A 57,441-nucleotide genomic window follows, 5' to 3' on the forward strand; every position below is an offset into this window, starting at 1 on the left:
CATCGACAGCTTGAAGTTTGGCAAGAAAGTCGGGAGTACATGGAAAGTTTTTTCCTTTTTTAGCGCTTATTTTTAATTCTGCATCAAAAGTTCGAAAAAGACCTTTTTGGAAAGCCTCAAGTCCATTAAACACCGATAAAACAATCACTAAAGCCATTGTACCGACGCAAACGCCGAGCATTGAAATCCAAGAAATAAGGGAAATAAAGGAAGTCTTTTTTCGAGCAATGAAATATCGTTTCGCAACAAAGAAAGGCAAATTCATGATAGGGAGCTCTTGGAGATAAGATAAACAAATAAAGAAGCAAGTCTGAGTAAAAAAGTGAAGGAAATGAAACGTAAATGAGATTACGTTTCAAACCCAAATTCTTCACTTCATATTGGTGCAATCCCAATATTAATCCTCAATTTCTTCTCCTTCTTTCAAAGGTGGAATGTCTAAGCTTGAAATTAAACGATCCATTTTAGCAGCATATTCGGCTGTATCGTCCAAATAAAACTCCAAATCAGGAATAATACGAGCTTGGTGACGGATACGCTGTCCCAAAACGCCTCTGATTTGTTTAGTTTTTTCGCGAATCTCCTGCATTAAACCTTGTTTATCGTTGGCAAGCATGAAGCTCAAGTAGATACGAGCAATAGACAAATCTGGTGTTACTTTTACATCGGTGATCGTGATGAAAGCATTACCAAAAGCACTACGCATATCTTTTTGAAAAATCTCACTCAAATCTTTTTGAATTTGACGAGAAAATTTTTGTTGTCTTTTCGAATCCATTTCCGCTAGTCTTTACAAATTGGCATATATTGCCATCTATGAATAAATAAACCAATAGCACTGGTTATCATAGCGATTTTCTAAGTGTGCTATTGTAATATTAATGCAAATTTCGGGAATTTAATTTGATTAACCGTAATTTCGTGAAAAATACCTTTTAATTAAAGTAACAGTTATGTTAAGTTTTTTCAGGGTAAATGCCCTCTACCAAATATTTAGTTTATTGATTTTACTAATCGTATCACGTATTCATATATTCTTGAACGGTTCGCCTGAACTGATCCCTGAATTGCAATGGATGTTAGTCGGTGAGCAAATCAATAAAGGTTTTGTGATGTACTCAGATATTTGGGATAACACTGCTCCGTTTTCTGCTATGGTTTATGCTGGAATTGATAGTATTGTTGGTCGTTCTCAATTTGCCTATCAATTTTTGGCCCTTTTCGTGGCTGCTTTTCAGGTAATATATTTCAATGTTGTAATCAACAATAGGGATATTTTTCCTAAAAGAACTTATTTGCCTGGTTTAATGTATGTCATCTTTTTGAATATCTCGATTGACTGCACCACGCTGTCTCCTGTGTTGATGGGAACAAGCTTTTTGCTACTGGCTTTCGGAACAATCGTTAAGCAGGTAAATCGACTGGAGGCTACCGACGAAGTGTTTGAAATAGGCTTTTTGATTGGGGTTGCCACGCTGTTTTATCCTCCAGCTTGTGTATTTATTTTATGGGCAATTGCTTCTTTATTGTTTTTTAGTGGAGCTACGCTTCGTCAGCATTCATTGGCGATGTTTGGTTTCTTGTTTCCGCTATTTTTGACAGGACTTTTCTTTTATTTGGATGGGACTTATGATGACTTTTTCCAAATATTTATCTCATCGGTATTCCAAATTCGCCAGTATAACCTCAACGACTTTCGCACTCTTTTAGCCACATTGCTATTGCCGTTTATCTTTGCGGTTCTGGGCTTTTTGAGATTAGTAAATGCCACGGGTTTTGTCAATTTTCAGTTACGTTGTCAACAAGTGATGATGCTTTGGGGGCTAACAGGTTTTCTGTCGATTGGTCTAATGCCGTTTTTGGCGCCTATGCAATTCATTATTTTTGTACCAGCATTGGCATTTTTTGCTACCAACTTTTTTAGTAGTTTCAAAAAACATGGATGGCCGAAATGCTTTTTTTAGGAAGTCTTTCTGTTATGATTTTCTTCTATTTCCAAGGTGCAAATGATAGTGATGAATCTTTTGCAAAGCTGAATAATTTGAAAATCAAACGTAATAGCGCTTTTCCTTTTAAGAGTAAAAAAGTGTTGGTTTTGGGAAATGGTATGGAGGAGTATTTGGACAACTACGCTGCTACGCCTTACCTCAACTGGAACTTGGCAAAATATGAATTAGAAAACTTAGATAATTACGAAAACGTGATAAGTATCTTGAGAAACTTTGAAAAAGATACGCCAGAAGTCATTATTGACAAAGCGAATTTAGTTCCTAAACTTTTTAAACGAATCCCTGCATTAGCCCGTCGCTATCATGCAGATGGCAAAGGTGTTTATCTTTTGAATTCGTAAAAGCGCAATTTAGTGAGTTGTGATTGAGTGAATGAGTGATTATTTCTAATGGTAGAGACGCAATGCTTTGAACCTGATTAGGTATTATTCGAAATATATTATCAAAAAAAGCGTTCGGAAAATAATTTCTGAACGCTTTTTTTGATAATATCATGCTAGATATGACTCGGCTTAAGACGCAATCATTGCGTCTCTACTGCTAGAATACAGATTTTTTTAAAAACACTCATTCAATTTAAGAGAATTTACTTTTTTCTACCGTTCAAATACTCTTCTATTTCAGATAGGCTCATAGCATTAAAAGTCATTTCGGCTGTTAGGCCACCTTTACGGGCGTTGGCAACACCAAAGTGCATATCAAAATAACCTTCTTTTTCGTGGGCATCTGGGTTGATAGACAACTTGACGTTTTTCTCCAAAGCATATTGAATATATCGCCAATCCAAATCCAAACGATACGGGCTTGCATTGATTTCAATTACCACACCATTGGCCGCACAAGCATCAATTAGTTTGTAATGGTCTACAGGATAACCTGCTCTTGATAATAGTAATCGTCCTGTTGGGTGTCCCAAAATCGTTGTATAGGGATTTTCGATGGCTTTAATCAAACGATACATGGCTTTTTCTTCAGTCATTTTCAGGTTTTGATGTACCGAAGCCACGATATAATCAAAGCTCTTTAAAACCTCCTCATCATAATCCAAAGAGCCATCTCCCAGAATATCGGATTCTATCCCTTTCAGAATTTTAAAAGGTTTGTCGCCTAGCGCATATTGTGCATTAAGCTGGTCGATTTCGGCATGCTGTTCTGCTACACGGACTTCGTTGAGTCCTCGTGCGTACGATGCTGTTTTGGAGTGGTCGGCAATCCCAAGATATTCAAAGCCCAATTCACGACAATAATTGGCCATTTCAGCCAGAGTATTTTTACCATCTGAATAGGTAGAGTGATTGTGTAAAATACCTTTGAGCGAGTCCCAAGTTACGAGTTGGTCGTTGCTGTGTTTTTGAATCCAATCAAACTCAAATGTTCCTTCTCGCATTTCAGGAATGATATATGGAAAGCCTACTTTGGCATAAATAGCCTCCTCAGAATCAAAAGTTTGATTTTGAACGGTCTGATAAATATGATGCTTGGCCAAGTGTTTTGCTGAAGCACTAAATATAAAGCCTTGATTGATAAATTGTTTCTCGGGACAAATAATCACTTCGATAGGAATCAATTTGCCTTCGATATTGCCACGCCAAGTAAATGGTGACGAATCTTTTTCGTTTTGTTGTAGGGTAGGAGTAGCGTTGAGCAATTGTTGTACCTCCCAAGGTTGATCGTGCCCCACTACCAATTGAATAGACTCAACCACTTCGTTTTTACGGCGAATATCCCCTACAATCTGAACATGTTCAAAGACTGGCTCAAGGATATCAAGGATAAAATCGGCGATTTCTTGCCCTTTTTCCATTCTTAATTTACCAGAATTGGATTGGTTGTAAAGAATAGATTGCTTGATGCTCTCTTGAATTTTGTCCCCAAAACCTTTGAGTTTGGCCACTTCGCCATTCTCACAAGCAAGCAATAATTCGCGAGTGTCAGTAATACCTAATTCTTGCCAAATCATGCGCACTTTTTTAGGGCCAATTCCTTTGATTTTGAACATCTCCAAAATTCCTTCTGGCGTTTTATTTAATAGTTCGTTCAACTCCGCAAGTTGTCCTGTAGTACGAATTTCTTCGATTTTGGAAGCCGTACTTTTCCCAACCCCTTGAATAGCCGCCAATTGTGCTACAGGAGTAGTGATAAAGTCTTCGGTAGCTTTGTCTAATGCCCTAACAGCAAAGCTGAGATTTTTTATTTTAAATTCATTCTCGTCATGTAGTTCCAATAATTTGACCGTTAATTCGAGAATATCCAGAATATCTTGATTGTTCATATCGTAAAATTTAAAAGCGCAAGGAATACTCAATCACACATGGGTGCTTGTAAGCGTTTTACTTCTTTTCAAAAATAACAAAAAGGGTACAAAACAGCGATTGTGTATGTACCCTTTTCTAAAAATCTCCTACCTTATTATGCTTGAGAATTAGCTTCTTGTTCTGCCAATACCTCTGCTACGGGACGAAAATTGCCTTTTTTGAGCATTTCGTTTTCTGGCTCGTAAGGGCATACTTCCAAGATGGTTGTAATGTTAATATCGGTAATCTGGTAATCGTTGAGGTTGCCCAAATTCTTTTTTAGTAAAGTGTATACTTCGCCTGGGTCATTGGCATTGATTAGCATCATATGAGCCGTTTTCTTTTCCTTTTGAGATTTTTCATCAAAAGAAATATACTGCACTTTTGCTTTAAACCACGTTTCGGCATTGTTGTCTTCAAAAAACACCTCACTCAATTTCATTTTGGTAAGATTTGTAATTTGAAATTCGGGGGTATTGCTGGCCACAATCTCAAAAACTCTAGCCTCTGCGTCGGTGTAAGATACTGCATCAATCAAATACGCTTCGTTGATGGTTTTTAATGAGCCTGCCTCGTCCTCTCTCTGGTAACGAATTTTGGCCAAATACCAAGTTGCCATAATTAATCTGTTTTATTTTTATGCCTGCAAAACTATCAAGACTTTCTTAATATTCCGCAAAGCACGACCCAAACATTTTCGGTTCCATTATCCTTCTTGACTGAAGTAGTGAATTTTTTCTGTTGCATCGAACAATTGTCGATTGATGTAACGTAAATTTGACTATTGAGTTGCTACTTATTTGAAATAACTCCTTTTCATCCCAACTAAAAACCTTATGAAAAAAATAGTACTTGTACTTACCTGCCTTTGTGAGACTTTTTTAGGCTTTTCTCAGAAGAAATCCTCCACTGTAACGCCGACAGTTTATTATCCCGAGGCGAAAGAGTGGCAAATAAAATCTCCTGAAAGTGTTGGGTTAAAATCTGACAAAATCCAAGCTGCTATTGAGTTTGCTAAGGCGCATGAAATCAAGAATCCTCGCAACATGGAGGTCAATCATTACCAAACCTTTGGTAAAGAACCCTATGGTATTGGGATAGGACCTTTCGCAGAAAGAGGTGAGCCCACTGGTGTCATTATTCACAAGGGATATGTTGTGGCAACATGGGGTGAACCGTTGCGTTGCGATATGACACATTCGGTAACCAAAAGTTTTTTGTCGACTGTGGTCGGCTTAGCGGTTGACAACGGGCTTATTGGTTCGGTCAATGATACAGTATATAAATATGTGCCAGCGATTGAGGTTTATGGAAGTCCAGTTGCTCGACCAGCGGAGGATTATGGTAAACCTGAATTGCTCAAGCCATTTGATACCCCACACAATCGTAAAATCACTTGGGATCATTTATTGCGTCAAACTAGTGATTGGGAGGGAACACTTTGGGGCAAGCCCGAATGGGCTGACAGACCAAGTACTAATCCTGCCGAATGGACTACCCGACCACGCAATGCACCGGGAGTAGTATATGAATATAACGATGTACGAGTAAATGCCTTGGCTCTTGCGGCTACGAGCGTTTGGCGTAAACCATTACCTCAAGTACTCAAAACTATGATTATGGATCCAATCGGCGCTTCTAACACATGGCGTTGGACGGGTTATCGTAATTCTTGGATCGTATTGGACGGACAACCTGTTCAATCAGTGAGTGGAGGCGGACATTGGGGTGGGGGTATGTTTATCAATGCTTATGATATGGCTAGATTTGGGCTATTATGTTTGAGAAAAGGTCGTTGGAAAGAGCAGCAACTTATTTCGGAAAATTGGATTAAACAAGCCTTAACGCCAACTACAGCCGAGCCTACTTATGGGTATATGAACTGGTTTTTGAATACAAATCAGAAATTGCTACCGAGTGCTTCGCCAAACGTGTATTATCATTTGGGCAATGGCACCAACATGGTTTATGTCGACCCAGACCATGACTTGGTAATGGTAGTACGATGGATTGATAATAAATCATTAGATGGAATGGTAAAGGCTGTATTAGAGGCTTTTTGAGATTGAAAAAAGATTCAGTTCAAAATACTCAAAAAAATATAGTAAGTAAAAATACTTATTTTTAAAAGGGATTCTTTTTTATTTATAATCTCCCATTTAAAAAGTACTATAAATTTGTTGTTTTCAAAATATTGTTTGGTAAATCAATTTTGAAACAAAATATAATTTTAATAAATTAGGTTTTACGTTCTGAACAAAACACTAAAAGATAGCCTATGAACTTTAGCTTCAACAATTACAATACAGAAGGATTTTACGATGAAATGTTCGATGCAGAAGGAAATGTACGAATAGGATATGAAGCCTTCAAAGAGCGTGCCGAGCAATTGGGCGTAGAGGAATTTCTTCGTCGTCATCAAGCGGCTGAGCGTTCGTTGATGGCCTTGGGCATTACTTTTAACGTGTATTCTGAAAACGAAGGTACTGAGCGTATCATGCCCGTGGATATTATTCCAAGGGTAGTAGCTGCTGACGACTGGGCAAAAACCGAAAAAGGTTTAGTACAGCGTATTACAGCATTGAACATGTTTTTGGACGATATTTATAACGACCAAAAAATCTTGAATGATGGCGTGGTTCCACGTGAGTTAATCGAGTCTTCGAAAAACTTTTTGAAACCATGTATTGGCTTAAAACCTCCAAAAGGTATTTGGATTCATATCACGGGTACCGATTTGATTCGTGGCGATGATGGTGAGTTTATGGTTTTGGAAGATAACTTGCGTTGTCCTTCGGGAGTAAGTTATATGCTTGAAAACCGTGAGCTATTGAAGCGTACTTTCCCTGAAGTACTTGGTAAAACGCGAGTGCAACCTATTTCGGATTATCCAACGCGCTTGTTACAAATGTTACAATACATTAGCGACCGCCCAAATCCGACTATTGTGGTGCTTACACCAGGTATTTATAACTCTGCGTATTTTGAGCACTCATATTTGGCACAACAAATGGGTGTGGAGCTAGTCGATACCCGTGACCTAGTGGTGCATGATGGTTATGTAAAAATGCGTACAACCAAAGGTTTCCAAATTGTTGATGTGATTTACCGTCGTATCGATGATACCTTCTTAGATCCACAAACCTTTAACCCTCATTCTTTGATTGGTATCCCAGGTTTGATGGACGTGTACAAAGCTGGTCGTGTTGCGCTTGCCAATGCCCCAGGAACAGGCGTAGCCGACGATAAGGTAATTTATGCTTATGTACCTCGTATTATTAAATACTACTTAGGCGAAGAGCCAATTATTCCAAACGTAGAAACCTACATTTGTGGCGAGGATGATGACTGTAAATATGTATTGGAAAATATTGAAAAATTGGTAGTTAAGGAAGCAAATGAAGCTGGTGGCTATGGTATGTTGATTGGTCCGAAATCTACGAAGGAAGAACAAGAATTGTTTAAAAAACGTATCAAGGAAAACCCAAGAAACTATATCGCTCAACCAACTATTTCGTTGTCGCGCGTACCATGCTTGATCGATGATCATGCAGAAGGTCGTCACGTGGATTTACGCCCTTATATCCTTTACGGAAATGGCGTACAAGTAATCCCAGGAGGATTGACTCGTGTGGCATTGCGCAAAGGCTCCTTGGTGGTTAACTCCTCACAAGGCGGAGGCTCCAAAGATACATGGGTGTTGTATTAAGTATGAATGCTGAGTTTTGCATGTAAAGCATTGCGAAATTCACAGCTCATTATTTAGGTTGAATACTTAAGTGAAGGACTAAGAAATTAGTTTTGAATTTACTTTTTCTCAAAAATGAGTCATTCGGAATTCTAAGGTTGAGCTTGTTCTCTAAGTTTTCAACAAAAAAGCGGTCGGAAAACATTTTCCGACCGCTTTTTTGTTGTTACCCTGTGGATTTTACTCTGCTTGAGAGGCAATGCATTGCGTCTCTGCAACTAGAATATAAATTTTAAATTAATCACTCATTCATTCAATCACTAAATTAGGGATGACTCATGTTGTTCTTACTGAATCTTATAAGCTTTTGGCGCTTGCTGATTGATACCCAAAACTATCGTTTGATTTAGTTGTAGTACCGACCGAACGTCGCCTTTGATTTTCAGACCTGACTTGTTTTGTGAAATGCTTACAAAGTTCCCTTTTCCATCGCCTTGTAAGAGTAAACCATAATTGGCATCAGATTTACCAAATTTTAGTCTAGTGATGTTTTGATTACCTGCAAGCAATAAATCTTTTTTACCGTCTTTGTTGTAGTCTAATACCAACAGGTTGTACACTGGTGCAAATTGTGCTTCTATCGGTAACGCTTTTTCTTCAAATTTACCTTGAGCATTTAAGGTAAAATATCCTGTCTTGAGATAATTAGCTGTTAATTTTTCGGCACCATCTAGTTCTTTTTCATCAAAAATATCTTTCAAGGTTGCATCTCCATAACTATCATAGCTTGTGAATTTTTTACGCTTAATAGTAAGTTGTTCTAGCAATTCGTCGCGGGTAAGGTAAGGATATGACTTCCCTTGAACGTAAGTACACAAAATTGGGTCGACAGTCCCATTTTGGTCAAAATCTTTGAAATACAGTTCGGCAGGTTCTTTAAAACTAACCTTACACTGACTATTCAAACCTTGATTTCCCACTAAGATTTCTGGCTTACCATCACCGTTGAAGTCCTCAACGACGATTTTATTCCACCAACCTTGATAATTTTTATCAAAGTATTTGTCAGTCTCATTTACACTTTTACTACCTTGAATGGTAAATACAGAAATGGGCATCCATTCGCCTACAACAAGCAATTCTTGCTTTTTATCTTGATTCAAATCCACAAACGCGGCGTCTGTCACCATACCAATTTTTTGTAATTCTGCTGGGGTTTGATCTTTGAAAGTGCCATTACCTTGGTTGATAAGGATATAACTTCGTGGTGTTTCTGGATATCTGCCAGGAATTACTCTTCCACCTACAAATAAATCAGGTTTTCCGTCTTGATTGACATCGCCCACTCGTACACAACCCGTACTGATTGGCATATTGGGTAGGGCAGAGGTACTCAAGGTAAATCCGCCTTTTCCATTGTTGACATATAGCTGATCTTGAAGCAATGGATCATTTTCGGTAAAATTGCGATACCCGCCATACGCTACATATAGGTCAACTTTTCCATCGCCATTGGCATCGAAGAAAATGGCATCGCTGATATCTGCATTGGTTTTGGTAGCAATACTTTGCTTGCTGAACCCATTGGCTTTATTTTGGATAAATAGCTCACTGGCTTTGCCAAAACAACCACCTACAAATACGTCTTCCAGTCCATCTTGATTCACATCGGCTTTAATCATGACTGGTCCAACAAATGACATCGCTTGTGTGAGTAGCGACTGACGTTTGAAATCATTTTGAACTATCGTGGCTGCTAGGCTTTGAATAGGGGAGTTAGTTTCGACAAAATAGGTCTTAACCTCCAATTGTTTTGGGGTAATATCTGTCGCATTTTTTTCTTCCAAAACTAAGGCTTGGTCTGCTTTCACATTTTTTAATACTTGAACTTTACCACTTGCCCAAGTAACTTTCAGTGAGTCAATTGTTTGTGATTTTCCTAATCCAAAGTGCAACTCAAAACTCACATTGGATTGAAAGCCACGGGTAGGCATTTGCTCTTGGTGTTGCGAATTGCCTGAAGCGTATATCCTGACCGTTGTGCCGATTCCCATCGTGTTCGGTGCATTTCCTTTAAACTGGATGTTGAGGTAGTGATTCTCAGACTTTTGCTTGCTTTCATTCTGGTATATGAAGGCAGGAAGATTGATGTTATTGACCACTAAATCCAAATCGCCATCTTTATCGAGGTCGCTGTAGGCTGCGCCACTGCTATTCGAAGGACGACTTAAGCCCCATTTGTCTGATAAATTGGTGAATTGGAGATTACCTTTGTTGCGAAACATATAATTGCTAACATTGGAAGAAGGCATTTTTTTAACCAATTCTAATACATCCTCACGCTGAAAACCGCCTTGTTTTTGTTTAATGAAATCATCCATATATTTCAAAAAGTCCAAATTGGTATAGTCGTGCAAATACCCATTGGTTACATACAAGTCTTTCCAGCCATCGTTGTCATAATCTGCAAAAAGCGCCGACCAACTCCAGTCGGTATTCGAAACTCCTGATACTTGTCCTATTTCACTAAAAGAGCCATTTCCGTTGTTGAGGTGCAACATATTGCGCATATACTGATGATGAAAACCCGATTGTACACTCAAATCAAACTTGTAATAATTGTCGGGCGCCATCAGTAATTTTTGACGACGATTGTCTTCTGGCAACATATCTAATGTAAAAATATCTGGCAATAAGTCATTGTTGATATCAGCTACATCGTTGCCCATCGAAAAATTAGAAGTATGTCCCAATTGCTCAAGACTTACCTCTGCAAATCCACCTTTTTGATTATTGAGATACAGTCTATCAGGCACTGCATAGTCATTACTTACATAAATATCTGGCCAGCCATCTTGGTTAAAGTCGGCAATACCTGCTCCTAGACCGTATGAAAGAGCCGAACTTTGAATGCCCGCCTGACCCGTAATATCTCTGAAAAATCCCTTGTCATTGGTATAGAATCTTGACCCACTCACTGAGTCATCAACCTTGAGTAACTCGGCAGTATCGGACAAGTTGAGTACTGGAAGCGATTTGATATTATGATTTAACAGAAAAAGGTCGAGATCACCATCTTTGTCGGCATCAAAGAAATAGGCATTTGTGCTCGATGCAGGACTATCTAAGCCATATCTTGACGCCTCCTCCGAAAATGTTGGAATACCGTTAGCATCATTTCCTTGATTGATAAAAAGCTCGTTGGCTTTCTTTTCTGGACGAAGATTGCCCGAATGACATACATAAATGTCAAGCTTGCCATCGCCATTAATATCCACCATCGTAACGCCAGTCTTCCAAGGACCTTGGCGACCAGCTACACCAGCTTGGGCGGTAATATCTTGAAACTCCATTTGAGTTTTATTCAAATAGAGCTTGTTTTCATTCATATTACTTGTAAAATATAAATCATCATAGCCATCTCCATTGACATCACCCACAGCTACACCTCCACCGTTATAGAAGTACTCGTACATGAGCACGTTAGTGTTGAGACCTTCGTCTATTACATTTTGGAAATCGACATGAGTTTTTTCAGCTGGCAGTAAGGTAAAAAGTCCTTCGGGAGACGAATCTTCTGAAGTGGGTTGAGAGGTATCTGCACAACTCATGAGAATACTTGTACAGAAGAAAAGGAAGGTTGTATAGGAAAAAATTTTCATGCTTGTTAAATAGACGATTGTAAAGGGTCTGCTTGATTTAGATTTTGTTAATTAATAAGTTATTGAGCCACTTTGGATTGGCGCGCTACTTGTTTCTTAAGGGTTACAACTACTGAAAACTACCTAATTTTCTCGACTTTTTTAAAGAAGATATTCAGAAAAATAAGGAAAATGTCGGATTCACAAATACTTCAAAGATTGCATAATAATGAGAACAAAAAAGAGCTTGTGCTACGCATATTTTCCATTTTCCCTAAAAATGAATGCTTCCTCAAAATGTAGTGGAGTAATGGTTTATAAAAATATTTAAAATTTCACTATTTTATTGTTTTTGTAAATAAAATGGGGTTTTCTTGTGATTGATTATATACTTTTTTTAACTGCATTTTTCAGATATATTCCTCTTTTATCGTACTATATTAACACTAATCAATAAGTATGCAGACTGATTGGTTGTTTTGTGATAAATTTTATTCTTTTTGTGCAAATGTTTGCACAGCCTTATTTCCTCATTTAATCAAAAAAAATAAAATAATTCTCAATTTTGTGAGTAATTGTATGGGTATAAAAAGTACAACTATTTCTTACTTTGTTAAAAGTATGAGAGTGCATAGACCCCACTTTCGTACTACAGGCGAGCTTGTGCATGATGGCTTGACCATATCTATCTAAAGTAATTATAACTATGAAAATTTCGGACGACTGCGTGTTCAAGATTGAGCATTGCCTCAATACCTACGTGTATTTATTCCAATCCCATTACAATTCCATAACATAAAAAATTATGATTAATTCTACTCAGTGGAAGCATCAGAGTCGGAGAATTTGTTTTCTGACTTTGGGGTTCATTTTTATGGTTTTTGCTAATACACTTGCCCAAAGTGTAAAAGGAAAAATCACTGATGACAAAGGTCAAGGTTTGCCCGGGGTCAACATTTTAGTGAAGGGCACTAGCGTCGGTACTACTTCCGATGTCAATGGTGTGTACTCCGTTAATGCTGGCAAATCTGCGATCTTAGTTATTACCTCAGTTGGGTTTATTTCCCAAGAAGTATCTGTGAACAGTCGTTCTGTTGTAGACGTTGCCCTTGCTACCGATGTTAAATCTCTTGAGGAGGTTGTGGTAGTAGGTTACGGTACGCAGAAAAAAGTAACTGTTACAGGTGCTGTTGTTGCTGTACAAGGTGAGAAAATATTGAAGTCACCAGCAGTGGATCTTTCGAACTCATTGGCAGGTCGTTTGCCAGGTTTGGTGGTTATCCAACAAAGTGGTGAGCCAGGAAACGATGGTGCTAATATCTCGATTCGTGGTACAAATACCCTTGGTAACAGTAGTCCACTTGTGGTAATTGATGGTATTCCTGATCGTGACGGTGGCTTGGGTCGTTTGAACCCACGTGACATCGAATCGATTTCGGTTTTGAAAGATGCTTCGGCGGCGATTTATGGTGCTCGTGCAGCAAACGGTGCTATCTTGGTAACAACCAAAAGAGGTAAAACTGGTAAGCCAACGATTACTTATGATATGAACCTTGGATGGGCTCAGCCAACAAGAGTTCCTCAAATGTCAAGCGCTGCAGAGTATGCTAAAATCATGAATGAGCTTCCGATTTATAAAAATATTCCAGCAGGAGAGTGGGGAGCTGCATGGCAAAGTATTCAAAACACTGGTACGTACAAGTCTCCAACTGCAGGAGTAGGTACAATCAATGCCAACTATAGCCCAGACGCTGTGAAGAAATTTGCTGATGGTTCAGACCCTTGGCGTTATCCAAATACTGACTGGTTTGGCGATGCCTTCAAAACTTGGACTCCACAAAGCCGTCATAACTTACAATTGTCGGGTGGTTCTGAAAATATGCGTTATATGGCTTCTTTGGGCTATGTTTCACAAGATGCCTATTACAAAAACTCAGCTACTAACTACCACCAATACAATTTCAGAACAAACCTTGATGCCAAAATCAACAAGTACATTAGTGCAAACTTGGGTATCATGGTGCGTCGTGAACAACGTAGATATCCAACCGAAAGTGCGGGTTCTATCTTCCGTATGTTGATGCGTGGTCGTCCGACTGAGCCAGAAGTTTGGCCAAATGGTTTACCAGGTCCAGATATTGAAAATGGTCAAAACCCTTATGTGATTACAACTAATGCTACAGGTTATGTGGACAATCCAACTGACTACGTGCAATCTAACGGTTCGGTAGTTTTGACTAACCCTTGGGTAGATGGTTTGAAGGTTACATTGTCGGGTGCGATTGACAAAAACAGCCAAACTAGTAAGACATGGCAAACACCATGGATGTTGTACTATTGGGACAAACAAACCTATCAATCAGATGGCGTAACGCCATTGTTGGTAGGTGCGATTCGTTCAAACTTTACAGATCCTCGTTTGAACCAATCATATAGCAACGTTTTGAATACCAACTTGACTGCCATGATTAACTATGACAAGAAATTTGGTGCAGATCATAACTTGAGCTTCTTGGCTGGTGTAACTCGTGAGACTTTCGATGGAGATAATTTCTTTGCTTACAGACGTAACTATATTTCTTCGGCTGTTGACCAGTTGTTTGCAGGTGGTTCTTTGCAACAGAATACAGGAGGTAGTGCTTATAACCGTGCTCGTTTGGGTTATTATGGTCGTGTGCAATACAACTACAAGGAGAGATATTTGTTAGAGTACATCTGGCGTTATGATGGTTCTTATATATTCCCAGGTGCTCATCGTTTTGGTTTCTTCCCAGGGGTATTGGTAGGTTGGAATATTTCTAACGAAGATTTCTTCAAAGTTAAAGGTGTTGACAATTTGAAACTTCGTGCTTCTTATGGTCAAATGGGTAACGACCAAGTATTCTTCAATAACCAATTGCAAGAATATGCTTACTTGTCGACATTTGGTTTTGGACAATATCCTATCAACAACCAAGTGGTAACTACTTTGACAGAGACAGTTTTAGCAAACCCTAACTTTACTTGGGAACGTGCTAATAACTACAACATTGGTCTTGATGGGTCATTCTTAAATAACAAGATTAACCTAACATTTGAATACTTCTACAACAGAAGAGATCAAATCTTGATTCAGAAAACAGGTTCAACGCCAGCATCTTCAGGTATCAACTCTTTGTTACCTCCAGTAAACGCAGGTATTGTTGAAAACCGTGGTTTTGAATTCAACGTAGGCTATAATGGCAAAGCGTCAAAAGATTTAACTTTTAGAGCGGCTGTTAATGGTGGTTATGCTAAAAACAAAGTAGTATTTATGGACGAAGTACCTGGAGCTCCAAGCTACCAATTGCAAGAAGGTAAGCCAATAAACGGCTACTTGGTATATGAATCTGATGGTGTGTTCAAAAATACAGCTGAAATCGATGCTAATAAATTGGACTACTCAGCAGTAACATCAAGATTGATTCCTGGTGACATGAAATTCAAAGATGTAAATGGCGATGGTAAAATCAACGGTGATGACCAAGTAAGATTAGACCAAAATTCTACACCTACATTCAACTTTGGTGCTACTATTGATATTCGTTACAAAGGATTTGATGTGAGTGCGCTCTTCCAAGGTGCTATGGGGGCTTCTATCCGTATCCAAACGGAGTCAGGTGATATCGGTAACTACTTGAAATATTCGTACAACAATAGATGGACAATCGATAACCCAAGTAGCGTACACCCACGTTTGGCAAGTAGAGGAGATACCTACTTTACTGGCGGTAACTACGGTAACAATACCTATTATCTGTTTAGTAAAGACTATGTTCGTTTAAAGAACATCGAATTAGGCTATAATTTTCCAAGTAATATTACTGAGAAGCTGAAACTAGGAAATTTGAGAGTTTATGTCAATGCCTTGAATTTGTTTACAATTGACAAAAACAAAATCTTTGACCCAGAGGCGACTGCTCAAGGTGGTGTGTACTACCCACAATCACGTGTGATAAATGCAGGTTTGAGTCTAACCTTCTAAAAACGTAATTTAACATGAAGAAATTTAGTATAAAAGTAGGCTTATTCGCTGCTCTGATGGGGCTTACTTTATCTTGTGATCAAGAATTTTTGAATACCAAACCCTTAGATAAAATATCGAGTGCTGCAACATGGGCTGATGGACCACTTTCGGAGGCTTTTGTTTTTAATGTGTACTCTTTCTTAGGATATGGAGGTTTCGAAGAGCAAGCTTTGGCGGCTTACACCGATGAAGCGATGTTTACGCACGCTGGGCGTAACATCAACACTTTTACTGAAGGTACTGAAAGTCCAAACAACATTGCTTGGGTGAGTGATACCTACGGTTGGGATAAAATGTATCTTGCGATTCGTGAGGCAAACGTAGCATTAGAAAATCTACCAACAGCTACTTTTACCAATGCTACACTAAAAGATCGCTTAATTGGTGAGTCATATTTCTTGCGTGCTTATTACTATCAACAATTACTCCGTTTTTATGGCGGTGTACCTTTGATTAGTAAATCTTACGGTTTGAACGAAGATTATACTGTAGCAAGAAGCTCGTATGATGAGTGTGTGAAGTTTATCGTGAGTGATTTGGACAACGCTATCAAACTTTTGGATGGCAAACCGTCTACCCCAGGTCGTGCTACTAAGTTGTCAGCGATGGCATTGAAAGCTCGTGTATTGTTGTATGCAGCGAGTGATTTGCATGATGGTCCTACGGCAAAGGCAAAATCTCCAGTGTTAGCTTCATATCAAAATATTGATTTGTTAGCATATCCTTCTGGCGACCGTGCTGCACGTTGGCAAGCGGCAAAAGCTGCTGCAAAGGCAGTATTAGATGCTACTACGGGTTATAAATTGAATTTGACAGCACCAGTATCTGTTGAAGAAGGTAAAAACAACTATAATGCCATCGCAATGGGTGGTCAGAGTGCTGTGGCTGATCCAGCTGCTGCATCTGAGTTATTATTCCAACGTACGCATACAGCCTTGTATACACAAGAGGATAACTGGCCTTTGGGAGGTATTCACTATGGTATCAACAACGGACCAAACGGTTATCACAACTGGGCAGGTAATACGCCAATCCAGCAATTAGTTGATGACTATGAAATGATGGACGGTACCAAATTTGACTGGAATAATGCTACACATAAGGCGGCACCTTACGAAAATCGTGACCCACGTTTCTATGCTTCGGTACTGTATGATGGAGCACCTTGGAAGCCTCGTCCTGCTGACGTTGCAGCGTTAGACCCTGCTAACCAAATTCAAACAGGTTATTATGATGACGGAAAAGGAGGAGTTTTGAATGGTATCGATACACGTGAGTCTGCTGTAGAAAACTGGAATGGTAGCCGTACACACTATTACACTCGTAAGTTTATCGATCCAAACCCAGCATTGGCTGATAACCAATCTTCTGCACAGGTGATTCCTTGGCCTTTTATTCGTTATACAGAAATGGCATTGAGTTATGCTGAAGCAAGTATCGAAACTGGCGATGAAGCAGAAGCTTTAAAGTGGATCAATAAAATTCGTTTCCGCTCAGGTATGCCTGCTGTAAATGACAAAGGTACTGCTTTGCGTGACCGTTTGAGAAATGAAAGACGTATCGAGTTGTCTTATGAAGAGCATCGTTATCATGATGCACGTCGTTGGATGATTGCTGCTTCTACGGTAGGACGTGGCGTAAAATCTATCCATGTAGATGCTAAACTTAAACCGGGTATGACGGCACCTGCTATCTATAAATACGATAAAAATCGTTACAATTATAGCTATTCAGTGGAGGATAATACGTCTAACGAAACGCGTACTTGGAACGACAAAATGTACTATCGTGCGTTGAGTCGTAACGAGGTATTACGTAATACTAAGTTGGTACAAACCCAGGATATTCGAATTAATCCTATCCCTAATCCAAATATCCTTTAGGCAGTCAGTGATGACTGCCTAATTTGGTTAAATCGTCTTATATCTTTAGAAATGCCAGATTACTAATTCAATGATTTATTTCACTTTATGATTTTAACAATATAAAATATACATATATTGTGCACTAATCAGTCAATATTGGAGTTTTACTATTAAGTAGAAAGCGTTTGACTTTTCCTCTTTCAACATAAATTTATAAAATATGAAATCTTCAATGAAAAGCTTGGGTATTCTCAACGGGATAGTAGCGGTTGCTTTAGTTGGCTTTTGTATGAGTTGTCAGTTTTTTCAAAAGAAAATTACAGAGCAAGACTATGCCACTCGCTGGTCGGATATGGCATTATATATTACCAAAAATACCCCTGGCAACTCGCCAACATATGCTTCCAGATGTCTCGGTTATATCGGTCTTACCATGTACGAATCTGTGGTGCATAGCGACCAAACGTATGCCTCAATGGCAGGGCAGTTGGACAGTCTACAAAGCTTGCCTATGCCTCAGCCCAATCAAAAATACGATTGGATTGTTGCGCTCAATGCCTCACAGGCATCTATCATCAAGGCGCTTTACAAACAAACTTCTGATATCAATAAAACAAAAATAGATTCACTCGAAAATGCTTTCCTAGAAGCACGCTCCGCTAATATCACTGACCCCGAAATCACAAAACGCTCTATTGCTTACGGTCGTGAAGTCGCAGAAAAGATATTCGAGTGGTCAAAAACTGATGGAGGAAATGAAGGTTATTTTAAAAATTTTGATAAAAAAAGAGTTTATCCTCAAAAACTAGGAGGATGGCAACCTCCACTCTATAGCCAATCTTTTAGTCGTTCGCCATTACATCCAGATTGGGGTAAAAACCGCACTTTTTTAGTAGCAGATCATAAAATTGCGGCACCCAAGCCCATTCCTTTTGACTCAGTGCCTCAATCGGAATACTATCAACAGTTTTTAGCCGTATATCGCCAGCGCAATGCCTTGACCCAACAACAGAAGGAAGCTGCTGTATGGTGGGGAGATGATCCAGACGAAACTTTTACTCCTCCTGGGCACTCGTATTATATCGCAACGCTAGTGATAAAGAAAATCAATCCTCCGCTCATTAAGTGTGCCGAAACGTATGCCCGTGTAGGTATAGGGGTTGCAGATGCTTTTGTGAATTGTTGGAAATGGAAATATGAGTTTTTTACTGAGCGTCCTAATACGTTTATTCCAAAGTATATCGATAAGTTCTGGGAGTCATTTTGGCCAGATCCACCATTTCCTGCTTTTCCGTCAGGTCATGCTATTCAAGCGGCTGCAACAGCTACCGTTTTAGGCAATTTGTATGGCAACTCTATCACCATCACTGACGACTCACACGTAGGTCGAAAACCCGATGGACTACGAAATGTAGAATTTAAAGCTCGTACATTTAATGCACTTTGGGATGTTGCCAACGAAGTTGCCAACTCTCGTTTTTACGGAGGTATTCATACGCCGATGGACAACAATGCAGGCTTGCAAAAGGGAAAAGAAATTGGAGAAAATATCAATAGCCTAATATGGCAAAAAAGCCTCTATAAAAAGGAATAATAAAAGTTGAAAAGGGTTCCCTTGTAATTGCCTTCACAGGTAATAAATCAAGGTGAAATTTACCATTTTTTGATCTTTTTATGTAAAAATGTATTGTTGGATTTCAGCAATCAGCTATGGGCACTCGGCAAAGTTTCTCTATGGTTTTCTAAGAAACATATTTAAACTTTTAGCCTATAACCTTTTGCTTGTGAGTTCCTTCTAATAACGAATATACTATTAACTAATAACGTCTAAAAACCTACAAGTATAAATAATGAAATGCCTTACATAGCTCAAGTTTGACACCTACCACTAGTAATTAACCCAATGAGCTATTGTTAAACTACTTGATATTTGAATGAGAAGTTCAGTCTTATTCATAATGCTCACATTGGCCATCCTTGGCGTTCTACTGATTTCAGGATAGATTATGGTTTGCAATGATACCATTGCAAGGTGATTCTTTTGTAGCCCATTGGATGAATTTTATGTCCTATCAAGGCTACTCTCTTTCATTTCTTTAAGCAAATTTCTATGATTAAACCTTTACTAAAATTAGGAATAGTATTTCTTGCGAGCACTACTATTGTTCAAGCGCAAAAAATGTTTACGGAAGTGTCAAAACAAGCAGGTATCAATCACCAGTTCGAAGTGTTCGAAGGTTTTTTGGGTGGTGGAGCGTGTGTGATTGACATCAATAATGATGGCTTCGAAGATATTTTTATCGCTGGTGGTAAAGCCGATGACGTATTGTATCTCAATAATCGAAACGGAACTTTTACCAATATTTATACAAAATCAGGGCTTACCAAAACTCGAAATTATCTAACACAAGGAGCAGTCGCCGCCGACGTAAACCGTGATGGTTGGGTAGATTTATATATTACGACGATTACTTCAAAAGGTACCAAAAAGATTATTCCCCGAGAAATCAATTTGCTTTTTTTGAATAATAAAAACAATACTTTCAGAGATGCTACCAAAGAATATGGATTAGGTGAACTGTATTCGTTTAGTACTGGGGCTAATTTTGGTGATGTCAATGCTGACGGATATCCCGATTTATACGTTGGAAATTATTTTACCCAATACCCAGGCGATTTGAGTACCATCAATGCCTCGATGATAGTTGGTGCCAATCAAATAGGAGAGGGTAATTTGTTGATTAACCAACAGGGCAAAGGTTTTAAAGATGAGTACAAAGCATATGGACTTTCGCATAAAGGTTTTGGTTTTGGAGGTGTTTTTACCGATTATGACAACGATGGCGATCAAGACTTGATTGTCAACCATGATTTTGGGTACAAAAAGACCCCAAACTTGTTGTTGGACAACCAATATCCTATGAGTTATTTCAATGACGTTGCGCCTAAATTGGGGATGGATTTGAAAATTAATTCGATGGGTACTGCCGTTGGTGATTATAATAATGATGGTTTGATGGACTATTTTTTTACCAATATTCGGTTTAATAAGCTGATGATAAATAATGGTCCTGGAAAAGCTTTTTCTGACAAAACCGCAGAGGCTGGTCTGAATACAATCACGATTAGTTGGGGCGCAAATTTTGCTGATTTTGACCATGATGGCGATTTAGATTTGTTTGTGGTCAATGGCGACTTGAATCCTAATTGTGTACCAATGGGGGATTTTTATTTCGAGAATAACAATGGTAAATATACCGACTTGGCTGGTCTCAAAGGTATAAATGACTACGGCATTGGTCGTGGTTCGGTCATGTTAGATTATGACAACGATGGTGACTTGGATTTACTAGTGGTCAATCAAAAGCCTGTATTACCCAATTTCCCAACAGAGTCGGTTACCCATTTGTATCGCAATGATGGCGCAAAAGGAAATTGGATAAAAATTGCCTTGAAAGGTATTCAAGCCGAAACACATGGTTTGGGTTCTAAAGTGGAAATAGTAGTTGGTGGTAAGCATTATATTCGTGAAATAGACGGCGGAGGCTCTAGTCATTTGTCTCAAAACGCCACATTTGCCCATTTTGGACTTGGGAATGCTACACAGGTCGACGAAATTATTGTGCATTGGACGGGAGGATACAAGCAAGTACTCAAAAATCAGAAGGCCAATCAATTAGTGGTAATTACCGAGGAGGAACATGTTGATCCCTTAGTTTGGACCAAATTAATCATAGGAGTAGTCGTGGTACTGGTGCTTTTGGGAGGGTATTTTATTTGGAAAAACGTACGTAAAAAGAAATAAGCATTTTATGGATAAATGAATGAGCGATCAAGAAAGGGGGCGTATATTATGCTCCCTCTTCTATAATAGGCTTTCGACAAAAGTGATGATTTTAGGTAAAAAGATAATAATATGGCAAATCATAGAAGCCATAGCCGTTATCCAAACCGAGCCAGCAGCGATATCTTTGGCTTTTTTGGCTAAAGGATGAAAGTCTGGAGATGCCAAATCCACAACCGCTTCAATCGCGGAATTAAACCCTTCTGAGGCAATCGCCAGTCCGTTGCCCAATACCACAAACAGCCACTCGGTAATGCTAATATCGAAAAACCAGCCAAACAAAAGCCCAAAGCCGAAAATAAGCAGATGTATCCGAAAGTTATTTTCTTTCAGCAACATTCCTATGCCCTGAAAAGCATAAGTAAGACTTTTGAAAAATTTGAGAAATTGAATCATGGGATAGTTAATAGTTAAAGACATTTAATAAGGTGTTTCCCTCGCAAAATAACTAAAAAAAGGCCAGTCCCCTGAACTGACCTACTAAATTAATGCTATTAAATCGATATGTCTAAATTGCAAATACGCAATGCACTGTATCTCTACAACCGTATCACCTAGTCCGAGACTAAGTCTCGAACTAGGTGATACGGTTAAATGCTAATAATTAGAAATTAAATTCACAATTCTTAATTCACAACTCAGCATTAATACTTACTTGCCACAATCTTTTCTGCGAGTATCTGCTAAAGCGATGATTCTCCAACCTTCTGGAGTTTTGAAAAGCTGAAAGGCATCAACGCCACAATGACTAAATTTACCATTGGCATAAAATTCATAGGGAGTCCAAGCGGTTGCCATCTGCCCATCAATTCTGATTTCATAGCTCAATAACCTTTCTTCAATTGCCAAACTGGCAGGAAGTGAGCCAATTTGTTTGACAAAATCGGCAATTCCATTTTCGGTGGTAAGTTCCATTTGTTGTGTTTTACGACTCATTCCTATCGATTGCATTCGGATAGATGGGTGAAAAACTGCTTTAATCATAGTTGTATCATGCTTTTGCATGCCAGTAAATAGCTGGTCGATGACCGCCTTTACTGCAGTTTCGTCGGTAGACTGAGCAGATAGTGTTGCTGTAATTCCTATGATGAGGGAAAAGGTTAGTATAATTTTTTTCATATTAAAAAAAGAGTTTAAATACATGTGTCGACTCTGAAGTGTAAGCTGTAATAAAGATATTCATTTTCACATAAATGATTGACATGCTGAATAGCAAAAAAGGTTGTGCCGACATTTTTTCAAATATCAGCACAACCTTTAAAGTTGTTTATTTCTGTAGCATCCAAGATATATCTTTCAGGTTATTTTCTAATAACAGATATACCTATAACTACTAACTAGTTCCTAGAATTCAGCAGTTTTTGGCGTACGAGGGAAAGGAATTACGTCACGGATATTAGTCATACCCGTTACAAACATTACCAAACGTTCGAAACCAATACCGAAACCAGCGTGTGGTGCTGTACCAAACTGGCGAGTTTCTAAGTACCACCAAATTGATTCGATAGGAATACCGACTTCTTGACAACGTTGTGCCAATTTTTCGTAGTTATCTTCACGTTGCGAACCACCGATAATCTCACCAATACCTGGGAATAATACGTCCATTGCGCGTACAGTTTGCCCAGGAACATTATCAGTTACTTCATCCAACTTCATGTAGAAAGCTTTGATGTCTTTCGGATAGTTGGTTAAGATAACTGGTTTTTTGAAGTGTTTTTCTACCAAATAACGCTCATGCTCAGATTGCAAGTCGATACCCCAAGCTACAGGATATTGGAATTTACCTTCTTTATGACGTTTTGAGCTCAATAAGATTTGGATTGCTTCGGTATATGTCAACTTGACATAATCGTTGTCAATCACAAATTTCAATTTCTCAATAAGCGCCAGTTCTGAACGCTCTTCTTGTTTCTTATTTTTCTCTTCTTCTTTCAAGCGACCTTCCAAGAATACCAAGTCATCATAACAGTTGTCAAGGGCATACTTGATCACATACTTAGTAAAATCTTCAGCCAAAGCCATGTTGTCTTCTAATTCATAAAAAGCAACTTCTGGCTCAATCATCCAGAACTCAGCCAAGTGACGAGCCGTGTTTGAGTTTTCAGCACGGAAAGTAGGACCAAAAGTATAAACTTTTGATAACGCCATAGCGCCTAATTCACCTTCCAACTGACCCGAAACCGTTAGATTTGTTTCACGACCAAAGAAGTCTTCTTTGTAGTTAACAGACCCATCTTCGTTCAATGGTGGATTCTTAGGATCGAGCGTAGTTACACGAAACATTTCGCCTGCACCTTCAGCATCCGAACCAGTAATGATTGGAGTATGAAGATAGAAGAAACCATTGTCGTTGAAGTATTTATGAATGGCATATGCCAAAGTGTGACGAACACGAAGGATTGCTGAGAATGTATTTGTACGAGGACGCAAGTGACCAATTTCTCTCAAAAACTCCAATGAGTGTTTTTTAGGTTGTAATGGGTATTTCTCAGGGTCGGCAGTACCATATACAAGTGCAGATTTTACTTGTAATTCTACTTTTTGACCTGAACCTTGTGACTCGATTAAAGTTCCTGTAATGGCTACACATGCACCCGTTGTAATGAGTTTTTGAGTTTCCTCATTCAAAACACCTGCCTCAGCCACAGCTTGGATATTGTGAATAACCGAACCATCATTGATATTAATGAAAGTTACGTTTTTAGATTCACGCTTGGTTCTTACCCAGCCTTTTACTGTAATTTCTGAGCCTACAGCTGCTTCTGCTAAGATTTGTTTGATTTGCATTGTCTAGTTTTACAAAATGTATTTGAATAAATCTTCTTTATACCTCCATACGTAAGTATTTTAGTAAATAGGATTGCCATTTTGGTTACCTACTATTCAAAATTACTTACAATTCTGTCAATTACCGAATGATGAATTGCTTTTCATAAGTTTTTTGTAAGTGGTCGAAAAAAGTTTGAAAATGTAAGTTTCTGTTTTACAGATTTTTATGTAAAATGATTATTTGTATTTGGGATTTGTCAAACATCTTAATTATTTTTATCGAGCAAATTGGCAAGATTGTTGATAGAGGGTGAAAAGAAAGACCGTCCTCAAACCTTATACCAAACTTGATGGATGTTTCTACAGTAATCCTTACATGTCATAAAATATGCAAAAACTATCCTTAAACCAGTCGCTTCAGCAGCGACTATCACCACAACAAATTCAGTTTATAAAGCTCTTACAAATTCCGACGTTTGAGCTGGCGGCTAGAATTGAGGAGGAGCTTGAGATAAATCCAGCTTTGGAAGAAGGCATGGAGATGGATAATGACGTCCAAGAGCAAAAGGAAGAATTTGATGAAGAATTCGACGACTATAAAGAAGATGAATTTGCTGATTATGAGGACAGAGATTTGGATATAGACTCCTACCTCCATGATGATTATAGTGGTTACAAAATGCAAGGTGACGGAAACGGAGGGGAAGAAGAAGAAAAAGAAATGCCAATCATGATGGTGGAAAGTTTAACAGACCATCTCAACACTCAGCTCGGTTTTCTTCGATTAGACGAAACAAAAGAAACTATTGGAAAACAAATCATCGGTTCTATTGAAGCCGATGGCTATATTCGACGTCCAATGCAGGCCATTGTAAACGACCTTGCTTTCACACAAGGTGTTTATACCAGCATTGAAGAAGTCGAGGAGGTTTTGCGTGCCATTCAGACTTTCGACCCAGCGGGTATCGCTGCCAGAGATTTGAAGGAATGCCTATTACTCCAACTTGACCGCAAGTCCCAAAATGAGCCACGTATTCAGGATGCTATCCGAATAGTAGATGAGTACTTTGATGAATTTTCGAAAAAACACTACGAGAAGATTCAAAAGCGTCTTGGTATCACAGATGAAGCAATGAAGGAAGCGATCTCTTTGATTACTAAATTGAATCCCAAACCCGGTGCTTCTGACGATGATTCGAATGTGACGCAGTTCTTAATGCCTGACTTCATTCTGACGAATAATAATGGTAAGTTGGAAATTTTCTTGAATTCCAAAAATGCACCAGAATTGCGTGTGAGTACTTCATTCCACGAAATGCTCGAAACATATGACAAGAGCGACAAGAACAATAAATCAATAAAAGAAACGGTTACGTTTATCAAACAAAAACTGGATTCGGCCAAATGGTTTATCGACGCCATCAAACAACGTCAACAAACGCTCTTGAAAACTATGCAGGCGATTGTGGATTATCAAAAGGAGTTCTTTTTGTCGGGGGATGAGTCAAAACTTAAACCAATGATATTGAAAGATATCGCCAACGAAATCGAAATGGATATTTCTACCGTTTCGAGGGTGGCGAGTAGCAAATCGGTACAAACAGAATTTGGCTTGTATTTGCTTAAATATTTCTTCTCAGAAGGTATTTCGACCGAATCGGGCGAAGATGCTTCAAGCCGAGAAGTAAAAAATATCTTGAAAGAATTGATCGAGAATGAACCTAAGAAAAATCCGCTTTCGGATGATAAACTAGAAAAATACTTAAACGAAAAAGGATATAATATTGCTCGAAGAACGGTGGCAAAATATCGTGAACAACTCAATATCCCTGTAGCCCGCCTTCGTAAACAACTTTAATTGCAAGTCTATCATAAGTGAATGATGAATAGTTTTAAATTTGCTGTTGCAAGAAAATTATTCATCATTCACTTTTATTTTACTCGACTTTGAACGCTCGTCTCGCATATATTCTCTCTGTAGTACTACATCCCTTAGTTATGCCAACCTTGTTGTTTGGGATTATTTTTTACCAAGCGCCAGCTGCTATACCCAACCTAGAACTTTTTAACAGTGCAGCCAAAGTAGGAATGCTAAGTCTAAAGTTAGGACTTTTGATTCTGATTTTCCTTCAAACCTTCCTAGTTCCAGCGCTTTCTATCTATTTTGTATTTCGTTTAGGCTATATCAAAACACTTGATATGCAGACACTTCGCGACCGACGATTGCCCTATCTTCTTACCGTGATTATTTACACCTTTATTACGGCATTTTATACAAAATCCATTCAACAATTCCCTGAAGTAGCCGTGCTGATGAGCAGTATTACCTTTTCTATTGCGGTGGTATCTTTTGTTAGTTTGTACTGGAAAATATCCGCTCATGCTGTTGGCATATCAGGAACTATAGGCGCAATCTTGGGTATTGCGATTCACTTACCAGAGGCGCACTTGCTTGGAACACTTGCTACGTTAGTAATTTTAGGAGGCTTCTTACTTTCCGCTCGATTACAGTTGGCAGCACATACACTTTCCCAGATTATTGCAGGTGTAGCAGTGGGTCTAGCTATTAGTTTATCAGTCACTTTGCTTTTATTGTGAGCATATATTTTGAAGTTTCTTGTATGAGATAATTATCAAAACTAAAATTAAATAGTATGCTTGCATAACAAATTATTTTTTTAGAACTTCAAACATTGATTGTAAAACCTTTTTAACAGAAAATCTATGTTTGAATTACTAAAATATGAAGTGAAAAATGCTATTGCATTTATTACGCTCAATCGACCTGAGGTGTATCATGCTTTAAATCCTGGTCTGATTCAGGAAATAACCAAAGCCGTAAATATGGCATCAGAAGATACTGACGTTCGTGTGATGGTGTTGACCTCAGAAGGGGAGAAGGCATTTTGCTCTGGTGCAGACTTAAAAGAAGGGTTGGGCAATATAAAACTACCAAGCGAATCATTACGTAAAAACTACAATCCGATGGTATTGGCTATGCGAAATTCTCCCAAACCAATTATTGGGGGATTAAATGGCATCGCTGCAGGGGCAGGGTGTTCGTTGGCTTTGGCTTGTGATATATTAATTGCCTCTGAAACTGCGGCAATGTCTGAAATTTTTGTCAGTATTGGCTTAATTATCGACGCTGGCTCTTCGTATTTCTTACCAAGAATTGTTGGTTCACAACTTGCTTTTGAGCTATGCTCTACAGGTAGGCGCTTAAGTGCTCAGGAGTGTTTGGAATTAGGTTTGGTTTCGAAAGTAGTGCCAGCAAATGAATTTAGAGCAACATTGGAGTTTGTAGCGCAGCAATATGCCAAAGCACCAACCAAGGCAATTGGTTTAATCAAGAAAGTATTGAATCAATCTTCACATTCTTCACTAGAACAAATGTTGGAGTTGGAAGCAATTCATCAAGATGAAGCAGCTCAAAGCCATGATTTTGTAGAAGGAGTCACCGCATTTTTACAGAAAAGACCTGCCAATTTTCAGGGTAAATAAAGGTGAATTTGTATGCTAAAGAAAATTCATAGATAATGTCTACGGCTTTAGCAAAACGAGATAGGTATAAAATTAGAAAAGTCAAGAGTATCACTCTTGACTTTTTCTGTAACCCGAACCCATAAAAAAATAATCTAATAAAAGATTACTTAGTTAGTATTTTGAATGCTTTCGCAATAGAATATCGTATATCAATTAAATGATTAATGTCTTGGTAAAGTGATGCCTTAAATGCTTATTGGACGCAATGAAGATGAGCTGAGATTATATCTCAGAAACAAGTATGAAGAAATTAGTTTTAAATTAAGTAAGGTTATAATTTATACTAATTATATCATATCGTCATCACATCTAGCGGAATGTTTTGAGGACATCTATAACAAGAGCAATTTGCATTAGAATTGTTGAAATAGCAATATTTTTTTTAAATTTTTTTCATAAAAAACTACGATTTTTTGAAAGTATATATTTTTATCGTTGAAAAATCATGATTTTCGAAAAAATAAGGTGATTTGTTTTTGCCTAATTCCGAATATTCATTCATTTTAAGAATGGCTTTAAAGTCGATTTTCTCCTAAATTTTAGACCTAATCGTCTACGAAATATTCTAAAAACAATGGCTTTTTTGAGTGTTCAGCTTTGTGTACATACAGAATCAAAAAGCGCTATTTTCTACTATATTCTTCACCAACTCCTTGCCAAATTACCTACAGATGTTTTATGCATTAAATCAAGAAAGTACCCCTTGTGCTAATGAACTTTTTTCAAAATATCTCTTTTATTCAATAAAGCTGTACTCTTTTACAAGGAATTAAACAATATACCCCGATGTTTTAACATTTATTGAGTAATTTGCAGAGTAAATAGCAATAACAACCAAGTTCTTTAATTTACGATTGATTTTGTGTAAAATAAAGGCTTGCATAGTGTTGGAGAACTCTCAAAATGACTAGCTAAATGTGGTATTTCGGACCATAGGTCTGTAATCCTATGCCACATAGCGCATACACTATAATGAATAGAAACCTTACTGACGGTCTGAATTTTATCTCAAAACTTACATGGAAGCGTTTCTGGAATGCTACTCAGGTGTTGGCGAGCTACTATTTCTCTAAATTTACAGGTAAGGTTCATCATTGGGGGCTTCCTATCAGTATTTCGTTTGAGCCAACTACTTCTTGCAACCTACGATGTCCCGAATGCCCAAGTGGACTTCGTTCTTTTACCAGACCAACGGGTATGCTTTCTGATGAGATGTTTCGTCGGTCTATAGATGAACTTGCGGATACACTTACGTATCTAATTTTTTATTTTCAAGGCGAACCTTATCTTCATCCACAATTCTTGGAACTAGTACAGTACGCTGCCAGCAAGAAAATTTACACGGCTACCTCTACCAATGCTCATTATCTTAGCGATGTACAAGCCAAAAAACAGTAGAATCAGGACTTGACAGGCTGATTATTTCGATTGATGGAACTACCCAAGAGGTGTATGAACAATATCGTGTTGGTGGTAAGCTCCATAAGGTAATTGAAGGAACAAAGCATATTGTCAAATGGAAAAAAGCGCTTAAGTCTTCCACGCCACATATCGTATTTCAGTTTTTGGTAGTACGTCCCAACGAACACCAAATTGAGGAGGTAAAGCAATTGGCGAAGGAGTTAGAGGTAGATGAAGTTGCCTTAAAAACAGCCCAAATATATGATTACGAGCAAGGCTCAGCCTTGATTCCGACAATAGAAAAATATGCTCGCTACCAACAACAAGCAGATGGAAGCTATCAAATCAAAAATCATTTGCTCAATCATTGTTGGAAAATGTGGCATTCATGCGTAATTACTTGGGATGGATTGGTAGTTCCATGCTGTTTTGACAAAGATGCAGAACATAGATTAGGTGATTTGAGTCAAACGTCATTTAAAACCCTTTGGAAAGCTGAATCCTATCAGAATTTTAGACAAGTCGTTTTGAAATCAAGGAGTGAAATTGAAATGTGTAAAAACTGTACTGAGGGTACACAGGTATGGGCCTAAAGCCTTTATACAAACAAGATTTTAAGACAAAAATGTTAATAGAAGAAATACTAAAAAAATATGATTTTGCTCCAGTTGTGCCTTTCGAATTGTCGGAAGATACCCTGTTGAAAATCGACCTTACCGCTGAGAATACCGACCTAAAGAAAATAGATTTAACCGATACTGCTATTTTTTCAGAATATGTATTTGCTAAAATTCAAGAAGCGCAGGCAGTTTGTGCCATCGGCGGATATTTTGAAAATCGGTATATATATCGTAGAAGTGAACATTTCCAGCAAACCGTAGAACCTAGGTCTATTCACTTGGGAGTAGATATTTGGGCAGCTGCTGGTACGCCAGTATTTGCACCATTGGCTGGTAAAGTCCATAGTTTTGCCAACAATGATAACTTTGGTGATTATGGTCCAACCATCATTCTGGAACATGAACTAGAAGGTTATATTTTTTACACGCTGTATGGACATTTGAGTGTGAGCTCTTTGGATGGACTAGCAGTCAATCAGGTTATTGATAAGGGGCAGCGTATAGCAGAATTCGGCAATTTTCCTGAAAATGGCAACTGGCCTCCTCATTTGCATTTTCAAGTGATGACTGATATGTTGGGCAAACAAGGAGATTTTCCTGGCGTATGCGAGCCATCCAAAATTGATTTTTACCGAGCTATTTGTCCTAATGCTCATATCTTACTTAAAACCGACACTTTATATTAGTACTTTAATCGCAAAAACCTTAAAACTGTATGCACATTGGCTTTTTAAATATTGATTTTATAGATGTAGTTGACGTAATGCTGGTAGCTTTCTTGCTCTATCAGATATACCGACTCATTCAGGGTAGTATTGCGAATAAGATATTTTTTGGCTTTATCATCGTATATGCTGTTTATTTGTTAGCAACGGCCTTTGGCATGGAATTGCTTTCTGCCATTTTGGGGCAATTTATGAATGTTGGAGTATTGGCACTTTTAATTATTTTTCAACAAGAAATTCGTCGTTTTCTATTAATGTTGGGTCGCTCGACCTCATTCCAAGAAAATGCGATTTTGAAAAGATTTTATACGCCCAAAATTTCCAAAGATAAGGTATCCAATCTTCAAGCTATAGTAGAAGCAACACGTACAATGGCTGCTACGCATACAGGTGCGTTGATTGTTATTGAAAAAGAAGATGATTTGAAAAAATTCATTGAATCTGGTGATGAAATCGACTCTCAGGTATCCAAAAGATTACTCTTGACCATTTTTCATAAAAACTCACCATTGCACGACGGAGCTGTTATTATCAAAAATAGTCGCTTGGCTGCGGCTCGTTGTATGCTTCCTATCTCGGAAAGTGGTACGATTTCGCCAACGCTAGGTTTCAGACACCGTGCTGCATTTGGGATGAGCGAACAAACTGATGCCGCAGTGATTGTAGTATCAGAGGAAAAGGGTGAAATTTCTTTCGTGTCTCATGGAGGAATTTTTAGAAATATGTCTACCAAAGATTTAGAGTCAAAATTAAGCGAGTACCTATTGAATTAAGAAAGAAGACGTTATTCGTTAATAGTATATTCGTTATTTGAAGTAGCTCATAATTAGAAGGTTAAATTAAAATTACATCTCGGATATACTATTAATTCACAATTCACAACTCGCAATTCAGCATTAATAGTGACACATAAAAACAAAAAGGCTGTTTCAAATTTGAAACAGCCTTTTTGTTTTTATGATAAGTAAAAAGCCTTCATTGGTTAATAGTAGGAGAACATCCATTGTTGAAGTAGATAATCTCTGATAACATTCACACTAATAACCAATAACTTTTACCTACAATATAAATCTAGTTGACAAGAAGTTAGATTCTTGATTTTCAACAATTTGATTTACCAATGCTTTGTTTTCAGCAGTTTGTTTTGTTGCTACAACCGTACGAATCGAGAACGAACGAAGTGCTGCTGTTACAGACAAAGTACCTTCAGCAGAGTCTTTACGACCTGTGAATGGGAATGTGTCTGGTCCACGTTGACATTGAGCATTGATATTCACACGAGAAACTTGGTTTACCGCAGCATCGATCAATTCTGAAATTTGATTTACATCAGTTCCGAAAATAGATACTTGCTGACCGTGTGAAGAATTGGTAATATATTCGATTGGCTCTTCAATATTGTTGAAAGGTACCACTGGAACTACAGGGCCAAATTGCTCTTCATGCCAGATTTTCATTTGGCTAGTTACTGGTGAAAGTAAAGCAGGGAATACGAATGATTTGAAGCTTTCGCCACCATTTTCGTTAATCACTTTTGCACCGTGTAACTTAGCATCCTCGATAAGCTCCTTCAAATATGCTGGCTTGTTTGGCTCAGGAAGCGGCGTAATGTTTACACCTTTTTCCCACATCAAACCTAATTTCAATTTGCCAATTTCTTCAGCCATACGTTGGTTGAACTTTTCTATCAATGTTTCGTGAACGAACATGATTTTGAGTGCAGTACAACGCTGACCATTGAATGACAATGAGCCTAGCATACATTCTTTAACTGCCAATTCAAGGTCTGAACTTTCTGTAACGATAGCTGCATTTTTTGCATCCAAACCTAAGATTGCTCTCAAACGGTTTACTTTAGGGTGCATTTTTTTCAACTTATCAGCTACCTTAGATGAACCAATCAAGGTCAATACATCGATTTTACCTGACTCCATTAAGCTAGGGATAACCGAGTTTCCACGACCATAAACTGTGTTGATTACACCAGCAGGGAATGAATCACGGAACGCCTCTAATAATGGGTAGTGCAATAATGTACCGTGTTTCGGAGGTTTAAACAACAACGTATTTCCCATAATCAAAGCAGGAATCAATGTTGTGAAAGTCTCATTCAATGGGTAGTTGAATGGTCCCATACACAATACAACACCTAGTGGTGAGCGACGTACTTGCCCGATAATACCTTCTTCAATCAAGAAAGTAGAAGAGTTACGGTCGATATCTTTAAGCGCGTCGATTGTATCGTAGATGTACTGAACAGTACGGTCAAATTCTTTCTGTGAATCACCTAAAGATTTACCGATTTCCCACATCAACAATTTTACAACCTCGTCACGTTTTTGGATCATTTTTTGAGTAAAACGCTCAACGCATTCGATACGTTGTTTTACACTCATCGATGGCCATTCGCCACGACCATTGTTGTAAGCTTTCACGGCTGCATACAATACTTCGATAGCATCTGGGGCATCTGTGATAGGGTAAGAACCAATGCGTTTTTGTTCTAATCCTTTTTCAGTTTTTACATAAACAGGAGACCAAACATCTTGGGTTTTACCAGCCCATTGACGCATCTCACCATTTACCAAGTATTCACGTTGCTCAATCGGCTCGGTGATATTATATTCTGCTGGAATATCAGCTTCCGCAGGGAATAAATTTTCGAGTTGGGATGTGTTCATATTGCGCTAAAAAAAAATTGGCTTGAGATTATTATTTTATTTCAGTTAACAGTTTTATTATAGTGTTTGAATATGCTACGAATTGTACAATTTTCGCTGATTGATTTCTTGCCAAAGTTCAATAAAAAGCTAATTTCATCCGTCAGGCTTCGATGATTTATTGAAATTTTACAATGTTGGATTAGTTTTGTTCAAAAAAATCTTTTCAGCTTTGATAAAATGGCGTATTAATATTGAAAAATATTAGGAAAAAAATCATGGTTATTGTTTACTTTCTAAATAATCTTGGAAGCATTTTTAAACAAAAAAAGTACCCTCAACTACGCTAATACAAAGCTATAGTGAGGGTACTTTTACTCGATAAAGAGTAGTATTATTTCAAGATTTTATCCAGATTAGTAAGTGACAACTGGAGGTAAAGTTTTTGCATGCTCAATATAGCCTTCTACTTGAGACAAGCTTGGAACACGTCCGCTTAAGCCTTTTGCTTCATTTGTTTCTACCATTTTAGCGTGCAAGTTAGCAGCATTACGAGTTGCTAATTCTTTTACAGTATCCACACCAGCAGCCTCTAAAAGGTCAGATGTTTCTTCTGCAATGCCTTTGATTCTGAACAAATCAGCCATGTTTACCCAACGAAGGATGCGTTTTTCATCGATTCCTGTTTCATCAGCCAATGATGAGCGACCTTTTTTGGTAGCACCAACTTCAAGGAGTTGTTCAACAGTTTTGATATTTACTGCACCTAATTTTTCAGCATAAACTGGACCGATTCCTTCGATGTCTAAGATGTTATAAGCCATTTTTTTCTAAAAGTTAAATAATTGATTATTAGATTGTTGTTTTGTTTTACTCCAATCCTCAATCGATTTCAGAAAGAGAGTTATTGGGTAAAGGTTATATTAAATTTGTGAAAAAACTTCGTACAAGTATAAAATATTGTACCAAGGTTGGTCTTTTACACAAACTTAATAGACAAGAAAAACGAGATAGGATTTTGATGCTAAGCTATAATCCTGCTATTGATTTTGAAAGTAAATTTTCGAGGAGTCAGAAATTCAACTGTCCAAAGTTATAGCAAGATGATATAAATGAAAAAGGGGCAAAAAAACAACTACCAAGGTTATATCTTGTTGTGAGTAAATTTAGAAATATATCTATAAAAAAAACAAGGATTATTAAGCTTTTTTCTATTCTAATGGCTTAAAATCCTTGTTTTTTGAAATATGTTATTTGTATAAAGGTTATAAGTTCATCGGTTTCTTTTTCACATAAATGTTAGAAACAATTTAGTGGACCCTAATTGAGTAACAGGAAAGATTAAATGAATGATAAATCTAAGTGCCTTTCTAATAGTATACCTCGGATTATGAGAGTATTCTGATAACAGATATACTATTAACGAATAACCTTTTACTTTTAAAATGAACTGTCTATTAAATACATGCTACGCAAACTGCTTCAGCATATATTTACGACGAAGCTGGTTTATTAAAAACTTCTTCTGCGCTGTAAAGCCATCAGGGTGCATTTCATTAAAAATCTTTTTCAATTCTGCGAAATGCTTTGGATTGTCCCATAAAAACATTTCTGCATTGATATTTTTTTCTTCGAGATATAGCTCAAATACCATGATTTTGTGATTTAAACTTTAAGCAACAAGGTGCTTTTTCTGATTCTTACGTAATATTACTAAATACACCAAACTTACCAAAGATAATACCGCCGCAATGATGTACGAATAGGGTAGATTTTCTACTTTACCTTGATAAAGCTTTCCTGCTGCTACAGCGCCTATACCAATGCCTGCTTCAAGGGCTATATACATGGTTGCCATAGCACGCCCTCGGTATCGCTCGTCAGACAAATCTACTGTCCAAGCGGTGAGGGTAGGGGTATTGAAGCCCCAAGAGAAACCAAACAAAATAGAGGCTATCATCAAGGCTGTGAAGTTATTGGCATATCCTAAAATCAGCATGGATACGGCCAACAAAACACTTGAAATGATGAGTACAGGAATTCGTCCGTATTTATCTGAACTTTTGGCAAAAAACATTCTCACAACCAATGATGCAATCGTATAAACTGTAAAGAATATTCCTTTGTTGCTCATACCAAGCATCTTGGTTTGATCGGGAATGAGTGTTAAGATAACACCCGATGAAAACGACACTAATAGCATGACCAAAAAAGTAGGCACAACCCTCGGCTCGAAAACATCCACCCAGCCTATTTTGAAAAGTTTTAGAGAAAAAGGCTGTTTTTGTTCTTTGGGAAGTGTTTCTTTCATATTTACCAAAATCAAAATCGATAATAAGGCAAATGAGGAAGAAGTATAAAACATAGTATTTATCGAGAATAATTCGGTCAGATAGCCCCCAATGGTCGGTCCCATCGACATACCTGTGGCGGTAAAAATGCCTAACATCCCTTGTGCCTCGCCACGACGGTCTTCGGGAATAATATCGGCAACGTAGGCGGAAGTTGCCGTAGGTTTGGTGCCTGTAGACATCCCATGAATAAACCTTAAGAAAAGAAATGTGGCCACACCACTTACCCAAGGATAAATACCGCCACAAATAAAACATACCACTGAACCAAAAGCCATAATGGGAACGCGTCCAATGGTATCGGTTAGTTTTCCAGAGAATGGTCTCGAAATACCAGCCGTTAATGTAAATAAAGCAATAATATAACCGATGTATTCTTTTCCACCCATGGATGCCAAATAATCTGGCAACTCTGGAATCATCATTTGGAAACTTGCTGAAAACAGGAAATTACTTAAACATAAAAGCCAAAACTGAAGGGTGTAAATGGAATTTGTTTTTGTCATCTTACTAAATGGATTGTTTCAAAAACTCATAAGTATGAGAAATACAACTTATGAGAATATATTAGGAATATATCGACTTTTCAAAGAGCTTTAATAGCTCAAGAGCAGCCTTGATGGGTAATTTTTGCCCTTCTGTTACCGCTGATTCTACGCTCGAAAGCTCTTGTTGAATCTGTGGATTTTGGTAAAATCTTTCCTCTAGTGTCTGCTTTATAAAGTCATGCATCCAAGCTAGATTTTGTTGTTTGCGGTTAATAAAGAAATAGCCATTTTGTTGTAAAAGTTCACGATGAGCAAGGATCGTTTTCCAAATGTCATCTATCCCCGTTTGGGTCACAGCCGAGCAAGTCAATACTTTTGGATACCAGCCACTACCGCTCGCAGGGAACAAATGAAGGGCATTTTCATAGGAAACTTTCGCCTGACGAGCTTGTAGTTCGTTACCCGAATCGGCTTTGGTAATTGCCACCAAATCAGCCATTTCCATAATGCCTTTTTTGATACCTTGAAGCTCGTCGCCTGCACCAGCCAACATGAGCAATAAGAAAAAATCTACCATCCCATGAACAAATGTTTCTGATTGCCCAACGCCAACAGTTTCGATAACAATCACTTCAAATCCTGCTGCTTCGCAAAGCAACATCGTTTCTCGTGTTTTATGAGTTACCCCTCCCAATGAGATACCCGCAGGTGAAGGTCGGATATACGCCAAGGGGTCTCTCGAAAGTTCTTCCATACGTGTCTTGTCTCCAAGAATACTGCCTTTTGAAATTTGACTACTTGGGTCAATCGCCAGCACAGCAATTTTTTTCCCTTGATTGGTCAAATGTTTTCCAAAAGTCTCGATAAAAGTACTTTTGCCAACGCCAGGTACTCCTGTAATGCCTAGTCGGACTGAGTTACCAGTGTGTGGCAAGAGTGTTTCGAGTACCTCTCTAGCTAGCGCCTTATCTGTATCGAGCTGACTTTCGATTAGAGTAATAGCTCTGCTCAGTATCATTCGGTTGCCTTCTAATACTCCAGCAACGTATTCGTCCTTGCTAAGTCGTTTTCTCATTTGGTTTTTATATGGGGTTTTGTTTTGTTTTTTGTTAGTGAACAGGGGCAAAGGCACAGAGGCACAAAGTGATTTTAGGGTATAGGGTTTAGTTTTTTCTTTTGAAGTAGGCACAAAGTGTTTTTAGGCGATAGGGGTGAGGGATTAGGGTTCAGTTTTTTCGGAAAAGTTGAAAAATGTGCGTTGTAAATGGGTAGATAGTGTGTGAGACTTTTTTAACCAAATCCCAAATCCCCAATCCTCAATCCCTATACTTCTCTAAAAGCATATTGGCAAACAGCAAGTCTTCTGGCGTTGTAATTTTGATGTTTTCATAAGAACCATCAATCAAATGAATAGGAAAGCCTGCTGCTTCTACTACGCTAGCGTCGTCGGTAAATGTGCTTAGTTCTTCTGTTTCAAAAGCTTTTTTCAAAATACTTACCTGAAATGTCTGTGGTGTCTGAATCAAACGTACTGTAGATCGGTCAACGGCGACTCCATTGACTCTTACCGAATCTTTGGATGGAACGCTTACCACGGCACTACCCAAGGTCTGGGCTGTTTGGTAACTATTTTGAATAACTGCTGCCTCTACAAACGGACGCACGCCGTCATGAATACTGACCAATCCATCACCTTCGATACGAGAGAGACCGTTTTGGGAAGACTGAAAACGGGTTTGACCGCCATCCACCAACCAGTGAGGAACTCTCTGAGCTATATCCGAATGTTTTTCGCAAAGAGATTGCCAGTATGCCTGATGGGCGCTGGGTAATACCAAAATCAATTGGATACTTTCGTCGGCTTGTTTGAAGCGTAAAAGGGTATGGAAAAGGATTGGTAAACCACCTAGCTCAATGAATTGCTTGGGAAGTTGGCTTTGCATACGACTACCACTTCCGCCTGCAACAACGATGGCATATTTGTTTGAAGACATAATGATGATATAAATGAGGAAACAGCCTTTAAACAAGAAGTCGTAAGAAATTTGTGTTGAAACAAACTCTTACGACTTCTCAAAGTATTGCTAATTCTTACGCTGGAAAGAAATGGATTAGATAATCAACATTGCATCGCCGTAGCTAAAGAATTTGTATTTTTCTTTAATCGCAATTTCGTATGCTTCTTTGATTAGTTCATAACCACCAAATGCACTTGTCATCATGATAAGGATAGACTCAGGCAAGTGGAAATTTGTTAGAAGAGCATTTGGAATACGGAAATCGTAAGGAGGGAAGATAAATTTATCTGTCCAGCCTTCAATTGGCTTCAAGTGACCGTCTGCCGATACAGAAGATTCCAACGCTTTCAAGGCAGTTGTACCAATCGCACAAATACGCTTGTTGGTATCAATACCGTCGTTTACTAGCTTACAAGTATCTTCAGGAATAAAGAAGTTTTCTGAATCTGTTTTGTGCTTGGTAAGGTCTTCTACATCTACCTGACGGAAAGTTCCTAAACCTACGTGCAAAGTCAATGGTGTAAATGCCACACCTTTCAACTCCATACGCTTCATGATGATTTTGTTGAAGTGCAAACCTGCTGTTGGGGCAGCCACAGCACCTACATGCTCAGCATAAATCGTTTGATAACGTTCTTCGTCGCTTGTTTCTACTTTACGCTTAAAACGAATTTCGTCTGGAAGTGGCGTTTCTCCCAATTCATGAATAGCTTTCATTAAGGCATCATGATCGCCATCGTACAAGAAACGAATAGTACGACCACGAGAAGTAGTGTTGTCAATTACCTCAGCTACTAAATCACTGTCACCAAAATATAATTTGTTACCAACACGAATTTTACGAGCTGGATCTACCAACACGTCCCACAAGCGGTGCTCACGGTTTAATTCACGAAGTAAGAAAACTTCAATTTTAGCACCTGTTTTTTCTTTTTGTCCAAACAAACGTGCAGGAAATACTTTTGTATTGTTAGTTACCATTACATCACCATCTTCAAAGTAGTTGATGATGTCGGAAAACATCTTGTGTTCAATTTGTTTTGTCTTGCGATTTACAACCATCAAGCGAGACTCTCCACGGTTTTCTGATGGATAAAGTGCGATCAAGCTCTGTGGCAGGTCAAATCTAAATTCCGAAAGTTTCATTATGCTATTTATTGCTGTTTATGTTCTGTCAAAAGACAATAAATGACCTATGCTACTACCATGTTGGTATGGACTAGGTTGTCTATTTGAAAGCGATTCTTGCAAATATACAATTTTACTATAGGCCTTGTCAATACATTTTCTATTGTAATATGGTAATTTTTGTTAGTTTATTTGATTTTTCTAACAATTGTACCCAAGTTATTTACTCCAAAAAGTACAAAAAAGTGCATTTAAAGCTTTGAGATGATATCTTCTGAAATTTCTTTCGAATTTGTGAGTAGATAAAGAAAAAATGTTTCGTGAGAATAAAATCTTCTTTATTTCGAAAATAAATGACGAATTCCTTTCTACAGATATCATTATGGGTACAAGGGGATTATCTAAAATATGTTGAAATCCTATAGGGGAGGTATTTTTGAATGGTAGAAATAGGCAGGTGGTGCATGGATAAGGCTTTGATTCATAGTTGAAGGTTTTTAAATTATATCTTGAGAAAATTACATTTTTTTTAGCCTATTCCCCAAATTTTATGGAGGTAATCTTCAAACAATTTTAGCAAGTGGTGAGTTTACTTAGGATAATCAAATTTTACTATGTCAAAATACACCCTTTTTTGGTTTAGAAGAGACCTTCGTCTCCATGACAATGCAGGCTTTTACAGAGCTTTACGCAACCACTCAAATGTATTGCCGATTTTTATTTTTGATAGAAATATTTTAGATAAACTCGATGATAAGAAAGACCGAAGAGTAGAATTTATTCATCAGGTAATCACCGATTTGAACACTCAACTCAAAGCATTTGGAAGTGGTTTGTTGGTAAAGTATGGTACGCCCGAAACGGTATTTCCTGAGCTTTTGTCAACCTATGATATCGAGGCTGTTTATACCAATCATGACTTTGAAAGTTATGCTATCGAGCGTGACAATATGGTACATGAGTACCTGCAATCGGAGGGAGTTGAGTTCCGTACTTTTAAAGATCATGTGATTTTTGAAAAGAATGAAGTACTCTCAGGTAGCAAAACGCCCTACACAGTATTTACACCTTACAGTCGTAAATGGAAAGAAACCCTCAACGACTTCTATGTAAAGTCCTATCCTACAGAAAAATATTTTTCTCATTTATCCAAAATAAATTTACCCGAGCCTCCAAGTCTTGAGTCGATGGGATTTGCACCTGTTGGAATGAGTTTTCCTGTTAAAGAAGTGAAGGATTTACTCGTCAAAAATTATGCTGAAAAGAGAGATTTTCCAGCTATTTTAGGTACCTCTCGGTTATCCGTTCACTTGCGATTTGGGACTGTAAGTATTAGAGAATTAGTAAAAAAAGCACAAAATTTATCAGAAACTTGGCTTAATGAGTTAATTTGGCGCGATTTTTATTTTAATATTGTATATCATTTTCCTCACATTTGTCAGGGAGAAGCTTTTCGCCGTGAGTATGATCAAATCGAATGGCGAAACAATGAGCAAGAGTTTGAAGCTTGGTGTAAAGGGCAAACTGGTTATCCAATTGTTGATGCAGGAATGCGTGAGTTGAATGCTACAGGCTTTATGCACAATCGTGTACGCATGATTGTGGCAAGCTTTTTGACGAAACATTTGTTGATTGATTGGCGATGGGGTGAAGCTTATTTTGCCAAAAAATTACTAGATTTTGATTTTGCCGCCAACAATGGAGGTTGGCAGTGGGCTTCGGGTAGTGGTTGTGATGCAGCGCCTTACTTTAGGGTATTTAACCCGACTCTCCAAACGCAAAAATTCGATAAGCAATTAGAGTACACCAAAAGGTGGGTACCCGAATTAAATTCATTGTCCTATCCACAACCAATAGTGAATCATGAAATGGCTCGAAAAAGAGTCCTAGAGGTTTATCAAAAAGCATTAAAAAAATAAGTTTTTGATAAAATTGATTCACATTCTGTGACTTTTAACCTAAAATATAGTCACAAAATCAGTTGTGTTGAAAAAGGGTAACCATTTCTAATGGTGGTTAAGATTATATAATGTTGTGTAGATTTCGAGAAAGGTGAGAGGCTGTTGCTCTCACCTTCTTTGTTTTATGACAGTTAAGAAAACTCTTAGTTGTTATCAAATTTCAAATCTTGTTTCAAGCCACTGTAGCTTCGTAAGTCGAGTGCCAAAGCTCCAATTTTTAAGCCAATTTCTACCCGAATCGGAATTTTGTTGGCATCGTTTGATACCCAAATAATTACAGATTCCTCGTCTACAAAGAAATTGTTTTTAGGTAGCATTGGGATAATTTTATAGGTTTCTATTTTCCCAAATTTGGTCTTGATAGTTTCTTTTCCTTTAAACTTTAATCTCATGTTGTAGATTTTATTGTCAAAGAAAAATGACAGAGGATAGCTTTCACCAGGCTTCGTTTTATTAAAATCCATTGCCCTAACATAGTAATAGCTACTCACCACATCTTGTATGCCATCGGGAATACTTAAGGTTTTCTTTTCTTTATCATCAATGAGTTCAAAGGTTTTGGCCACATTTTGTTGATGGTCGAATATGACTTTTTCTTCAGCTTTATAATTGCCTTCTTGCTTTTTCATGTAAAACTGATGGGGCATAATTTTTTCGCTGTCGATATGAGATGCCCATGTGTCACGGACTCTTGTTACCCAATCGGTTACGCCTGTAGTACGACCATTTACCACTACTTTATAACAAGGACGACCATTAGCCATTTGGAACTTGTCGTCCACATCTACCACAGCTTCGGCAGCATTTACAAAGCCATAATGCACTCTATATTCGATATGTTCGCCTTTGACCAAACTTGTAGAATCAACGATTTTGTTGTTTTCTTGAAAAAAGCTAAAAGCGGTCAAGGATAGCAAGATTGTTCCCCCGATAAGAATATTTTTCATGTTACTTGAGAAGTTTGTGGTTGTTGGCTAATTGCTTGCACTATTGGGTTTTTTGAAAGGTTAATTCTGTTTGTTATCAACCCAATCCATTAACCTAAAGCGATATTTATTCAAATCGTTTTTCTAAATACTCTAAAAATTTACGAAAGTCACCGCGAAATTGTTTTTCAAAAATCTGCTCAAATTCATTTTGTTTTGAATGATAGGTTTTAAAGCCCACAAAATACGCATTGTTTGGTAAGTCTTCGTTTTTTAACTTGCTGGAAAGTAGTGGTTTATGTGATAGTTGTGCATAAAGACTATCTTCTTTTACTACTATTTTTCTGATAAACGTATATTTTAAAGAATCCTTGTATGTTTTGGTGTATTCTGGTTTGAAAGTTTTGTATAAACTGTCCAGCGCAAGGGTAGATTTGTTGAGATGCGTCACCAAAACTTTGCGCCATTCTTTTCCACGAGCAAATTTTTGGTATTCCTCAGATTCGATGCCATATTTAGCTTTTAGGTATCTTTTAGCACCATATTCTCCAATAAAATTGGCTAGATTTTCGCTAGTTTCATGCTCGTTTTTGACAAAAATAGTTCCATGCGTCATTTCATGAATAATAAGACTAGCGAGTTTGCCTTCCGAATAAAATAGCATACTCGACAGGATAGGCTCTGGGAGCCACCCCAATGTTGAATAGGCAATACCTTGTCCCAAATCGGTATCGTAACCTTTTTGTTTCCAGACTTTTAGCTCTTGAATTGCCATGGTAGAATCAAAAAAACCTTTATAAGTAAAATTCCCAATAATAGGAAAATGAAACTCTACGGCCTCCATTTTGTAAGGTTCGGCAGCCGTAACGAGATATACCAGTGGTTTGCCTTGCTGATCGAATAGCGTTTGATATACGTCGGGATTATCTTTTAGGCCTAGCGAGTCGATGGCATATCTTTTGATTTCGCTGATCAGACGAATTCTTGCCTTGAGAGAATCAGGTACTTTAGGATCATGTAAAACTTCTGCAAGGGGGCGAGTATTAAATGCCACATTCAGACCACCTTTTGCTTGTGTATACAAGTAGACTGTCCAGTTACGTTGCCACAGCGCGATGCCTAGCAGTAAGCATAGAATTAATAAAAGCCAGTATCTTTTTTTATTGATTATTTTTGACATGATTACTTTGAATAAGAATTTAAAGTTACGAAGACCTGTTACATATGTGCTAAGGTTTTATAAAATCAAACCAATAAATCTAGGTCTATCACAATGAAACAAATATTGGTTATATCTCGGGTATTGACCCTCATGTAGCTTAGTTTTCATTCCTATTTGTTAGTTTGATCAATATTGTATACTTTTTTTATTTTTGTATAAAAATAATAGACTTTTTACTGAAAAATATTTTCAAAAAGATTACTTTTTTTAGACTAAAGCTTGTAAATTCACATTCGGAAATCAAGCAAGTAAAGAATTTCAAGATGATATGATTGCTACAAGCTCTCTCGATAAAAAAGGAAAGAAGTAATAGCTCATTGAATTTTTTTGTGTAAATTTTGCCTCAATTCAATCTATAGATTTGATTTTGAAGCGTAAAAATTTGTAAGTCAAAGCAAGCTTATTTATTTTTCGAATCTGATAGTAAAATCATTTTTGTTACCTATTGTGTTTTTTGCGTAACAAGCCTAGAATTATCTGATAAAATGCTTATCCTAGCTATTCTACAGTTAGTTCGTTCAACCAAAGTCATTTTTATCTTACATTTATACAACATGGCAAAGCAACAAGCTGAAGCAAGTAATCCTGCAGCAGAGAAACTCAAAGCCCTACAAACTACGCTTGAGCGTTTGGACAAGACTTACGGTAAAGGTACTGTAATGCGTTTGTCTGACAGTAAAGTTATAGACGTTCCAGTGATTTCTACAGGCTCATTGGGTTTAGATTTGGCACTAGGTATCGGTGGTGTACCTCGTGGAAGAATTGTAGAAGTTTATGGTCCAGAATCTTCTGGTAAAACAACTTTAGCAATGCACTGTATTGCTGAGGCTCAGAAAGGAGGAGGTTTGGCCGCATTTGTTGATGCCGAACATGCCTTTGACCGTGCATATGCCGAAAAACTTGGTATTGACACTAGCCAACTGTTGATTTCTCAACCTGATAATGGTGAGCAAGCTCTCGAAATTGCAGAACAATTGATTAGTTCAGGAGCTATCGACATTTGTGTAATTGACTCCGTAGCAGCCTTAGTACCAAAAGCTGAACTTGAAGGTGATATGGGTGATTCAAAAATGGGTCTTCAGGCTCGTTTGATGTCTCAAGCACTTCGTAAGCTTACTGGGGTAATTAATAAAACAGGTTGTTGCTGTATCTTTATCAACCAGCTTCGTGATAAGATCGGGGTGATGTTTGGTAACCCAGAAACAACAACGGGTGGTAATGCCTTGAAATTCTACGCTTCGGTACGTTTGGATATTCGTCGTATTGGACAAATCAAAGAAGGTGCTGATAATATCATCGGTAACCGTACTAAAGTGAAGGTGGTGAAAAACAAGTTGGCACCTCCATTTAAAGTAATCGAGTTTGATATCATGTATGGTGAAGGTATTTCAAAATCAGGAGAAGTACTCGACTTAGCTGTAGAACTTGATATTGTGAAAAAGTCTGGCTCATGGTTTAGCTACGACGGTAATCGTTTAGGACAAGGTCGTGATGCTGTAAAAGAGATGATTCGCGATAATCCTGAATTGTTGGATGAGCTTGAACGCAAAATTAAGGATAAAGTAAAAGGTGATGATGGCGCATTGCTTGACCCCGAAGGTGGTGTAGCAGATGACGGCGAGTTAGATGAAAGCTTATAATCCTGTCTTTTATAAATGTAAAAAAGAGAATGCCGAAAGGTATTCTCTTTTTTTATGAAAAATAACCAAAAGTTAAAAGCCTGTTTATTCTAAACCTAAAAGCATCGATCGCCTATGCAATAATTGAAAAAATGAGTATTTTGAGGAAATTTTATTAAACAACCTAAACCGTTTGGAGTTTTATCCCCTTTTCAGATTGATTTCCTCTCAGCGGTGCGTCACAAACCTTAAACTTATTTGAAATGTCGATACATAAGAATCGTCGTAAAGTAGAAGTCTGCCACAACTGTCATAACATGCTGAAGCCAGAAGATAATTTCTGCGCAAATTGTGGTCAAGAAAACCATGATTTGAAGGTAGGAGTGGGGCAGCTATTGTATGATGTTTTTGAAGGATTTACCAATTTTGATACGAAGTTTTACAATACAGCCAAATCAATTTTTTCGCAACCAGGCAAAATTACCAAGGATTTTTTGGAAGGAAGAAGGGCACGGTATGTGCCTCCAATTCGTTTATACTTCATCGTATCTTTTGTGTTTTTTATCGCTTTTGATGAGCTGGTTGAAATGGGTTTGAACTCTACCAATGACGTGGCAAGGGGTGTAATCGATGGATTGAAAGGGGATTCGAAACGTAAAGACAAAAGCGATGATGATGATCAAGAAAGTGACAAGAAAGAGAGTAAATCGATACAAAGTCAGGCGCTAAAAGCTATCATACAAAAGCGTGAAGAGAAAAGTAAGGAAATCGCTAACTTGAATATTGAGCTGGATTCGGCTAAAGCTAGAGAGGATACAAGTTTGCAACATACTTTAGAAAAGAAAATTGCTAAAGATGAGAAGCAACTAAAAACGCTGGATAAGCAAACTAAATTAGCTTCTCAAGCAAAAGGATTTATTGACTATGTATCTAATTTTGATATTTCGACTGATGAGATTTTGGACGAAATGAATGTAGAAAGAGATGATACATTAAGGGCTATTATTGACTCTTTACCAGAGTATAAGCAACGTCCAGTATTAATTGAAATACAAAAGCAACTAGCTTTGGACTCGATACACACAGAAGCAATCACCGAACCCGCGGAGGATTTGAAGGCATATTTTACCGAAAGAATGGGAAAAAAAGGTAAGATAGAGTATACTTTGATTTTACATTCTTTGAAGAATAACGTAAAAGTACCCGTATGGATTGAAGGGGTAAAGGTATTCACCAAAAGTAGCGATGGAAGTCTTCAAAATAGAACGTATAAAAAGCGGTTGCTGAGTATGAGCAATAAAGATTTAGACAGTTTGATTGTGAAAGAGGAGGGAAGTGGAAGTGCCTTTGCTTTTTTGAAAAGGGGATTACGTCGTAATGTAACCTATTATGAATTAGCGTTTGACGAAGATGCAGAAAAGGCCATTGGAGAAATGGTGCATTTTGGTGTAAACGTAATCTCTTTCATGATGTTTATATTGATGCCTTTGGTAGCGCTGATGCTTAAAATTAGTTACAGTAAACGTGTTCATAGTATACTCTGGTATCCGTTTAAATGGATATCTTATAGTTTTCGATTATTGAAATATACTCTGACAGGAGGGTTTATGCGCCAAAAGCCTTTCCCTTCGATTCCTAAGCTTTTTGATGGTCAAACAAGGTTTTATTACGAGCACTTGATTTTTTCCATACATATTCATTCAATTTTCATGCTCATGCTCATGATATTTGTTGGCATAGGCTTGTTGGTGGGTCATTGGAATATTTCATTGAGCGTTGCGATGGTAGTTTTTATGATTTATTTCGCCATGTCTCTCAAAGTGGTGTATCGACAATCTTGGCTTAAAACTATCTGGAAATCTATGGTCTTGTTTTGTATGTACTGTTTTACGTTTACCATGGTACTAGGCATTACGGGCGCTATTAAATTCGCCTTGCAATAGAAGTTTGTGTGAATTACGATTAAGTAGATGAGTGATTATTCATGAATTTTGAGATGCTTTCCTAAAAATATCTTGACAGTTAATTAAAAAGGCGTTCGAAATGAGTTTTTCGAACGCCTTCTTTGATACTATACTTCAAAATGGTAACTCTTTAGACGCAAACATTGCGTCTCTACAAGTGAAATTTGGGTTAATAATTGCTCAAACACAAATCACTAAATGTGTTTATTAGTTGTCTTTTTTGATATAAGACTTGTTACCGTTTGAGTTAATGTAATAGCGACCACCTTTTGGACCTTCGTAGATGGTACGACCTTTATCGTCTTTACCTACAACTTTATCATCACCAGCAGCAGCTTTCTCTGTTTTCTTGTCAACTTTTTTAGGCTCAGGTTTTACTGTTGGGTTTTTATCTTCCACTTTTTTAGCCTCTTTTTCTTTTTTCTTCGCGTCTTTATCTGCTTTCTTATCTTCTTTAGCAGCCTTGTCTTCTTTTGGAGCTTTTTCTTCTTTAGCTTTCTTGTCTTTCTTATCAGCTTTGTCAGCTTTTTCCTCCTTATCTTTTTTGTCTTTCTTTTCTTTTTTCTCTTTTTTAGCGTCTTTAGTTTCGTCTTTTGGTTTTTGAGCATTTGCGTCCCAAACTAATACATTGGCCATCAAAAGGGCAAGGGCAAGTAACTTCTTCATTTTTTACGATTGTTGAAATGGTTAAAATTGGTTTTTGAAAAGCACGTCTATAGTGACTAGACCGTATTTCTGCTCAATATAGCAAAATTTTCTATTCCGACTATATATACGAATTAAGTCACTTTAAATTGAGGGATAATTCAAAAATATTTTTGCTGAAACGGTATTCGTTTTGTTAAAAATTCAGGATGTTTTTTGACAAAAATAAAGTGTTATTAAAGCATATTTTTGTTGTACTAAACCTTGAATTTTTGAGCTATGATTCAAATATCATTGAATTCCTACATTATCATAACTACCTTTGCGCTCATTTCGAGGCGTAATTTATGGCATTTGAGTATAATTATAGGGCGTTGTTTTTGTTCATCATTCTGATTGTTAGGATGTTGGCGTCTCCCTTGGTATATCTTGATTACAGCTTAAGAAAAGATTACATCGCCAAAAACCTTTGTCAAAACCGCAATCGTCCAAGTATGCATTGTAATGGGAAGTGCTATCTTTCTAAGCAATTGGCAAAAGCCGCAGAGCAAAAAGAGGCTCAGCAGAAAAATACGATTGTTAGCTCAATCATAGATTTATATTGCCAAATCGGAAAGCTTGTAAGTATTCCAAAATTCGAATTATTTCTCTACGAAATACCTAATCATTTTTTCTTACCTATATTTCATTTACAAAGCTTCTTTTCAAAAGTCTTCAAACCGCCCATTTATTGAGGTATTACTTCGTTGTACAAAAGTTTGAGCTATGGTGTATTATGTCAAAATACGCCTGTAGCACCATGTTGCTATATCCATAGCTTTGAAAAATTACACTCTATGGTTTCTGTTTTTACAGAAGCTGATTCGCTGTTTCCCATGATAAATGCTAGGTTGATCCTATCTAATATCCCAAATTATAATCTCATGAAAAAAGTACTTTTTTCCATTCTATTTATAGGTAATTATGTTGCTTCTCAAGCACAAGAAAAAGATTCTACTATTCTTAAAAACACAGACTTGCATGAAGTCATTATTCGAGGAGTGAATAACTCCGCAGATGTGTCGAGTGAATATACTTCAAGAATACCTTTGAAAAATTTGGAGAACCCACAGGTTACGCATTCTGTCAATAGCAAATTGATTTTGAATCGTAATTATTTTGTTCAATACAACATGCTTTCGAATGTGACGGGTGTATCACCGAGTTGGGCGGGTGTTTCGCCTTATTATACGGTGAGAGGATTTCGTACTCGTTCTAATTTCAGAAATGGTATATTAGGATATGTAGCTTCTGATATAGACCCCGTCAATATAGCTCAATTGGATGTGGTAAAAGGACCAAGTGGAACTCTGTTTGGTAGTTCTATGACCGTTTTTGGTGGTGTAATCAATCGAGTGACAGTAAAGCCACAAGACGATAATTTTACGAGTATCACCTTAGCTGGAGGTAATAATAATTTTCAACGGGCTACTTTTGACGTGAATACAAAGCTAGACACTGAATCAAAAGGATTGATGCGCATAACTGGTGCGTATACCAACAAGGAAAGTTTTCAAGACCAAGGAGTTTATCAGAACCTGTTTTTAGCACCGAGTTTACTTATAAGGTATCCGATAAGTTAAGAATTGATGTTGAAGCAGAAATTTTGAGAAGAGTTTCGACCAATAATCTGTTATTGACACCCATGAATCCACTCAAAAGTGGTGTGTTGACTTATGCCGAAAGTCCAAGTGGATTGAATTTAGATTATTATAAATCTTACACAGATAATAGTGTTTTGTATAAAACTACCGCTATTAACTTTTACGGAAAAATTAGCTATATTCTGTCAAATCAATGGAAATCGGAAACAAATCTGATGACTTCAAATAGCGAGTCTTATGGTAATTATCAGACGATGGTCATGGCCAATAATAATGCCTCGATTGTGCGTAGAATTGTCAATTATGCACCAGAAACGATTGTTAACCAACAAATTCAACAAAACTTTATGGGTGATTTAACAACTGGTTCAGTACGTCACAGAGTTTTGTTAGGCGCTGATTATTATAGGTATGTTTACGGAACGACAGCCAACGGTTTGGATGGATCAAGAGCTAACGCAGCCAATGGTGTAGTGCGTCCTACTTTTGATACGGTAGCAGTTGCAGGCAAAAGCGTAAACTATGGCTTGCTCAATGAAAGTGAAATCAACAGCAGATTGTTAGGGAAAGTACCCGCCATTACAAAAACTACCCTGACGACTAATTCGTTGTATGCCTCAGATGTGATTAATCCTACCAAAAACTTGACTTTGATGCTAAGTGCCAGAGTAGATTTCTTGCAAAATTCGGGTACTTATAATAAAACAACAGATGTTTGGACAGGAGCCTATAACCAGACTGCATTTTCTCCAAAAGTTGGTTTGACTTATCAGCTATTACCTGAACAACTGGCATTTTTTGCTAGTTATATGAACGGTTTCCAAAATGTAGCACCTGTAAGTCAGGTAGATGGAACAGTGGCAAATTTTAAACCCCAATACGGTAATCAGTTTGAAACAGGGTTTAAATATTCACAGGAGAAACATTTATTAGATGCCAGTTTAAGCTTATATGATATAAGAATCAGTAATACTGTAAGAGCCAATCCTGAGAATGTATCAATGTTTATTCAAAATGGAGCGCAATATAGCCGTGGAGCAGAATTAGATTTACAAAGTCGTCCGATAGAAGGCTTGTATTTTCATGCTGGACTTGCTTACAACGATAGCAAACTTACAGCTTCGGATGCTAACACAGAAGGTTTAAGACCTGTAAATTCAGGCCCTGCTTGGATGAGCAATTGGTATGCGAATTATACCTTTATGAAAGGTTCTTTAAAAGGGTTTTCATTAGGTTTTGGAGGTAATTACTACGGTAAAGACAATATTATTAACACCAAATCTGCAGGAACATTTGCTACAGATGCCTACACATTGTTCAATGCAGTACTGAGTTATTCTCAAAAAGCATATACTTTATCGCTGAGTGGAGATAATATTTTCGACACACAATATTACTATGGCGGTCGTGGATTTATCACGCCTGGCAATTTGCGTCAGGTGATAGTTTCTTTAAAATTGAATTTATAGTTGATAGATACATAATTATGATTCAGAATAGCCCAAATTATTCTGAAACAAATTTTTATCATTGGTGAAAAATCAGATTCAGCTGAATTTTACAATAAGATTTCCTAAATTCAAGTATTAATATCCTTAACCTAATTCCACAAAAATATGGAAGAACAACATCTGGAAAGTTCTGATTTTTTAAAAGATATAGTTATCGGGATGTCCGATGGTTTAACAGTACCTTTTGCCTTAGCCGCGGGTTTGTCAGGTGCTGTAGCTGATACCTCGATTGTCACAACGGCAGGTATTGCCGAAATTGTAGCAGGTGCGATTGCTATGGGTTTAGGGGGCTATTTGGCTGGTCAGACCGAAGTAGAACATTATGACGCAGAATTGAAACGTGAATATGAAGAAGTAGAAAAAGTACCCGAACGCGAAAAAGAAGAAGTACGAGAGGTTTTTGCTGATTATGGACTCGATGCCGATATGCAAGAAGCAATCGTGGAGGCATTAGCAAAAGACAAAGACAAATGGGTTCATTTTATGATGAAATTTGAGCTAGGTCTTGAGAAACCAGACATCAATCGTGCAAGAAACTCCGCTGCTACTATCGGTATCTCCTATGTAATAGGAGGGATTATCCCATTGAGTCCATATTTTCTGGTCGATGATGCTATATTAGGGCTCAAATTCTCTGTGGCGATTACTTTGTTAGCATTATTTATCTTCGGTTTCTTTAAAAGCAAAATTACAGGTCAACATCCATGGATAGGTGCATTGAAGGTCACATCTATCGGTGCAGCCGCCGCGGCAGCGGCCTTTGGTGTAGCTAAATTGTTTGGATAACTCTCTGTATGTTATCGGTTAATGGTGTAACTGTTATTAGAATAGTATTCAGATTTTTGATTTTTAAACATAAAAAAGAAGATTTGAGAATGAGTAATTTAGTACCCATTTTCAAATCTTCAAATTAGGAATCTGTTTTCAAATCAAAAAACTAGTATCCTACCGCAGTATCGTCGGCTCTTACATCGGCTCCACCTTCATATTGACCATTTGGTAATAACAAAATACAGTCCATACGACCAATGGTATTCTTCTGTGATTCCATCTTGTAGCCACGACCTAACAATTTTTGTAAAGTTTGTGGGGTAAAGCCTCCCTCTTCAAATGTCGTTCTATCGGGTAGCCATTGATGATGAAAGCGTAGCGCATCTACCGCTTGTTGCATATTCATCCCATGCTCTACTACGTTTAAGAATACTTGGAAGACAGAAGTAATAATAGTTGAGCCTCCTGGTGTACCAAGAATCATGAACAGTTTTCCATCTTTTTCAACAATTGTAGGCGTCATTGAAGATAGCATTCTTTTATTTGGGGCAATAGCATTTGCTTCGTTGCCTACCAAACCATACGAGTTAGGATGTCCCGGCTTGATAGAGAAATCATCCATTTCATCATTTAATAAAAAGCCTCCTCCAGCAACTATAACCTTGCTTCCGTAAGAGTTATTGAGAGTTGTTGTAATAGAAACAGCATTTCCCTCTTTGTCTGCAAATGAGGAGTGAGTGGTTTCCATACTTTCATAACCCGGAATAGCTCCTCCTGATACTTTTTTACTATCAGTGGCTAGATCAAAGTTGAAATCCTGCCAACGCTGTTTTAAGAACTCTAGACTCAATAACTCTTTTTGTGGCACCTTGACAAAATCTGGATCACCTAACCATTTAGCTCGATCTGCAAAGACACGACGTTCTGCCTCAATCATTACTTGAGTCGTTGAGTCGCTATGCCATCCCCATTTCTTCAAAGGGTAATTTTCTACGTACTTTAGTAGTTGCATTAAGGCGATTCCACCAGAAGATGGCGGAGGCATGGTAATTACTTTCAGACCTTTGTAGTTTTCTACAATTGCATCGCGCCAAACAGCATGATAGTTATCCAAATCTTTTTGGGTGATGATACCACCGCCTTTGTTCATTTCAGCTAATAAAAGTTTTGCTGTTTCACCTTCATAAAAACCTTTACGACCCTCTGACTGAATACGGCGTAAAGTTTTGGCTAAATCTTTTTGGATTAATAATTCACCTTCTTTCCATTCTGTACCATCAGCTTTGATGAAATAGGTTTTTCCTGGATTATATTTTAATAAATCTTCCTTAATTCTATTTAGTCCTCTAGCTTCACGGGCAGTAAGAGCAACGCCGTTTTCGGCAAGATCAATCGCTGGTTGAAGAATTTGCTTCCAAGATAGCTTCCCAAAGCGTTTATGTGCTTGCTCTAATCCATCTACTGAACCTGGGGTTCCACTAGCGAGATGTCCGTACCAGCTTGGCTGACCTGCTTTTACATTTCCTTTTTCGTCGAGATACATATCACGACTTGCTTTTTCTGGTGCTTTTTCGCGGTAGTCTAATGTATAAGTATTTCCCTTTTTGTCTCGAAATACCAAGAAACCTCCACCACCAATATTGCCCGCTGCTGGGTGTACCACAGCCAAGGCGAATTGAGTAGCAATGGCTGCATCTATGGCATTTCCACCTTTTTTCATAATCTCAACACCGACTTTAGAAGCTTCTGGGTGTGTTGCGGCCACCATACCATTTTGTCCATACACAGGCTCTTTTTTAGCAACAAAAGGGGAAGCATTTGGGTCATCATTCAAAAATTGATAAAAACCTTGATTTTCCTTAGGTTTGCTTATAGGAGAAGGAGTGTTGGTTACTTGTACAGCTGGAGTTTTACAGCTCCATAATAAGCCAAGCGTTGTCGATGAGAGTAAGACAATGTGTTTCAGTTTCATCATGATGAAGACGTTTTTTTAATTAACAAGGAGAAAGTCTCAAATCTATCCGAAATATTAAAAGGACAGATTTGCTGTTTTAGCTAAGGTAAAAGGGATATATCTTTCAAAAAGATTCCTTTATATCTTTCAAATATACAAAAAGCCCAAACTCTTTAAGGAAGTTTGGGCTTTATTTTCAAAACAAATGTACTTTTCTGTCTACTACAAAATTTTGTAAATATCAACAGAATCAATTTTGTCTTTCAACTCTTTAATGTTGATGCTCGATTTGATAGCAGCATCTTTCTTTTTCTTTTTAGATGTTAAATCTTTAATCAAATCTTCATAAACCATTTGAGCATTTTTCTCGCCCACTGCTTCGATAATGTTATTGCCTTTGGCTACATTGATTGCCTGTTTTACTTGATCAAAATAACGCGTTTCTAAATCAAAATAATTATCATGAATTCCTACAAAACGATTACAGAGCGACTGTAGGTAGTCTAGGTTATTGTTGACATGACGCACATCTAATTCAGATTGCAATAACTCTCCAAGATTTACTTTGCCATCTTTTCCTGTATATTTTTTTTCAATTTCTGCCGTTTTCTTACGCATCAATTCTGGCGTAAATTCACCCATCACATAGTTGAAATAGTCGTCTATTGTTTCGTCTCCACGAATTTCTCTAGGGTTGAAGCCTATTTTTTGACCGTCTTTCTTAAATTTTTCTAAGACATCAAGTTGTAATGTTTCCAAAAGAGTAACAGTTTGCGAACTCGAAGTAGCATTAGTTAGGTTTGCTTTATCCAAAGCGTTATAAAAACCAGTGTAGCGCTGAAGCTCCTTTTCAAACTCTTTGATTTTGTCAAAGTTTACCTTTTTGTCTTGCACCCCTGCTGCGTACGCAACGTTTACCGCTGCGGTCGAAAGGTTCACGGCCTGTGATGCATAGGGAATCAGACCCACGATTGGGCTATCCTTCAAGCTTTTGAGAACAGACACAAAACGCTCATTTTTTTCTTTTTTATCAAAAATCGCCTTGTTTTGAGCTGTTTTTAGAATTACCTCTTCAAAAGAAAAGCCTAAGGGTCCTTTTTCGACACTACTCAACTTTTTGATATAACCTTGATAATCTTGGTTGATTACTTGTGATTTTAGGTCGATAATATCGTCGCTTAAGATTTTATAGACTTCTGCACTTTTGACCAAATTAGTGCGGATTTTCTCCCACTTCGTACGGTCAGTAAGTGATTGGTTTTTAGAAATGTCGTTCAAAGAAACGCTTTGTAATTCGATACGTCCTTTTAGGTTTTCATTTTCGTTTTGTAGCTTAACCAGATTATTCTGAATGTTGACAATCAAGGAATCAGAATAAATTTGAGCGTTAATAGTTGTTGTTAAGCCAAAGAGGATCAAAAAAAGGAATGAGAATGTTTTCATCGTGCTTTACCAGAAATAGTTTTGGAATTTTCCCATCAAGAACGGAATGCCTATTAATTAATTGTCAAAGGTCTAAATTCCTTTGCATTTTTTATCTTGTTTTACCAAGTATTCTTATATTGATTATAGGATAAATTGGAAAAGTTATATTTTCGCTCTTGTGTTTATCCTATTGAAATAATAATTCTGCAAATGCACCAAAGGTTTATTCAAAGACTTAATTTGACAAATTTCAAGGTTCAACGGGAAAAAAGATCTCTTCATTATTAACGATTTGCCAAATGTTTTTTGTTCATGTATAAAGCTTTTTTGAGTAAAAGGATTGGTGAAAATGAGTAGATAAATGCTAATCACAGGCAATGGGATGTCCTATACTTGTTATTAAGTAGCTGTTAATTAACTATTTCCTAGATGCCGAAAACTTTTTAAATACGAGAAGAATGTTAAGAGGAGTAAGGGCAAATCGCAATATATTTGGAGAAAGCTGTTATTCTTAAAATAAAATTTGCTGAAGTGTCAAAAGAAGGAATTATTTGATATGAAAGATTTAAGATAAGTTTGTCAGGCTGGAAAAAGCGAGATAATTTCTAAAAAATGATTCTAAATAAAATACAATTATATTTGTTAATGCAAAAAACTTAGGATACCTTTGTACCCGTTATACAAAAACATCCGCACGTCTCTGTGTTCGCTTCTTGGCATGAAGCAATTTCCAATCTCGAACTGTTATCAGTTTAAATCGGTTTCTCCAGAGCTTTAACGGATGTTTCGGGCATCATTAAAGCAAATTTTAACAATCACAATTTTGTCGTTTTTGACCAAGCCATAGATAGGGATTTTAACCATTCTGTTCAGGACGAATGAATGGCAGACATCTCTGATGCCTTGTAACTAAGGTTACGTCAATTACCGACATTTCGAAAAACAATGAGTCAATTATTAAGATTCGACGAACTTTCATTATCACAAGAAGTTCAACAAGCGGTAGCAGATATGGGTTTTGAGACAGCATCTCCAATCCAATCTGAGGCAATTCCATTCATTCTTGAAGGTCGCGATGTGATCGGGCAGGCGCAAACAGGTACTGGTAAAACAGCTGCTTTTGGTATTCCAATTGTAGAAAAAGTAACTCCTTTCGAAAAGGTAGTTCAAGGTTTGGTTCTTTGTCCTACTCGCGAGTTGGCGGTACAAGTAACAGAAGAATTAAAGAAAATTGCAAAACATAAAAAAGGTGTTTGGGTAACTACAGTATATGGTGGTGACTCTATCGAACGTCAAATCAAATCTTTGAAGGCTGGTGCAAACATCGTTGTTGGTACTCCTGGTCGTGTAATTGACTTGATTGAGCGTCGTGCCTTGAAATTAGAAAATGTAAGTAAAGTAGTTCTTGACGAAGCTGATGAAATGTTAGACATGGGCTTTAGAGAGGATATCGAAAGCATTTTACAAGAAACTCCAGAAGAACGTCAAACTATTTTCTTCTCAGCAACGATGTCGAAGCCTATCATGGCCTTGACTTCTCGTTACCAAAACGATCCTAAATTGGTGAAAGTAGTGAAAAACGAAATCACTAACTCTAATATCGAACAACTTTACTATGATGTTAAAGGAAAGGCGAAAATGGAGGTAATGACTCGTTTGATGGATTTCTATTCAGTGAAATTATCGTTGGTATTCTGTAATCAGAAGAAAAGAGTTGACGAAGTTGTAGAAGAATTACAATTGCGTGGTTACGCTGCTGAAGGTCTTCATGGTGACTTGCGTCAGGCTCAACGTACTAATGTAATGTCTAAATTCCGTTCGGGTGTTGTAAACGTATTAGTTGCAACAGACGTGGCGGCTCGTGGTTTGGACGTTGACGATGTAGATGCGGTATTTAACTACGATGTACCTTTAGACGAAGAATATTATGTACACCGTATTGGTCGTACAGGTCGTGCTGGTAAATCTGGTAAGGCATTTACGATGATTGTTGGTGCTGAACGTAACCGCCTTCGTGAAATTATGAATTACACTAAAGTAAAAATTGACAAAGGTGTAATTCCGTCATTCTCTGACGTAGTTGGTGTTAAAAAAGGAATGTTTATCGACCGTGTACGTGGATCTATCGAAGAAGGTGATTTAGAATTGTTCGAAGATGTATTACAAGCGTTGCACCATGCAGGTTATTCTACTGAACAAGTAGTTTCTGCTTTGGTAAAAATGAACATGGGTATCTCGAAAAACGAATTTGCTGACGAAAACCTTAGCGGTGAATTTGATCGTCGTGATCGTTTCAATAACAGAGATAGAGATAACAGTGGTCGTCGTGGTGAAGGTCGTTTTGAAAGAGGTGGTCGTGATGACCGTCGCGGTGGACGTTCTGAGCGTGGCGATAGCAGAGATAGAGGTGGTCGTTCGGAAGATAGAGGTCCTCGTTCTGACAAACAAGGTCGTCCTTACCGTCGCGATGCAAACATGGTAAGAATGTTTGTTAACATCGGTTTCAACGAAAAAATCTCTCCAGCGAATATCGTAGGAGCATTTGCAGGTGAATCTGGAATTCCGGGTAACGTATTGGGTCAAATTGATATTTTCGACAAATATTCATTTGTTGACGTTCCTAAAGAATTTGCAAACACTGTATTGAACCGTATGGAAGGTGCTTCTATTAAAGGTAAAAAAGTAAATGTTGAGATTGCAAAGCC

40 protein-coding genes and 1 pseudogene (1 of these 41 cut by a window edge) are annotated in these 57,441 nt (G+C 37.7%); 21 read left to right on the forward strand and 20 right to left on the reverse strand.

Translation table 11 applies throughout. The features are described from left to right. Both BWI92_RS21150 and rbfA read right to left on the reverse strand, forming a co-directional pair. Positions 1-265, reverse strand: the beginning of a protein-coding gene (locus BWI92_RS21150) for an ABC transporter permease (RefSeq protein ID WP_310588941.1). It extends 692 nt beyond the left edge of the window; the window shows 265 of its 957 coding nt (coding positions 1-265); its start codon is at positions 263-265; the stop codon falls past the left edge of the window. 132 nt (positions 266-397) lie between these two features. Next, on the reverse strand, positions 398-778 hold the full coding sequence (gene rbfA, locus BWI92_RS21155; RefSeq protein WP_095166541.1) for a 30S ribosome-binding factor RbfA: 381 nt from the start codon (positions 776-778) through the stop codon (positions 398-400). Between the two features lie 223 nt (positions 779-1,001). On the opposite strand from rbfA, the gene BWI92_RS21160 reads away from it, so the two are divergent. Next, entirely contained in the window at positions 1,002-1,964 is a 963-nt protein-coding gene (locus tag BWI92_RS21160) for a DUF6427 family protein (RefSeq protein WP_310588942.1), read from the forward strand. After that, complete coding sequence (locus BWI92_RS28765; RefSeq protein WP_310588943.1) at positions 1,952-2,350, forward strand: hypothetical protein; 399 nt, start codon at positions 1,952-1,954, stop codon at positions 2,348-2,350. Before BWI92_RS21160 ends, BWI92_RS28765 begins: the two co-directional genes overlap by 13 nt. Positions 2,351-2,595: 245 nt before the next feature. On the opposite strand, the gene BWI92_RS21165 is transcribed toward BWI92_RS28765, so the two are convergent. Both BWI92_RS21165 and BWI92_RS21170 read right to left on the reverse strand, forming a co-directional pair. Then, a complete protein-coding gene (locus BWI92_RS21165) occupies positions 2,596-4,281 on the reverse strand; it encodes a DNA polymerase/3'-5' exonuclease PolX (protein ID WP_095166613.1) in 1,686 nt (561 codons plus the stop codon). Between the two features lie 137 nt (positions 4,282-4,418). Beyond that, positions 4,419-4,922 carry a DUF4494 domain-containing protein gene (locus BWI92_RS21170; RefSeq protein ID WP_095166543.1) on the reverse strand — a complete coding sequence of 168 codons (504 nt, stop codon included), beginning with the start codon at positions 4,920-4,922 and terminating at the stop codon, positions 4,419-4,421. 217 nt (positions 4,923-5,139) lie between these two features. Here BWI92_RS21170 and BWI92_RS21175 point away from each other — a divergent pair, with 217 nt between their 5' ends. Together BWI92_RS21175 and BWI92_RS21180 are read left to right on the forward strand one after the other, a co-directional pair. Then, a complete protein-coding gene (locus BWI92_RS21175; protein WP_095166545.1) occupies positions 5,140-6,366 on the forward strand; it encodes a serine hydrolase in 1,227 nt (408 codons plus the stop codon). A gap of 215 nt (positions 6,367-6,581) precedes the next feature. Further along, positions 6,582-8,012 carry a circularly permuted type 2 ATP-grasp protein gene (locus tag BWI92_RS21180; protein WP_095166547.1) on the forward strand — a complete coding sequence of 477 codons (1,431 nt, stop codon included), beginning with the start codon at positions 6,582-6,584 and terminating at the stop codon, positions 8,010-8,012. Positions 8,013-8,338: 326 nt separating this feature from the next. On the opposite strand, the gene BWI92_RS21185 is transcribed toward BWI92_RS21180, so the two are convergent. Further along, positions 8,339-11,653, reverse strand: coding sequence for a VCBS repeat-containing protein (locus BWI92_RS21185; RefSeq protein ID WP_176464496.1), 3,315 nt, complete (start codon positions 11,651-11,653; stop codon positions 8,339-8,341). 784 nt (positions 11,654-12,437) lie between these two features. Between BWI92_RS21185 and BWI92_RS21195 the strand changes: the two genes are divergently transcribed. The 4 genes from BWI92_RS21195 (at position 12,438) to BWI92_RS21210 (ending at position 21,347) form a co-directional block, all read left to right on the forward strand. Next, complete coding sequence (locus BWI92_RS21195) at positions 12,438-15,635, forward strand: TonB-dependent receptor (RefSeq protein ID WP_095166554.1); 3,198 nt, start codon at positions 12,438-12,440, stop codon at positions 15,633-15,635. A gap of 14 nt (positions 15,636-15,649) precedes the next feature. Next, entirely contained in the window at positions 15,650-17,560 is a 1,911-nt protein-coding gene (locus tag BWI92_RS21200; RefSeq protein WP_095166556.1) for a RagB/SusD family nutrient uptake outer membrane protein, read from the forward strand. A gap of 202 nt (positions 17,561-17,762) precedes the next feature. Then, positions 17,763-19,136, forward strand: a complete 1,374-nt coding sequence (locus BWI92_RS21205) for a vanadium-dependent haloperoxidase (protein ID WP_095166558.1) — start codon at positions 17,763-17,765, stop codon at positions 19,134-19,136. A 516-nt stretch (positions 19,137-19,652) separates the two neighbouring features. Further along, positions 19,653-21,347: a CRTAC1 family protein gene (locus BWI92_RS21210; RefSeq protein ID WP_095166560.1), complete on the forward strand. Its 1,695-nt coding sequence runs from the start codon at positions 19,653-19,655 to the stop codon at positions 21,345-21,347. A gap of 60 nt (positions 21,348-21,407) precedes the next feature. Here the strand turns inward: BWI92_RS21210 and BWI92_RS21215 are convergent, their stop codons facing one another. The 3 genes from BWI92_RS21215 to asnS all read right to left on the reverse strand — a co-directional run bounded on the left by BWI92_RS21215 (position 21,408) and on the right by asnS (position 24,176). After that, on the reverse strand, positions 21,408-21,806 hold the full coding sequence (locus BWI92_RS21215) for a diacylglycerol kinase family protein (RefSeq protein WP_217903458.1): 399 nt from the start codon (positions 21,804-21,806) through the stop codon (positions 21,408-21,410). Positions 21,807-22,037: 231 nt separating this feature from the next. Beyond that, positions 22,038-22,505: a nuclear transport factor 2 family protein gene (locus BWI92_RS21220; RefSeq protein WP_095166562.1), complete on the reverse strand. Its 468-nt coding sequence runs from the start codon at positions 22,503-22,505 to the stop codon at positions 22,038-22,040. 225 nt (positions 22,506-22,730) lie between these two features. Then, positions 22,731-24,176 carry an asparagine--tRNA ligase gene (gene asnS / locus BWI92_RS21225; protein WP_095166564.1) on the reverse strand — a complete coding sequence of 482 codons (1,446 nt, stop codon included), beginning with the start codon at positions 24,174-24,176 and terminating at the stop codon, positions 22,731-22,733. A 370-nt stretch (positions 24,177-24,546) separates the two neighbouring features. Between asnS and rpoN the strand changes: the two genes are divergently transcribed. The 6 genes and pseudogenes from rpoN (at position 24,547) to cdaA (ending at position 31,223) form a co-directional block, all read left to right on the forward strand. Next, a complete protein-coding gene (gene rpoN, locus BWI92_RS21230) occupies positions 24,547-26,016 on the forward strand; it encodes an RNA polymerase factor sigma-54 (RefSeq protein ID WP_095166566.1) in 1,470 nt (489 codons plus the stop codon). Between the two features lie 89 nt (positions 26,017-26,105). Next, positions 26,106-26,756 carry a hypothetical protein gene (locus BWI92_RS21235; RefSeq protein ID WP_229363443.1) on the forward strand — a complete coding sequence of 217 codons (651 nt, stop codon included), beginning with the start codon at positions 26,106-26,108 and terminating at the stop codon, positions 26,754-26,756. A gap of 126 nt (positions 26,757-26,882) precedes the next feature. Beyond that, complete coding sequence (locus BWI92_RS21240; RefSeq protein ID WP_095166568.1) at positions 26,883-27,662, forward strand: enoyl-CoA hydratase/isomerase family protein; 780 nt, start codon at positions 26,883-26,885, stop codon at positions 27,660-27,662. A gap of 1,014 nt (positions 27,663-28,676) precedes the next feature. Then, positions 28,677-29,698 (forward strand): annotated as a pseudogene (locus tag BWI92_RS21245) (SPASM domain-containing protein). A 32-nt stretch (positions 29,699-29,730) separates the two neighbouring features. Beyond that, entirely contained in the window at positions 29,731-30,411 is a 681-nt protein-coding gene (locus BWI92_RS21250; protein ID WP_095166620.1) for a peptidoglycan DD-metalloendopeptidase family protein, read from the forward strand. Between the two features lie 29 nt (positions 30,412-30,440). Then, entirely contained in the window at positions 30,441-31,223 is a 783-nt protein-coding gene (gene cdaA, locus BWI92_RS21255; protein WP_095166570.1) for a diadenylate cyclase CdaA, read from the forward strand. Between the two features lie 285 nt (positions 31,224-31,508). On the opposite strand, the gene BWI92_RS21260 is transcribed toward cdaA, so the two are convergent. The 7 genes from BWI92_RS21260 to queA all read right to left on the reverse strand — a co-directional run bounded on the left by BWI92_RS21260 (position 31,509) and on the right by queA (position 39,113). Further along, positions 31,509-33,131, reverse strand: a complete 1,623-nt coding sequence (locus BWI92_RS21260) for an NADP-dependent glyceraldehyde-3-phosphate dehydrogenase (protein WP_095166572.1) — start codon at positions 33,129-33,131, stop codon at positions 31,509-31,511. A gap of 395 nt (positions 33,132-33,526) precedes the next feature. Continuing rightward, the gene (locus BWI92_RS21265) at positions 33,527-33,934 is read right to left on the reverse strand and encodes a DUF4332 domain-containing protein (protein WP_095166574.1); all 408 of its coding nucleotides are present in this window, start codon (positions 33,932-33,934) and stop codon (positions 33,527-33,529) included. A 644-nt stretch (positions 33,935-34,578) separates the two neighbouring features. Then, positions 34,579-34,764, reverse strand: a complete 186-nt coding sequence (locus BWI92_RS21275) for a hypothetical protein (RefSeq protein WP_095166578.1) — start codon at positions 34,762-34,764, stop codon at positions 34,579-34,581. 18 nt (positions 34,765-34,782) lie between these two features. Then, complete coding sequence (locus tag BWI92_RS21280; RefSeq protein WP_095166580.1) at positions 34,783-35,967, reverse strand: MFS transporter; 1,185 nt, start codon at positions 35,965-35,967, stop codon at positions 34,783-34,785. Between the two features lie 61 nt (positions 35,968-36,028). After that, a complete protein-coding gene (gene meaB, locus BWI92_RS21285; protein WP_095166622.1) occupies positions 36,029-37,024 on the reverse strand; it encodes a methylmalonyl Co-A mutase-associated GTPase MeaB in 996 nt (331 codons plus the stop codon). 241 nt (positions 37,025-37,265) lie between these two features. Next, positions 37,266-37,943, reverse strand: coding sequence for a 2-C-methyl-D-erythritol 4-phosphate cytidylyltransferase (locus tag BWI92_RS21290; RefSeq protein WP_095166582.1), 678 nt, complete (start codon positions 37,941-37,943; stop codon positions 37,266-37,268). Positions 37,944-38,060: 117 nt separating this feature from the next. After that, on the reverse strand, positions 38,061-39,113 hold the full coding sequence (gene queA, locus BWI92_RS21295) for a tRNA preQ1(34) S-adenosylmethionine ribosyltransferase-isomerase QueA (RefSeq protein ID WP_095166584.1): 1,053 nt from the start codon (positions 39,111-39,113) through the stop codon (positions 38,061-38,063). Between the two features lie 596 nt (positions 39,114-39,709). Here queA and BWI92_RS21300 point away from each other — a divergent pair. Continuing rightward, positions 39,710-41,014: a deoxyribodipyrimidine photo-lyase gene (locus BWI92_RS21300; protein ID WP_095166586.1), complete on the forward strand. Its 1,305-nt coding sequence runs from the start codon at positions 39,710-39,712 to the stop codon at positions 41,012-41,014. A gap of 185 nt (positions 41,015-41,199) precedes the next feature. Here the strand turns inward: BWI92_RS21300 and BWI92_RS21305 are convergent, their stop codons facing one another. Together BWI92_RS21305 and BWI92_RS21310 are read right to left on the reverse strand one after the other, a co-directional pair. Beyond that, the gene (locus BWI92_RS21305; protein WP_095166588.1) at positions 41,200-42,003 is read right to left on the reverse strand and encodes a DUF3108 domain-containing protein; all 804 of its coding nucleotides are present in this window, start codon (positions 42,001-42,003) and stop codon (positions 41,200-41,202) included. A 106-nt stretch (positions 42,004-42,109) separates the two neighbouring features. After that, the gene (locus BWI92_RS21310) at positions 42,110-43,162 is read right to left on the reverse strand and encodes an aminopeptidase (protein ID WP_095166590.1); all 1,053 of its coding nucleotides are present in this window, start codon (positions 43,160-43,162) and stop codon (positions 42,110-42,112) included. Between the two features lie 596 nt (positions 43,163-43,758). Between BWI92_RS21310 and recA the strand changes: the two genes are divergently transcribed. Together recA and BWI92_RS21320 are read left to right on the forward strand one after the other, a co-directional pair. Beyond that, positions 43,759-44,844: a recombinase RecA gene (gene recA, locus BWI92_RS21315; RefSeq protein WP_095166592.1), complete on the forward strand. Its 1,086-nt coding sequence runs from the start codon at positions 43,759-43,761 to the stop codon at positions 44,842-44,844. A 242-nt stretch (positions 44,845-45,086) separates the two neighbouring features. Beyond that, the gene (locus BWI92_RS21320) at positions 45,087-46,766 is read left to right on the forward strand and encodes a DUF3667 domain-containing protein (RefSeq protein WP_095166593.1); all 1,680 of its coding nucleotides are present in this window, start codon (positions 45,087-45,089) and stop codon (positions 46,764-46,766) included. Positions 46,767-46,994: 228 nt separating this feature from the next. Here the strand turns inward: BWI92_RS21320 and BWI92_RS21325 are convergent, their stop codons facing one another. Next, complete coding sequence (locus tag BWI92_RS21325; protein WP_095166595.1) at positions 46,995-47,453, reverse strand: hypothetical protein; 459 nt, start codon at positions 47,451-47,453, stop codon at positions 46,995-46,997. Positions 47,454-48,355: 902 nt separating this feature from the next. Between BWI92_RS21325 and BWI92_RS21335 the strand changes: the two genes are divergently transcribed. The 3 genes from BWI92_RS21335 to BWI92_RS21345 all read left to right on the forward strand — a co-directional run bounded on the left by BWI92_RS21335 (position 48,356) and on the right by BWI92_RS21345 (position 51,372). Continuing rightward, entirely contained in the window at positions 48,356-49,054 is a 699-nt protein-coding gene (locus BWI92_RS21335) for a TonB-dependent receptor plug domain-containing protein (RefSeq protein ID WP_176464497.1), read from the forward strand. Positions 49,055-49,116: 62 nt separating this feature from the next. Continuing rightward, positions 49,117-50,544: a TonB-dependent siderophore receptor gene (locus BWI92_RS21340; protein ID WP_095166601.1), complete on the forward strand. Its 1,428-nt coding sequence runs from the start codon at positions 49,117-49,119 to the stop codon at positions 50,542-50,544. Positions 50,545-50,691: 147 nt separating this feature from the next. Beyond that, positions 50,692-51,372: a VIT1/CCC1 transporter family protein gene (locus BWI92_RS21345; RefSeq protein WP_095166603.1), complete on the forward strand. Its 681-nt coding sequence runs from the start codon at positions 50,692-50,694 to the stop codon at positions 51,370-51,372. A 151-nt stretch (positions 51,373-51,523) separates the two neighbouring features. On the opposite strand, the gene ggt is transcribed toward BWI92_RS21345, so the two are convergent. After that, entirely contained in the window at positions 51,524-53,329 is a 1,806-nt protein-coding gene (ggt, locus tag BWI92_RS21350) for a gamma-glutamyltransferase (protein WP_095166624.1), read from the reverse strand. A gap of 204 nt (positions 53,330-53,533) precedes the next feature. Beyond that, positions 53,534-54,754 carry a hypothetical protein gene (locus tag BWI92_RS21355; RefSeq protein ID WP_095166605.1) on the reverse strand — a complete coding sequence of 407 codons (1,221 nt, stop codon included), beginning with the start codon at positions 54,752-54,754 and terminating at the stop codon, positions 53,534-53,536. Positions 54,755-55,681: 927 nt separating this feature from the next. Between BWI92_RS21355 and BWI92_RS21360 the strand changes: the two genes are divergently transcribed. Further along, positions 55,682-57,441: DEAD/DEAH box helicase (locus tag BWI92_RS21360; RefSeq protein WP_095166607.1), on the forward strand; the 1,760-nt coding region annotated here is incomplete at its 3' end.

The organism is Flectobacillus sp. BAB-3569, from assembly GCF_002270355.1.
In the GTDB taxonomy this organism is placed as follows: domain Bacteria; phylum Bacteroidota; class Bacteroidia; order Cytophagales; family Spirosomataceae; genus Flectobacillus; species Flectobacillus roseus.

Coding starts and splice junctions, on each gene's coding strand:
- rbfA (WP_095166541.1), bottom strand. CDS start 778: ATGGATTCGAAAAGACAACAAAAATTTTCTCGTCAAATTCAAAAAGAT.
- BWI92_RS28765 (WP_310588943.1), top strand. CDS start 1,952: ATGCTTTTTTTAGGAAGTCTTTCTGTTATGATTTTCTTCTATTTCCAA.
- BWI92_RS21165 (WP_095166613.1), bottom strand. CDS start 4,281: ATGAACAATCAAGATATTCTGGATATTCTCGAATTAACGGTCAAATTA.
- BWI92_RS21170 (WP_095166543.1), bottom strand. CDS start 4,922: ATGGCAACTTGGTATTTGGCCAAAATTCGTTACCAGAGAGAGGACGAG.
- BWI92_RS21175 (WP_095166545.1), top strand. CDS start 5,140: ATGAAAAAAATAGTACTTGTACTTACCTGCCTTTGTGAGACTTTTTTA.
- BWI92_RS21180 (WP_095166547.1), top strand. CDS start 6,582: ATGAACTTTAGCTTCAACAATTACAATACAGAAGGATTTTACGATGAA.
- BWI92_RS21185 (WP_176464496.1), bottom strand. CDS start 11,653: ATGAAAATTTTTTCCTATACAACCTTCCTTTTCTTCTGTACAAGTATT.
- BWI92_RS21195 (WP_095166554.1), top strand. CDS start 12,438: ATGATTAATTCTACTCAGTGGAAGCATCAGAGTCGGAGAATTTGTTTT.
- BWI92_RS21200 (WP_095166556.1), top strand. CDS start 15,650: ATGAAGAAATTTAGTATAAAAGTAGGCTTATTCGCTGCTCTGATGGGG.
- BWI92_RS21205 (WP_095166558.1), top strand. CDS start 17,763: ATGAAATCTTCAATGAAAAGCTTGGGTATTCTCAACGGGATAGTAGCG.
- BWI92_RS21210 (WP_095166560.1), top strand. CDS start 19,653: ATGATTAAACCTTTACTAAAATTAGGAATAGTATTTCTTGCGAGCACT.
- BWI92_RS21215 (WP_217903458.1), bottom strand. CDS start 21,806: ATGTCTTTAACTATTAACTATCCCATGATTCAATTTCTCAAATTTTTC.
- BWI92_RS21220 (WP_095166562.1), bottom strand. CDS start 22,505: ATGAAAAAAATTATACTAACCTTTTCCCTCATCATAGGAATTACAGCA.
- asnS (WP_095166564.1), bottom strand. CDS start 24,176: ATGCAAATCAAACAAATCTTAGCAGAAGCAGCTGTAGGCTCAGAAATT.
- rpoN (WP_095166566.1), top strand. CDS start 24,547: ATGCAAAAACTATCCTTAAACCAGTCGCTTCAGCAGCGACTATCACCA.
- BWI92_RS21240 (WP_095166568.1), top strand. CDS start 26,883: ATGTTTGAATTACTAAAATATGAAGTGAAAAATGCTATTGCATTTATT.
- BWI92_RS21250 (WP_095166620.1), top strand. CDS start 29,731: ATGTTAATAGAAGAAATACTAAAAAAATATGATTTTGCTCCAGTTGTG.
- cdaA (WP_095166570.1), top strand. CDS start 30,441: ATGCACATTGGCTTTTTAAATATTGATTTTATAGATGTAGTTGACGTA.
- BWI92_RS21260 (WP_095166572.1), bottom strand. CDS start 33,131: ATGAACACATCCCAACTCGAAAATTTATTCCCTGCGGAAGCTGATATT.
- BWI92_RS21265 (WP_095166574.1), bottom strand. CDS start 33,934: ATGGCTTATAACATCTTAGACATCGAAGGAATCGGTCCAGTTTATGCT.
- BWI92_RS21275 (WP_095166578.1), bottom strand. CDS start 34,764: ATGGTATTTGAGCTATATCTCGAAGAAAAAAATATCAATGCAGAAATG.
- BWI92_RS21280 (WP_095166580.1), bottom strand. CDS start 35,967: ATGACAAAAACAAATTCCATTTACACCCTTCAGTTTTGGCTTTTATGT.
- meaB (WP_095166622.1), bottom strand. CDS start 37,024: ATGAGAAAACGACTTAGCAAGGACGAATACGTTGCTGGAGTATTAGAA.
- BWI92_RS21290 (WP_095166582.1), bottom strand. CDS start 37,943: ATGTCTTCAAACAAATATGCCATCGTTGTTGCAGGCGGAAGTGGTAGT.
- queA (WP_095166584.1), bottom strand. CDS start 39,113: ATGAAACTTTCGGAATTTAGATTTGACCTGCCACAGAGCTTGATCGCA.
- BWI92_RS21300 (WP_095166586.1), top strand. CDS start 39,710: ATGTCAAAATACACCCTTTTTTGGTTTAGAAGAGACCTTCGTCTCCAT.
- BWI92_RS21305 (WP_095166588.1), bottom strand. CDS start 42,003: ATGAAAAATATTCTTATCGGGGGAACAATCTTGCTATCCTTGACCGCT.
- BWI92_RS21310 (WP_095166590.1), bottom strand. CDS start 43,162: ATGTCAAAAATAATCAATAAAAAAAGATACTGGCTTTTATTAATTCTA.
- recA (WP_095166592.1), top strand. CDS start 43,759: ATGGCAAAGCAACAAGCTGAAGCAAGTAATCCTGCAGCAGAGAAACTC.
- BWI92_RS21320 (WP_095166593.1), top strand. CDS start 45,087: ATGTCGATACATAAGAATCGTCGTAAAGTAGAAGTCTGCCACAACTGT.
- BWI92_RS21325 (WP_095166595.1), bottom strand. CDS start 47,453: ATGAAGAAGTTACTTGCCCTTGCCCTTTTGATGGCCAATGTATTAGTT.
- BWI92_RS21335 (WP_176464497.1), top strand. CDS start 48,356: ATGAAAAAAGTACTTTTTTCCATTCTATTTATAGGTAATTATGTTGCT.
- BWI92_RS21340 (WP_095166601.1), top strand. CDS start 49,117: ATGAATCCACTCAAAAGTGGTGTGTTGACTTATGCCGAAAGTCCAAGT.
- BWI92_RS21345 (WP_095166603.1), top strand. CDS start 50,692: ATGGAAGAACAACATCTGGAAAGTTCTGATTTTTTAAAAGATATAGTT.
- ggt (WP_095166624.1), bottom strand. CDS start 53,329: ATGAAACTGAAACACATTGTCTTACTCTCATCGACAACGCTTGGCTTA.
- BWI92_RS21355 (WP_095166605.1), bottom strand. CDS start 54,754: ATGAAAACATTCTCATTCCTTTTTTTGATCCTCTTTGGCTTAACAACA.